Below are 57,671 nucleotides of genomic sequence, written 5' to 3' on the forward strand. Positions count from 1 at the left end.
CTATCTGTATCCTCTCTAAAACTTCCTTACTCATTTTAGATTCATCCGTAGCAATTAATAGAGACAATTTACTACCAACTGAACCACTTAACACATATGCAAAGATAACGGTCATGATAGTCATTGAAATGAGAATAAGTGGCTTTCTTTTTAAGTTTTGTAACCTTGCAATCCATATACCCTTCATGATGTCACCCCTCTTTTTGGAAATAAAACAATAGAGAGAAACACACAAAGGCTAAATGCCACAACCAAAACAGACATAAATGGCCATATTACCTCTAATTCTCTACCTTTTTGAATGGATAGGATGGCAGTCATGGTAGCTCCATTTGGTGTAAGATTACCGATATTGGCAAGTAGTGTAGATACTTCCCCTATATTGAAAAAAGAACCACCAAGAAATGAGAATATAGTAATTACTAAGCCATTAAATATATTCGCTGCTCCCTCTGACTTCGTTCTAAGTTGAAGGGTGGTCAGTAATGCTGATAGTCCCCCAATAAAAAAGCTATAGGTTAAAACGGTAATAGCCATTGCATCTAGTCCAATCCACTCGATTCCAAGCACAAACTTCCCATAAAGTAGAAGTAACAATTGTTGAACAAAAGCTACCAGCGTCCCTGTAATAAAAATAGAAATTGAGTACCAATTAGCCGATACTCCTGCTAAAATAATTCGGTCATATACCTTCCATTGCACCTCCTGCAAAGCAAAGCCTGCTAAAAATGACGGGATATACAGAGCAAACATCACAAGCATTCCAGCAGTGTAGTAAACAGAGGCAGGAATTTTTCTTTCACTTTCTTCCAGCACCTGTTCCACTTTTTCAACACTTGAACTGTTTAGCAAACGTTGATCCAGTGATAATCCAGCTTTCGTAAGAGCAAGTGACTTCGTATAGCCATTTTGCCATTCATTGATTACGGATTGAATAATAGAAGCTCGTATTTCATTTTCTTGACTAAGAAATAAATCAATCTCTGGTGTTTGCGTCTCATTAAAATAAGCCATTTTTATATAATCCAAACGAAAACTCGATGGAATTGTTAATATACCATCCGTATTTTCGTCTTTTCGAATATTTTCTAAGTCTGTAAACTGTTTCTTTTCAACCACTATATACTCCTTTATACCATCGGTTGATAGAATGGAGTCTTCTAAAATTTTTATAGGATCATAATTTTTCATTTGAATTAGTACCGAATCTAAAGAAGAGCCGCTCAATCCCTGTTCCTTTAAGAAATTTATGATAGATTCCTCTTCCTTCTCCCAGCTAGAAGTATCTATTAAAACTAATCTTGCTTGAATAGCTGGTTCCCCACCACTATTCATCACACCAGCAAGCGCAGTAGAAAGAATTGTAATAAGTACAAGTGGCATGAGTAATAAAATAATAAGTGGTTGCTTGTTTCGTAATAGCATTTTTATTTGCTTTCCAATTAAAGTAAGTAGCATAGCCATCCCCCTAGTCTCTTAATGCTTTTCCTGTTAAATGTAGGAATACATCTTCAAGAGAAGGTATTTTAATGATGGCCGAAGTGATTGTCACATCATTTTCTGCAGCTATTGCGAAAATGCTAGCAAGTGGCTCTTCCTTTTTAGGCATGGATAATAGCAGAATATCTTCTTCATGACGAACACTGGCAGCAGGAAATTGTTTCTTCAGTACCTCCCCAAACTCTTTTGAAAGTAAATGTCCCTTTAATTCAATCGTTTGATTATCAGAAACTAGTGATTTTAACTGCTCTTTTGTACCGAAAGCAATAATCTCACCTTGGTCCATAATATAAATTTTGTCACAAAGGAGCTCAACTTCCTCCATATAGTGACTTGTATATAATAAGGTCATTCCTTCCTCAACAAGCTGTTTAACAGTATCTAAAATATACGCTCTTGACTGTGGGTCAATCCCTACGGTTGGTTCATCCATAATTAAAATAGATGGATTATGTAAAAGTGCAGCTCCAATATTAAGGCGACGTTTCATACCACCAGAAAATGTTTTAACAATGTCATTTTTTCGATCAGTTAATCCAATTTTCTGTAATATTTCTTCTACACGTTCGGTCAATAGTGAACCTTTTAAACCATAGATTCTACCGAAAAAAGCTAGGTTTTCTCTTGCCGATAGCTCAGGGTATAAAGCAATTTCCTGAGGAACTACCCCCAATGTTTTGCGAAGCGACTCGGGATTTTTATTGATCGATTCTGAATTCCAAAGTACTTCACCACTTGTTGGCATTACTAAAGAAGAAAGCATGGAAATAGTTGTTGATTTTCCTGCCCCGTTCGGCCCGAGAAGTCCAATAGATTCTCCTGCTTCTAGCTGCATATTTACTTGGCGAACCACTTCCTTTGTCTTAAACTTTTTATGAAGATTTATTGCTTGTAACACGGCTCCATCCCCTTTATCAATTAAATTCACATTGGCGTATATCCGTTCTCGTTTAGATTGAAAATCTGAGACATACGCCGGAGGTTTTAACTCCAGTCAGTCGAGATTTAGACCTGGATTAAAGTTGGTATTTAGTACAATTATACCAAAATTCTTTTGTAATATTAAAAAACCACAAGTAAAGTTTATGTTAAGAGCATAGATTTTATTTGAGCGCATACAAAAAAGCTGTCCGATAAAGGACAGCTTTTTTTGTAATTTTGTTATTCTACTGTTTGTGTTTCTAATGGTGCATTATAAACGTCTTTATCTAATTCACCGGTTACTTTCGCAGTTGTAACACCTGCAGTCATTGATCCACTCACGTTTACAGCTGTACGTGCCATATCAATTAATGGCTCTACTGAAACGAGTAAACCAGCTAATGCAACTGGTAAATTCAGAGCAGAAAGTACAAGTATCGCGGCAAACGTCGCTCCACCACCTACACCTGCAACTCCAAAAGAACTAATAGCCACTACGGCAACTACAGTAAGAATAAACATCGGATCTAAAGGATTAATACCTTGAGATGGAGCAATCATAAATGCTAGCATGGCAGGATATACACCCGCACAACCGTTTTGCCCAATGGACAATCCAAAGGAACCAGAGAAATTTGCAATACCTTCAGATACGCCTAGTTTATTTGTTTGTGTATTAATATTAATAGGTAAAGTACCTGCACTTGAACGTGATGTAAATGCAAAAATGAGTGGCTCTGCTGCTTTTTTCACATACGTTATAGGATTTAAACCTGAAAGTGAAATGATAATTAAGTGGATTGCAAACATAATAGCTAATGCTACATAGGATGCTACCACAAATTTACCTAAATTATATATTGCTGCAAAATCAGATGTCGCAACGGTTCTAGCCATAATTGCCAGGATACCATATGGAGTCAATCGAAGAACAAGTGTCACTACACTCATAACAAGCGAGTACACAGCGTCTATTCCTTTTTTAATCGTAGCAGCAGTTTCACCATCTTTTCGAGCTACTCTCAAGTAGGCAAAGCCTAAAAATGCTGCAAATATTACAACCGCAATTGTAGATGTATCACGCGCACCCGTGAAATCTAAAAATGGATTAGCTGGAAGTAAATCAAGCATTTGCTGAGGAAGTGTTTTATCTCCTACTTCAGCAGAACGTGCTTCATAGTCCTCTGCGCGTACAGATTCTGCTTCACCTTGCACAATCTGATCTGCATTTAAATCAAAGATTGCTGCAGAACCAATTCCTATTAGTGCTGCTATAGCAGTAGTTCCAATTAAAATACTTAAAATAATTGCAGCCATCTTCCCAAAGTTTTTCCCAATCGTCAACTTCGTAAAAGCGCCTAGAATAGAAATAAATACTAGTGGCATTACTATCATTTGAAGTAACTTCACATAGCCAGTTCCTATCAAGTTATACCAATCTACGGATTTAGCTAACACTTCAGATGTTACACCGTAAATTAGATTTAATGCTAATCCTAAAGCTATACCTAAACCTAACGCTGTAAATACGCGTTTAGAAAATGATACATGTTTCTTTTGCATTACTATTAGAACACCCACGAACAACAGTAAGGCAGCTATATTAAGAATGATAAACAATATGTCCATTTCATTACCTCCATTTTTTCACCTAACATAGAATAATACTTTTATTCCAATAGGTCAAGTAGGTTATACTTTCTACCACATAATACCTAGTTTCTTCATTCTTTCCCCTAAATCGGATATACTAAAACTAACTTCCAAAAAAAATAAAATAGAAGGAGGTGAAACTGTGGCGGCTAGCATTATTAGTTTAATAGTGACAGGGACAATTATTTTAAATATTTTCTTTGCAATTGCATTAATATTTTTGGAACGAAGAGATGCTTCCTCTACTTGGGCTTGGATCTTGGTTTTATTCTTTGTACCTATTGTAGGTTTCGGTATTTATTTATTATTTGGAAGAAAGTTGCGTAAAAAGCATTTATTTCGTTGGGAAGGTAAAAACAAAATTGGTATCGATAAATTAATAGAATTTCAAATGGAAGCGATTGAGGATGATTCGTTTGATTTTCGTTTGGATGATGCCATGCATTATAAAGAGTTAATTATTATGCATTTACACAATAACCAAGCGGTACTAACTCAAGATAACAAAGTAGATATTTTTAATGACGGACGAAAAAAATTCCAGGCACTTTTGCAGGATTTAGAAAATGCAAAGGATCATATTCACATTCAGTATTATATTTTTCGTCTAGACAATCTTGGTCAAGAGATTTACCAAGTACTATTAGATAAAGCGAAGCAAGGAGTAAAAGTTCGAATTTTATATGATGACACAGGTTCACGCTCTTTGCGGAAAAGGCAATTTAAAGAGTTAATAGAATTAGGTGGCCGTGTAGAAGCATTTTTCCCTTCTATCCTACCTCTTATTAATCCACGTATGAATTATCGTAACCACCGAAAAATTGTCGTTATTGATGGTCGAATTGGTTATATCGGAGGATTTAATGTAGGGGATGAATATTTAGGATTAAATAAACGATTTGGTTATTGGCGTGATACACATCTAAGGATAGAAGGAAGTGCAGTACATCCACTTCAAACCCGATTTATACTTGATTGGAACCAAGCATCCGCCGAACATGATATTGAATATTCCGATGTATTTTTCCCAGCTATCCCGATGAAAGGCTCAGTTGGATTGCAAATTGTTTCCAGTGGACCTGATTCCGAATGGGAGCAGATAAAAAACGGATATTTAAAGCTTCTAATGATGGCGAAAAAGTATATTTACATTCAATCACCATACTTCATTCCAGATGCGAGCTTTATGGATACACTTCGTATTGCTTGTCTATCTGGTATCGATGTTCGGATAATGATTCCAAACAAACCAGATCATATATTCGTTTATTGGGCTACCTATTCTTATGTAGGAGAATTAATAAAAGCCGGAGCAAAAGTATATATTTATGAAAATGGATTCCTTCATACAAAAATGATTGTCATTGATGATGAAGCCTCTACTGTAGGAACAGCAAATATTGATGTCCGAAGCTTTAAGTTAAACTTTGAAGTTAATGCTTTTATCTATGACCGCGAAACTTCTCATGCGCTTGCAGAGCTATTCGAGGAGGATATGAAGTTATCTACTCCATTGACTATGGAACTATATGAGGAAAGAACTCGTATGATTAAGTTTAAAGAATCTCTAGCACGATTATTATCCCCAATCCTATAACTAGAAAAGTCAGCGTCCCTTAATGAGGACGCTGACTTTTTATATATCCAAATATTCTTCTAGCGTAGTGCCTGCTTCATAAATCTCGCCCGCTAGTTGCTTACCAACATAGCGGAAGTGCCATGGCTCGTACATATATCCGGTAATTTTTTCTTTTTCCTTTGGATAACGCATGATAAAACCATAGTTATGTGCATTGGCAGCAACCCATTTTCCAGCCTCAGTTTCTCCAAAGCTTTCACGCGCAAAATGTTGCTCAAAATGTTGTTCTCCTATATCAAAAGCAAGACCAGTTTGATGTTCGGAGTATCCTGGACGTGCGCTATAGCGATCCGCCTCTTCTTGCCCATCATTACTCACATATCTCTGATAAAGTGTAGTTTGATATTCAAATGAACGATATGTACTAAATGCAACGAGGTCAAAACCAGAAAGTTTTGCTTCGGCAGCCATTTCTTCAAATGCTGCTCTTGCATCCTTACTTTCTCCAGGGTCAAATGTTGAAGGTAGTGGATACTTTTTACTTGCAATGAGTACTCCTTGGAAGTATGTCGGTTCCGTTGGTAACGTTTCATGACCTATGTATCCATTTGCTCCTGACATATCGACTTCAGGCTCTTCGACAACTGGTGGTTCTACTACCTGCTCTTCTTTCGTCGGTTCCTCTGCTTCTTGCTCATCTATCATGTCTTTTTCTTTTTCCTCTGTAGTCATCTCTTCTGTTTTATTCGTCAGACCTAAAGATGCAAGACTTTCGTTTATATTCCAATCATTTATTCCAATCCAAGTGACAATGGCTGTAACTAACAATCCCAAAATTGTACCCGAGACAATATATGGCCATTTTTTTTGTTTTTTCTTTTTAAATAAACTTTGTCGAGAATGCATTGTCTTCCTTCTTTCCAATAACGATACTATCATTTTAACATTTTTCTTCTAAAACTGGATGAGAAAATGGGTTGTCTTTGTGGACAACCCATGAACAAAAGTTATATTAAAACCATTCCTAGAACGACGAAAAATAATACGATAAATAAAATAGACATTCCCTTCATCCATTTTGCTTCCCGTTCAAAACCTTTTTCCTTAAAGCTGACCGCTCGGTAACCATTACTTAAAGCAAATATAGCAGTCATAAAGAGGACTGCCATGTTTAAATTCCCTACTATAATAAATATTAAAGAGGCAATGGAAGCCGCTGCAATTAAGATTCCAATGATCCAATTCTTATTCACTTTTAAACTACACCTCTCATAGAAAAAACGAAGCTATAAAAAGCTTCGTTTTAGACTGTTGACAAACGTTTTCGTTATACAGATTCTTCTGCTTTTTCTGGATGATTTGAATAAAATTTACGCCCTAAGTATGTTTGGAAGATTAAGATAATCCCACCGACAGCCCAGTACAATGGTAATGCAGCCATAGAGCTGAACGAGATGAACATAATCATGATAGGAGAAATATAAATCATCATTTTCATTTGTTGCTTTTGTTGCTCTGGTACAGTCCATAATGAAACTTTTGCTTGAACAAAATAAACCACACCTGCAATAAGCGTCATCGCAATATCCGGAGAACCTAAGTTAAACCATAAAAAGGGATGTGTTTTCACATCTGTTGAGTGCAGGATTGCAAAATATAATCCCATGACGATTGGCATTTGAATAAGCATTGGTAAGCAACCCATATTCAAAGGGTTTACATTATGCTTACGATATAATCCCATCATTTCTTGTTGTAAAGCCATTTGTTCTTCTTTTGACTTTGTAGCTTTTAATTTCTTTTGAATCTCATCCATTTCTGGTTTCAATTTATCCATTTTTTCTTTCATACCTTGTTGATTCTTATAGTTTTTAAGCATCAAAGGCATTAAAGCAAATCGAATAATTAATGTAATTGCTATGATAGCAAGTCCATAACTACCATTGAATATTTCTCCAAAGAAATGAAGTAAAAAATCAAAAGGTCGAACAAAAATATTATAAAAAGTACCTTCTTTATTCTCTACTCCTGAACATCCGCTTAGAACAACTGCTGCAAAGACAAGAATAGAAAGCAAACTAATCTTCTTTTTCATTCATTCACCTTCATTTTTCAAACTATAACGAGTATACCTTCTATGAAGCTATTTATCAAATATAAACATAGCAATACTTATATAGCTCTGCTTTCATTTGGAAAATTATATTTGAAATTAGGGTATTCATGATGATCCCTAAACTGCTTCGGTGTTAGACCTGTATACTTTTTGAATATACGAGTGAAATAGCTTTGATTGCAAAAGTGAAATGAATCAGAAATATCGGAAATCCCTTTGTTCGTATGTCTTAGATAATACTGGCACTCCTCTACCTTACGAATATTTAAATATTCTACTAGAGTTACCCCTGTATGTTCCCGAAAAATTCGAGATAAATGACTTGTACTAATATTAAAACACTTAGCAATATCTTCCACAGTTAAATTTGTTTCAATTTCATCATTTATAAATAAGATAACTTTGTTCACTGTTTGATGACCAAAGGACGGTTTTTTTCTTTCTGTAATGACCAATACAAAAAACTCTACTAATTCATCTGCACATTGAAGAAACTGTGCATCGCTCATTTTTGTTTCTATAACGTTGACACTAGCGATATTAAAAGCCATTACCTTATCAGAGGGAACTTGGCTTTCTTGTAATTTCCTTGCCATCACAGCAACTAATTGTATGTAGTAATTTTTGACATACATAATCATTAACTTCTCAGCTCTAATAATAATTAAGTCTATGATTTCTCTTAATACTTTTTTAGCTTCCTCAAGCTCGAAAGCATACATATGAAGAAATAATTTTTTTTCTAAATCTAAAAACAAACTCAAACCTTCAATGCTGTTAATTACGCTTATTTCTTTTGTATACGCTTTGGAAAAGCTTTCTAAAAAAATCTTTTGTGAGTATTGCATAAGGACCTCATCTTTCTTTTTTTATAGTACTTTTGGTATCGTTCTTTATTGGGTACGTAGAATCATTTTATAACACTTTGTTGGAAAATGGAAACATTTATGATGATAATTTAGCTATTATTTGGAATTAATAATTTTAAGTGCTTTGGTAGTACCTTAATTTCAAATGGTGTACATACACCTTCATCCCCGTCAACGTTACAAAATAATGGTCGATCAGACTCCATGTAAACCTTTTTAGTCGTAATGACCTCCACTCCATCATCCTCTTTTAATGTGCCCAATAAAATTTTTGTACCCATTCGAACGAGGTTAGCAATACCAGATTTTTTAAAAATATACACATGAAGAAGTCCATCGTTGATTTCGGCATTTGTCATCATTTTTTCAAATCCACCTACTGAATTTGTTAAGCCAACTAAAACGAGCATCGATGTTCCAGTCCAGGTCCCATGGTCATGTTGAATAGTGAAACCCACCTCTTCGTTAGAAATAACTACTTTTGCACCTTCAATTAAATATGCTAATGAACCTAGTTTCGTTTTTTTCTCAACGGAAGTGTTCGCAACTCTACTTGCAATCTCACCGATTGCAACGATATTTCCAAAATATTTATTACCAATTTGAGCTATATCTACAAACTCTGTATTGGTCATCTTTAATGCCTCGATTGCAATCTCTGGCTCTAAAGGGATTCCTAATGCTCGTGCGAAGTCATTTACTGTTCCAAGAGGCACTATTGAAAATAGAGGTCGATATGATTGATTGGCTAGTCCGTTTATAACTTCATTTATCGTCCCATCTCCACCCATAGCTACGAGGAACTCCATTTTCTCTTCACAAGCTTGTTTGGCAAACGTAATAGCATCATCTTTTTTTTCTGTTTCCTTTTCAACTATTTGATATCCAAGTGCATCGAGAACTGTAAGAGCCCTTTCTTTATATGTTTCGGCTTCTTCCTTCCCAGATGAAGGATTAAATATAACCATTGCTTTTTTCAATCTATTTACCTCCTTTATTTGTAATTTTTATTTCCCTAATACCCTATTTACCTATTATGAAACAGATTACATAATAAAAAAGTGCTAAACTAGAGTAGAAGCTGAAATAGAAATGAGGAATATACTTGCGGGTATTTATATATATAATTGTCTTTTTTTCTTTTTTTGATTTATTTGCACAGCTACCTATAATGAGTCCTTACGCTAAATCTTTAGGTGCTACCCCATTCTTAACGGGCTTGGTTGTAGGAATGTATTCATTCTCAAATACAATCGGAAACATCATCTCAGGTTTTTTAACCGATAAAAAAGGTCCTTTTTCTATATTAATCATTGGTTTATTTGCTACGAGTATTTCCCTCTTTATGTACCAAGGGGTATCAGACCCAATCGGTCTATTAATTGTCCGCTTTATCCATGGACTGCTTGCAGGTCTTATCGTTCCTGCAGCTTTTACGTATTCTGCGAATCAAACCTCTGCTGAAAAGCGTGGAAAAAGTGTTGCATTATCAGGAGCATTTGTAGGACTAGCTGCGATTTTAGGTCCTGCTTTTAGTGGAATTATGGCTAGTAAAAAAGATGAAGTATTTGTCTTAAGTATCACAGGTTCTATTATGCTTATTCTTAGTATTTTATCAGTTTTCTTATTAAGTACAGTTTCCATTCACAAAAAAACGAAGGAAAATGCTTCTGTAACAGTAAGAGACATTTTTGCAGAAAGTGGTTTGGTAAAAGCATTTGCAGGTGCCTTTTTCTTGATGTTTTCACAGGGCGTACTCGCCTATATGCTCCCTTTAAAAGTACTGTATCTAGGGTATGATTCAAAAACAAGCGGACTATTACTGAGTACTTTTGGCTTTGTGGCAATTTTAGTCTTCATATTACCTATTAATCGACTATTTGATAAAGTTAAACCTATTAAAACACTCGATTTTGGGATGGGATTAATGGGGATAAGCATGCTTTTACTCGGACAGATTGACACATTACAACTGCTATACGTGGGAATGAGTTTATATGGAGTAGGATTTGCATTTCTATTCCCCTCTATAAATTCGTTGCTAATTGACTCAACAGAACCTACTTATCGGGGAAAGGCATACGGATATTTTTACGCCTTTTTTTCAATAGGCGTGGTAGTTGGTTCTAGTGTTACTGGACTACTGCAACTTACTGCAAACGGCGGATTTCTATTGACGGGTGGATTGTTAATATGTTTATCAGTATTATCTATACTAAAAGATAAAAAAAATTGAGGGTCCCCATGCTGGAGACCCTTTCTATTAAGAACTCACTTCATTATATTCTGGAGTTTTCTTGTCCTTATTTTGCACTTCATCATTATAATATTGAACACTTGTCATTGCGCCTTCGTCTACCATCTTGCTATCGGGAGTATTGTGCGGATCTGGGTGCCCAGCAACAGTTAAATCGGAGCGATTATGTTTTTGTGCATCTATAAATGAGTTAACCTTTGCTTTTGTATTATTAAATGCAACTATCGCTTTATCACGATTTTCTTTTTTACTAAAATATGCATAGGCTCCCGCAGCAATTCCTGCTAGTAGTAATGTGTTATTTTTTCCTTTAGCCATGATATGTACCTCCTAATTATTTATGTTCTACTTATTACTTACCCTTTATTTCAAAACTTACACTTTTTTATTTCTAACCATATAAACATGAGGAATTCCATCTTCATCAAATTCATCCGAGCTAGCATGAAAGTCAAAGGAACTGTAGAAGTTTTTCAAATGACTTTGAGCACATAGTTGAATCGATTCTATTTGATAAGTGCGTTCTGCTTCTTCTAAAGCTTTTATCATAAGTTGTCTTGCAACACCAGTCCCGCGGAATTTTTCTTTCACAATTACTCTACCAATAGAGCATTCCTCATATTTTTCACCAGGTGGAAGTATTCGGCAATAGGCAATTATCTCATTTTCTTCGCAAGCAAATAAATGCAAAGAATTATAATCATAAGTATCCAATTCAGGGTAAGCGCAATTTTGTTCTACAACAAAAACATCCACGCGTAGCTTGAGTATTTCGTACAATTGATATACGTCCATTTCATTAAATTTTTGTAAATTCCATTCCATAAAAAACCCACCTTTCATTTTTATTATCACACAATAGTAGAAGATTGATATTATTTTTGTTATGATAACAAAAAGAATTTAGAGGTGACTCAAATGATTAGGGCGATCACGTTAAATGATCTAGCAACTGTTCAACAAATCGCAAAGATCAGTTGGAACAGCACATATAAAGGAATTATTCCAGACAATATACAAGAGCTTTTTCTAAAAAAGGCTTATTCAAATACGATGTTAGCCAAAAGAATGGAAAAAACTATTTTTTTACTTGCAGAGTTTGAAGGAAAGCCAATTGGATTTGCTAATTTTACGTATGTAGATGAAGATGGAGATGCCGAGCTAACCGCTATCTATGTACTTCCAGAGTATCAGCAAATAGGCTACGGCAAAAAACTACTACAGGCCGGCTTGAACGAGATGCCAACGGGACGTCAGTTATTCGTCTATGTAGAAAGCAAAAATGATGGAGCGCGTGCATTTTATGAACGTTTCGGTTTTGAATGCTTGGAAGAATTTGACGAATACTTTGAAGGTCATCCTCTATCCACGGCTAAATATGTGTATTTATTAAAAACACCGACTTACTGAGTAAGTCGGTGTTTTATCTTTATACCGTTTGATCTGGATTGTAGTATTCTTGCTCAGCGAATTGAACTGGCGGCTTACGGACGAAGCACATAATTGCTGCGATGTATAATAATATCGATGTTAACGATATGATCCCCGCAAACAGTCCAGCTAGTATAAACATAATACCTGCTAATTTTGGATTTTTATTTTTGGATATAGAAACAATCCCTACAATATTTAGTATAAGACTAATTACAAGGGCAACAACAAATCCCCAACCAAATACACCAAACACACTTGGAAGTATATCCACCAATTGCGCAATTGCTTCGGCATCCTGGCCAGTTAAAGTTGGATCATTTAATATTTGTTGCTCAAACTCCGTATTAAATGCCTCATCCTGTATGGCTGCACTTCCAGTAGTTACAATTATCGCCATCAATATAATTGCTAGAAGTGTAAAAATTGCACTTATAATACCTAAAACCTTTTCTCCTGTACGAGACATATGTATACCTCCATTAATGTTTTATATAGTAATTTTACGTTCAACCTTACTAAAAGTTTCATCTTTTTTTACTTTTACCCTATACAAAATGAAATAAACTTGTTTAATAGTTGTTTTAGGGGGTACTTAAATACTAACACTTACTACAGAAAGGAAGGAATAGGATGGAGAAAAAGTTAATCTTTAATCAGTCTGATTTCTTATACACATTGGCAGGTGCATCCGTATTAACCGGTATTTTAGTTTTCTTTATTTAACATTACAAATGTAAAAGGCAATCCACTTTTCTTAAATAAGCGGATTGCCTTTTACATTTATTAAGCTTTTACATCGTCATATTCGTTTGATTTATTAAAAGCTGCCACAACGTATGAGCATACAGCTTCCATCTTTAATTCTTTTTCACGAGCGTAGGCTACTGCAGTATCTAATAATTTCTTTGCTATACCTTGCCCTCGTAGTTTATCTGAAACGTATGTGTGGTCCATCACCATGACATCTCCAAGTAAAGTCCACGTAATTTCACCAAGTCTTTCACCATCTTGGACATATTGATAGGCATAAACATCATTTCCTAATTCTTTGTATTGAAATTCCACAGTCAACCACTCCTTTTTTGAATTTTAACATAGTTATTTGTTAATTGACAACGGACGCAACTTAGCTTCTATTTGCTCTCTTTTTGGTTCTAAAAAAGGAGGTAGCGCGAGAGACTCACCTAAGGATTCTAATGGTTCATCTGAATTAAAGCCTGGCTCATCTGTAGCCAATTCATATAGAATACCGTTCGGTTCTCTGAAATAAATGGATTTGAAATAATAACGATCTACTAAACCTGATGTGACAAATCCTTTTGCACGCAATAATTCTTCCCATTTTGGATAGTCCTCCATTGTCGGCACACGGAATGCAACATGGTGCACACTTCCTCTACCTGGTCTCTCTTGTGGTAAATCATTTCTTGTTTCAATATGCACTTCGCCTGCCGGCCCCCCTGCACCTGTGGTATATACTAACACTTCAGGCATATTAGCTATTTCTGATGGATAAGATCCAGCTAACGTGAATCCTAGAATTTCTGTAAGCACTTTTTCTGTTGGATCTGCTTTTCGTACAGTTAGCTTCACTGGACCTAATCCTACAATCGCATTTTCAGCAGAGATCTCTTCTTTCACCCAAGCCTCTCCATATGGAATTCCTTTACCATCATCGACTACTAGCATTAAACGAGAGCCCTCAAAGTCTTCAAAATAAAGTGTTTTCCGCCCGAATTTTTCTTTTATTTCGTCATGGGGTACTTCCAATTTCGTAAATCGTTCTTTCCAAAATTTCAGAGCATCTTCGCTTTTTACACGGAATCCCGTATTGCTAATACTTGATACTCCAGGATATGTTCTTCCTGCCATCGGAATGTCAAAGTAAGTCATATCTGTTCCCGGGGTTCCTACAGCATCTGCATAAAACAAATGATAGGAAGATGTACTATCTTGATTGACTGTTTTTTTCACTAATCTCATGCCCAGTATTCTTGTAAAAAAGTCGTGATTTTTATCAGCATCTGCTGTGATTGCTGAAACATGGTGTATTCCTGCTAATTTCATTACTTTCTCCTCCAATTTATCTCGAATTCAAGATAATTTCATTAGTTTTATAATATCAAATAAATATAGTATGTGCAAATAGGAAATGCTAAACGCTAGCCCATATAAAAACACCCTAAATGCCTGCGATGACAATTAGGGTGTATCGTTTAATTAAATAAAGAACGAATGGAATCAATTAAATTATTAAAGAAGTCTTTGACACTTTGCCAAAATCCTTCATCATCTACAATCTTACCAATCTTATCTTCTATCGTTTTACTTAAATCATTCAATTGATCAGACCACTGGCTAAAATCGATGTCTAGTTGACGAATTCGATCCATCAAATCTATTAGTAATTGGCGATCTTTTTCAGATAGTTCAATCTGTAACTTAGCTAACTGCTCCGTAACTATCTTTTCAACTTCTTCACGTGAAACAGGATTTTGCTCAGCAATTTGTTTTTTAATTTCTGTTAACAATTCACTTACTTTCGCTTCATCAATACCTGCTTCTTTTGCAAGATTTGTCGCTACCGATAGTTCATCGTTTGCTACATCTGTACGTTCTGGGTCTAACTCTCCGCCTGTCACTTCGTACGCTTTATATATTCCTACGAGCGCCGAATGACCAGTAACTGGTTTTGGAGCAGCGATTTCTACAACTGCGTCCTGAATTCCAGCTGTAAGCATTGCATTTGCATACATTTCTGAAGTTACCTCAGTAATATTATCTGGTGTGACAATATTGATTACTAAACCTTTACCAGCATCTTTTCTAGTGATTTTGGCTGAAGAGAACATTCGTGCAGATGCATCACCATCTTTTAAATACGTCGCTAAATCTTTCCCTGTTACGATTATTTCTTGAACATCTGAATTCTCGGTTATTTTTAAACTATTTTTCACACTATTTTTTTGTTCATCTGTCAGGTTCCCACCATAAACGACTATTGGTGCACCGAATTTTTCGTTAACTGGTTCCGTAGTACCCGTAGAGTCTGCAAACGTGATAGAAGGAGTAACTAAAACTCCAAACAATAAAATGACAGCGATAAATGGTTGTAATAATTTCTTCACTCAAATATCCCCTTTCTTCCAATCCATTCTTCCATTAGTACGAAAAAAGGAGCAAAAAGTTCCGACTGATCGATTCTTTTTACTCCTTCTCCAATTATTTCTAACTATTTAGACCTTTCCAAGTTTAACTATTGGAAACTTTCTTTTACATTTTTACTTCTGTCCAGCCATCATTTTGAACAATTTTACCCTCTTTCATGAGTTTACCAAGTGCTCGTTTAAAAGCCGCTTTACTCATCGTAAACATTTCTTGGATCTCCTCAGGCGTTGACTTATCAGTAAATGGCATTCTACCACCTACGTCATTTAAATATCTAAAAATAGATTCCGCATCGTCTCCCAAACGTTCATGTTTACGAGGTAATAAGGAACCGTTCAATGATCCATCTTCCTTTGTATCTATGATACGAACCGTTAAATCCTGGCCTAATCTAGGTTCTTCCACACGTTCTGATTGGTGCACGAAAATACGGTAATTTTCTGGAACACTAAGTAAGAAAGATCCAATCGGAAGAAGTCTATACGCTCTAGCTTGTACATTTTTGTTTAGTAAAGTAGTTGGAGCATCTATATATAGTTCCTCCACGCGATCTTCTGTTGCAAGACGACCAAACAATTCTCCTTCTTTGTCTGTGCGAAGTGTCATATATAAGTGATCGCCAATAACTGGCCACAGTTCTTTCACTTTCGGTAAGTCCTCTGCCTTTACTTGTACTTCCTTAGAAGTGCCAATATCGACAAATGCCCCTTCTTTATCCGTAACTTTTATCACCCTTGCCCATCCATACGTCCCCTTTGTAATATGTGGAAGTTGTGTGGTAGCTGATAAATTCCCTCTACGATCTACAAATAAAAATACTTCAATCTTGTCATCCACTTGTAAATCTTCTGGTGCTTCAGAAGCATTTAAAGAGATTTCTTCTCCTTTATGTGTGAGAATCCATTTTGATCCTTCTTTTTCTTCAACTTTTAATTTTACAATTTCTCCTGATTCTAGCTCTGCCAAATTCACCGCTCTCCTTCTGACCAATTATGATAATGGTCTTGACCTTACTTCTAATTTGTATCTTACATTATCCACTTATATATTCAGAAACCCTTACTTTACTTATTACCTTTTCGTTTGCATTATAAACTCTCCAACTAATCCGTAACAAAGACTATGTATATAAACTAATCGCTCTCTTCTTCTTGTAATTCAAGGAGTTTTGATTGAAGATCTGGATTCTCTTCTAGAAACAAAACTAAATCTGCTATACGATCAATGGAATTCCAGCTTAAATGGTGTTCAATTCCTTCTACATCATTGTATATATTCTCTTCTTTTACTCCAATTAGTCTTAGGAAGTCTTCTAATAAATCATGTCTTTTCACTAATTTTTTCCCAAGTTTTAATCCTTTAGGAGTAAGTGTAAGACCACGGTATTTCTCATAAATTAAAAAACCGTCTTTATCCAACTTCTGTACCATTTTCGTTACAGACGAAGGCAAGACAGATAAGGCTTCTGCAATGTCAGACACACGAGCATATCCTTTCTGCTCGATTAACAAATATATTTGTTCGATATGGTCTTCCATGCTTGGTGTTGGCATACGTATCTTCCTTTCATAACTACTCCGTTTATTTTACTACAACGCTCTCTTCTTCACAAATATAGCTATTTTATCCAAGTAGAGCTTTTCTAAGTGAAAGAACCTTATCGTTTGATAAGGTTCTGAGAGAAAAGTTTAAGGTTTAACTACGATGAGGATACTTTCCAATAACATGTATTGATTGGATAATTCTCTTATTAATCCATTCTAAGTTCTCTTTTGAATTTAAACGTTCAAATACAGCCGTTCTTCCTTTGTCAGTTGTGACATAATGTGCGGGTAAAGTATTTAAGCTTAAAGCTATAATATCCAATTCACATTGTTCACATTTACAAAAGGTTTGGTATTCCGGACCTCTCATAAGCATCGTCACCAGGCTCTTCACAATTTCTTCCGTTACGTTTGTGAGCAAATTTATCTCTTCTCCTTAAAAATTATCATGATGTTTAACACTATATACGAAAGGGTAAAACTTTAATAACCAAATGCTAAAGCGGAAAGGAGAATATATATATGGGTAAAATTTTATGGTCTATTATCGTTATTTTAATCGTACTTTGGTTACTCGGTTTAGTATTAAAAATTGGTGGAGGGCTAATCCACACACTACTAATTATAGCAGGTATTATTTTTGTTATTCAACTTGTAACAGGAAGACGGTCCGTATAGAAAAAGGATGCTCTATGAGCATCCTTTTTTATTGGATTGTTTTCCCATAAATACATGTGTTTCTAAGTCTTTTCCCATCTGCTGATAAGGAGTCATTGTGAAGTAATCCTTCTAATGTATATCCGACTCTTTCTGCAACGGAGCGACTTCGAACATTTTCACTATCACAACGAATCTCTACTCGGTTTGCCTGTAAATCCTCAAAAGCAAACTGTGTTATTCGTTCACAAGCTTCCGTCATTAAACCTTTTCCTTCAAACTTACAATCAATCCAATAGCCAATTTCAAACTTTCGTACATTCCAATCTATTCGATGTAATCCGGATGCACCTACAAATTCACCAGTATCTTTCAAGAACAAATGAAGTCGTAAGTCTTTTCGTGTTATAAAATCAGCAACCGCTTGGCGTAAATTAGTCGTCATCTGTTCCAATGTTTGTTTATTTTGTGCCCAGGGCATCCACTCTTTTAATGCATCATGAGAGTTAATTACTGACCTCCACACAACTTCTGCATCCTCCAAACGAGGTGCTCTAATTATAAGTCGTTCTGTGTAAAACTCCTCTGAAATAGAGTGTCGCTCTTCATTCTTTGCTTTTTTATTGAAATCATCGTCCCAGTTAACCGGAGTTGCGGTTCCCTTTAAAAAGTCATCTCTCGTCATTCCATATGTCACTGCATCATAGTAAGAGTTTTCCTTGGGAGAAAACCAAGCCTGTCTGAGCTGAGCTTCTTTCACAAAGCCAGCTCTTTCAAACGTTTTACGCATAGCAAAATTATCCTGTCGAGTATGACCCTCCAATCGTATTTTCACTTCAGGCAGTTGGAAAACATACTCAGTAACCATTTTCAACGCAAGAGGACCATATCCTCTTCCACGTGCTTCATCTGCAATTCGTAAATCAAATAAAGGAATCTCATCTTGTAAGTCATAGATTTTAACAATTCCTACTTGTTCTTTTTTTTCATTTTCAACCCAAAATGTCTTCACTTGATCCGATTGATATCCACCTTCTTCAATCGTCTTTTCTATTAATTCTCTCGCCGGATGAGAGTTACCATGATATGGCCAAGTGTTAGTCGTCATAAAATGTATTAGCTCTTCTTGTTCTTCCATTGTCCATTCTGTAAGCTTCATGCTACCCCTCCCGTGCTACTTATGCACTTTTAGTAGTCGTAAAGAATTTAGTACCACCAGTAATGTCGCACCCATATCAGCAAAGATGGCAATCCATAACGTTAACCATCCTGGAATAATGAGTAAAAGTGCAATGATTTTTAATCCTAATGCAAACATAATATTTTCTTTAATAATATGCAATGCTTTTCGACTTAATCGAATCGTATATGGGAGTTTTTCTAAATCATCGGCCATCAAAGCAACATCCGCTGTTTCAAGAGCCGCATCTGTTCCGGCTCCACCCATGGCAATTCCAACCGTTGATGCTGCAAGTGCTGGAGCATCGTTTACACCATCTCCAACCATTGCTACTGACCCATACTTTTCTTTCAGTGATTTTATAGCTAATAGTTTTTGTTCAGGCATAAGCCCGGCTTCTACATCAGTTAGTCCAAGTTTAACAGCAATAGCTTGAGCTGTTCGCTCATCATCTCCGGTAAGCATTACAGTATGTTTGATACCTGCAGATTTTAAATCGGCTAATACTGTCATGCTAGTTGAACGAATTGGATCTGCTACAGCAATAAATCCTTTGTATATTCCATCCTCTGAAGCCAGCATCACTGTGTTTCCTTCTGTTTGTAACTTTTCCACACGAGCTATAACTTCCGTTGGAACAGTGTTAATCGCACCTATCCAAGCAACGCTTCCTACCGCCCATTTCTTTCCTTCTATTACTCCTTCTGCACCTTTTCCAGTAACAGATTGGAATTCCTCGACCTCTACCGCTTGTATATGTTCCTTAGAAGCATACTTTACAATTGCTTGTGCAAGTGGGTGTTGTGAATACGTTTCAATCGACATTACTTTTTGAATGAAGTCATTATCGGATTCTGCTTCCACATAAGTCACTTCAGGATAACCTTTTGTTAATGTTCCTGTTTTATCAAACGCAATTGCTTTCAAACGGCCTATTTCTTCTAAATGTATTCCACCTTTAATAAGTACACCCTGTTTTGCGGCATTTCCTATTGCTGTTACGATTGCAACAGGTGTAGATACGACTAATGCACATGGACATCCTACTACTAGAACTGCAAGTCCCTGGTAAATCCATGTCTGCCAATCTGCTCCGAATAATGGAGGAACGATTGCTACTAAAAAGGCGATCACAATAATAGCAGGTGTATAATACTTCGCAAATTTATCGACAAACTTTTGTGAAGGAGCCTTTTCAGCCTGTGCTTCTTCTACTAAATGAATAATCTTAGCAATCGTAGTATCTTCTACTCTCTTAGTTACTTGAACTTCCAAAGAGCCCTCTTCATTTAATGTACCAGCAAACACTTCGTCCCCTATAGTTTTTACTGCAGGTACTGACTCACCTGTAATAGACGCTTGATTGACAGCTGATGTACCTTTTAAAACAATTCCATCCATTGCAATTTTTTGTCCTGGTTTCACAATGAGAATGTCATTAATTTGAATAAATTCTGTATCGACTTCTACAAGCTGATTATCACGGCGAATCGTTGCAGTTGGAGGAGCAATATCCATTAGCTGGCTAATTGATTGTCGTGCTTTATTCATCGAGTAAGCTTCTAATGCTTCACTCACTGCGAATAAAAAGACGACAACTGCACCCTCTCTCCATTCACCGATAATCGCTGCCCCTATAATGGCGATAGTCATTAGCGTATTCATATCAAAATAAAATTTTGATAAATTCTTAAACCCATGTTTGAACATTTCGTATCCACCAACAGCAATGGAAACAACAAATAAGCCGACTGCAGATGGATGGGACTCACCATTGACAATGGACGCAACAATCCCGATGACTAAAAATACAAAGGAAATGACTGTCACGATATTTTCCTTTCGTTTAAAAAACGGTACCTTTCCTTCTACTTTACGTTGCTTTTGTTGTGCTACTTTAATGCCGTCAAATGCCCCTGCTTTCTCAATATCTTCTATCGTCACATCTCCTATTACAGAAACTTTAGATGCTCCGAAATTAACAAGAGCGTCATCGACATTAGGAAGACTTTTTATATTATTTTCGAATTTCATGGCACAGCTGGCACATGAAAGATTTTCTAAGCGATATTCTTTTTTAGCTGTTTTCTCCATCTTTCTCACCCTCTTCTACCGCGTGTTCATACGCGATTTTAACTAGCTCGTTCACATGATGGTCTGCTAATGAATAATAAACTAATTTACCTTTACGACGTGATTTTGCAAGGGATAAATCTCTTAAAAATCGTAAATGATGTGATGCAGTTGCTGTAGATGATCCAATAATCTCACTCACATCGCAAACACATAATTCTTCTTCTATTGTTAGTGCATATGCAATTTTAAGTCTTGTTTCATCTGCCAACGCTTTAAAAATTTGAGCAACCTTTGTAACTTCTGGCAGCTTCTTTTTGACAGCCTGCACTACTTCTTCATGTACAATTGTCACTTCACACATATCTTTGGTCTGCATTTCCTCACCTCATTCAAATGTTCATTTGATTGTTACTTTCATTATATGTTCACACTGTTTAATATGCAACTTCATTCAAACATTTATTTGAATGTTTTTCATTCTATGAGTGAGCCATCCGATTATTGGAGCAAACCATCCGATGTGACCAGATAATCGATTTTCTGTCCGTATAAAATTATTTCCGACTGGATAAGTGTGGTTTCTGTCCGTATAAAATTATATCTGACCGGATAGTTGTAGTTTCTGTCCGGATAGGTATTTTTCTGACCGCATAGCAGTTTCAACCCAAAAAAACCACTCAGATACTGAGTGGTCTCTCTATCCAAACTTATTTAGATTTCAAATTCAATTCATAGCCTTTCTCTATGTCCCCATCAATAACTGTTGTATGATATTTTCCTTCTGCCCAATCCATCACCTGATCATGGTACCAATCTGATTTCATATGCCCACTTTGACCAGGTCCAACGATATGATATGACTCACTTAAATCTGCCAAATCCGCAACAAATCGCCAGGATGCTCCGTGGTCGACTCTTCCATCATCACCGAAACCAGCTGCCTGCACTGTAATATTTGAGCCGCCAATTGGCACAGATTTTGGATTTAATAAATACTCTAAAATCGGCGAGGCACCTGCCAAGGGATGGTCAAATGTTAACTGATGATAATCCCCCCACTTCCACTTTTCTTCATTTGAACCAAACTCCTCTTTAACATCCGCAATCGCATCTACAAAAGAATCATAAACCCATTTGTCCACTCCACCATACTCATCTAACCATGCACTAGATTCATTACGATATCCTTTCCTTAAAAACTGATCCGAGATATTTCCTTTTCCAGATAACATATTGTATACATCCTCTGGCATTTCATCTTCCAGCAAAGTCTTTGGAAGCTGCTTCATCCATTTATGAAAAACAAGAGGAGCCGCTAACTCCTTGTCATCCACCTGGTTCCACTCAGTTAGTAAACTAATAATCTCTTTATATTCCCCACCATTGTCTAGCTTTTCCACTGAATTAATCATAGAAGATAAAAATTCCCGGGCATATAAATTCGTTTGATCCATTTGTAAATTCATCATATCTTCCTTTGTTAAATCGGAATTACTTTTCAACACTTCTGCAATACGATCAAATCGGTAGGATTGTGCCCAAAAGTCTGTAATATGATATTTATAAGAATCATCTACCACTTGATTGTTCGCTGTCGCAATAAACCCTTCTAAAGGATTCACAATATTAGGTAGTTCATTGTATGGCACATACCCTTCCCACCCATAGTCAGCAGAGTCTCCCGGCACAGGTAATTGTCCGTCTCCCGATTTACGTATTGGTAGCCTACCATTTGCTTTATATGCAATTGTTCCATCTTTAGCAGCAAACACAAAGTTTTGTGCAGGTGCATGGAAATCCTCTAGAGCAGTCTCAAACTCATCCCAATTAGTCGATTTATTCATTTTAAGAATTGCTTGTAATTCAAGCGTTGGCTCTAGCGCAGTCCATTGCATGGAAAACAAAGCGGATGCTTTCTCTTCTTTGAATAAAACATCTGAAATAATTGGCCCATAACGAGTTACCACAACCTCGAAAGGAATGGCTTCTTGTCCCTTTACTTTAATTTCATTTTTACGTACCTCTGCCTGCTCCCACTTACCTTCATAAAAAAACTGTGTTCGGTCATCCGGGTTCGGTGTTTCAATATATAAATCCTGGACATCAGGTCCCACATTCGTGACACCCCATGCAACGTCTTCATTGTGCCCTAGAATAATTCCAGGGATTCCAGCAAATATAACCCCGCTTACGTTTTGTTCTGGAGACTCTAAATGCATTTGATACCAAATAGAAGGCGTACTTAATCCTAAATGTGGATCATCCGCAAGTAGTGGCATGCCACTTTCCGTTTTATTCCCACTAACGACCCAATTGTTGCTCCCGTTAAATTCATTCGGTAGTAAAGAAGCATTAAAGTAACCGCTTACATTTACTGGTTTATTTTTGTTTGCCTCTATGATTGATTGTGCATCCTCTGGATAAGTAATAAATAATTCTTTCGCCTTTTCTTCCTCATATTCATTGAGAGCCCAATGCCTAATTGCCAAGGTTGACCAATTCCCTCCTAGATCATATGCCATAAATTTTCCTATTGCCAAAGAATCAATAGGCGTCCACTCTTCTGGTTCATATCCAAGGAGCTTAAACTCATAACTCAATTTCTTTTCTTCTTTCGCGAAGGCGATAAACTCATTAACCCCTTCCGTATAACATTTCAACACATCTTTTGCTTCTAGGCTATAACCTTCATATGATTTTTCTGCAGCATCTCGCAAGCTAAATGTTAAGAAAAACTTATCTGTATCTAAAGCTGTTTCACCTACAACTTCTGATAATTGCCCACTTGCTTGCCTTCTCGCTAAATCCATTTGGAACAGTCGATCTTGTGCTTGTACGAATCCTTGAGCGCGATATAAATCTGCATCCGATTTTGCTAGAATATGAGGTACACCGTCAGCATCTCGCACAACTTTGACATCTGCCTCTAATATATCTACGGAAAGATCTCCCTTAATTATAGGCTTGGAATTGGATATATACATATTCACTCCAATTACCGCAATTGCAATTATCGCAAGGATACTCCCCAATAACCAAGCAATTATTTTCCACCTTTTCTTCACATTCGTACCCCCTTTTATTACATTACATTCATCGACATCCGTATTAAATTACCTTTATAACATAAAAAAAGACCTATGAATAAATATATTCATAGGTCAATATTTATATTATTCTTGTTTGTTTTCACCAACAATTTTTACTTCTAATTCTAACTCGACTCCAAAGTTCTCTTTTACCGCTTTCTTAACCATTTCAATTGTGCTTATATAGTCAGTAGCGGTTGCATTGTTCTTATTGACTATAAAACCAGCATGCTTTGTTGAAACTTCTGCCCCGCCGAAGCCTTTTCCTTGTAATCCGCTATCTTGGATAAGCTTTCCTGCGAAATAACCAGGAGGACGTTTGAATACACTTCCTGCAGAAGGATACTCAAGCGGTTGTTTGGATTCCCTTTGATATGTTAGGTCAGCTATTTTAGCATCAATTTCTTCTTGATTACCGGGTTTTAATTCAAATTCAGCCGATAAAACATAGTATCCTTTTTTTGTGATGATACTTTTACGGTAGCCAAGCTCTAATGCTTCTTTAGAAAGAACAAGTTTTTCTCCGGTAGGTGTGAGGACTGTAGATTGAACAATTACATCCTGAACTTCTCCACCGTAAGCACCAGCATTCATTGCCATTGCACCGCCAATCGATCCAGGAATTCCACAGGCAAACTCTAATCCTGTTAGTGATTCTTTGGCCACAGCTCTTGAAACGTCAATAATGTCCGCTCCACTTTCTGCAATTACTCTATTTCCATTTATCGTAATCTTATTTAGTTTTTCTAAGCGAAGAACAATCCCTCTAACTCCACCATCCCGGACGACCATGTTTGATCCGTTTCCAAGAAGTAATAAAGGGATATCATTTTTGAACGCATATTGAACAACAAATGCTGCTTGGTCTTCCGTTTCGGGAGTGACGAATACGTCCGCAACCCCACCCATCCGTGTCATTGTATGCAAATTTAGTGCTTCATCTATTTTTACATTTCTTGCATCTAGTTGTGTAGTTAAATCTTGAAACCATTTTTGTTTACTCAAAAAAGACAATCCTTTCTTCATATACAATTCACCTTTACATAGTATGCGTTTTAGCAACTAATATATCAAGCAAAATTGTTATAACCATTCTTTAGACCAGGTTTCTATTCCGCCAACTACATCTTTTAGGGCAAGACCTTTGTCTGTTAAGTTATATTCGACCCGCACTGGGACTTCTGAAAAGACAGTTCTTTCTACTATACCTTCTTTTTCAAGTTCTTTTAAACGCTCAGAAAGTAACCGCCCACTTATAGGAAGAGAAGATTCAATTTCATTAAATCGTTTCGCTCCATCTATTAGTTGGTAAACAATCAAAGCTGTCCATCTTTTCCCTATCAATTCCATTGCCTTCGATAATCGCGGGCATAATAATGATTCTTTCATCTGTTTCACCTCTATCATTTTCTATTATATTCTCCTCTAAGTAATTTGTAAAACAAAGTAATTTAATTACTTGACGTAACCATAGTATTATTTTAAAGTTAGTTACATAAAGTAACTTATAGTTTAATAAACTTTTTAATGGGAACAGAATAATGTTGAATTTTTTATTTATCTTGAAATAAAACATCTTGATTTCAAAATAAGTTTGTTTTATAATAAGTTTATCAAAAAACATTCCAAGGAGGAAATTTATAATGACAAAATTTAATCTTGACGCTGCACACTCTAGTATCGACTTTTCTGTGAAACACATGATGGTTTCCAAAGTAAAAGGTTCTTTCACAAATTTCACAGCTGACCTAGAAGGTACTGCTGAAGATTTAACTGGTGCAACTATCAGCTTCGATATCGATGTAAAATCAATTAACACAAATAACGAAGATCGTGATAACCACTTACGTTCAGGTGACTTCTTTGATACAGAAAAATACCAAAGTATTAAATTCGTTGCTACAGACATTAAAAAAACGGATGATGGTGAATATGACGTAACTGGTGATATGACAATTAAAGGTGTAACAAAACCAGTGACTTTCGAAGTAGAATACGGCGGTAAAGGAACTAACCCATGGGGCCAAGAAGTAGTAGCATTTTCTGCGGATACAAAAATTAACCGTAAAGATTTTGACCTAGTATGGAACCAAGCACTTGAAACTGGTGGCGTTCTTGTTGGTGAAGACATCAAAATCACTGTGGAACTAGAGTTAAACCCAGCTCAATAATCTATATACATCTTAAGCTATCCTAAAAAACTAGGATAGCTTTTTTTGTTTCTTTCAAAACGCTAGAAATATGAAAACACATACATTTCCAAACTAAAAAAACTGACTATTCTTGAATATATTATATACTTTATACTACATCAAATCTGTGCTATTGTATGGAGTATTCTATATTGTCAGAAAGGAAAGTTTATTATGCCTCAAATGCTAGCTTTAGTTTTGGTTGTCGGAATTTTATTTATCGGAGATCTTGTCTCTAATAGAACGAAGGCATGGATCCCTTCCGTTTTCGTTTCCGCCGTTCTATTTATTATTGGTTATTGGACTTTCTTTCCAAAAGAGATTGTTTCCATTGCAGGGGTACCTCCTGTAGTAGCAACAATGATGATTTATTTACTTATTACTAATATGGGTACTTTACTGTCCATTCAACAATTAAAGGAGCAGTGGAAAACGATCTTAATTTCACTAGCTGGAATATTAGGTATTATCGCTGTTCTATTTAGTATAGGAACTTTATTATTTGATCTTGAAACGGTTATTGTTGCAATCCCCCCTCTTGTTGGAGGATTGGTCTCCGCATTGATCATGTCTGAGGGAGCAGCAAATGCTGGATTAACAACATTATCTGTATTTGCAATTGTTATTTACGTTATGCAAGGCTTTGCTGGTTATCCACTTACATCTATCGCACTTAAGAAAGAAGGGAAATCACTTCTTGAAAAATTCCGCAAAGGAGAACTTACAATACCAGGACAAACCAACACTTCTACAGATGAACCACAAGAAGAGCTGAAAATGTTCCGCAAAATGCCTGCAAAATATAACACAGATTACTTTAAGTTTTTCCGTTTAGCTTTGGTAGGTTTTCTTGCCTATCTTGTTTCAACTGTTTTAGAACCTATTGTATCCATTAGTCCGTATGTTCTTTGCTTATTATTCGGTATTATCGCATCGAGTATTGGTTTCTTAGAACGCCAAGTATTACAAAAAGCAAATGGTTTCGGCTTATGTATCATGGTTCTGATGCTTTTCGTTTTTGATGCTTTAAAGACAGCAACACCTTCGATGATTATGCAAATTCTATATCCACTTATTGGAACAATTATTCTTGGAGTAATAGGTATGTATATTTTCTCTTTACTTATGGGAAAAGTTCTAAAAGTGAGCAAAAATATGGCTTTTGCCATTTCGTTAACTGCCCTTTACGGATTTCCTGCTGATTACATCATTACAAACGAAGTAATTAATTCTTTAACCCAGGATGAAAAAGAACGAGAAGCTTTAACTGCACATATGCTGCCACCTATGCTAGTCGGAGGATTCATCAGTGTTACGATCGTTTCTGTTATTCTCGCAGGTATTTTCGTAGGATTCTTATAAGATTAGGAGAGATAATATGGCAAATCAAGCTAGAATAGAAGAACATATTAAGCTACTAAGTCAATTCACGGCTACTCCAGGCGCAGGAGTCACAAGGCTTACCTATTCTAAAGAAGATCTAGACGCTAGAAAATACATCATAGAGAAAATGACTGAATATGGGCTTATTGTTTCTGAAGACGGATTTGGTAACATTTTTGGAAAACTCGAAGGAACTCAGCCAGATGCTCCATCTATTATTGTCGGTTCCCATTTTGACTCTGTCCCAAATGGAGGAGCTTATGATGGTACTGCAGGAGTGGTGGTCGGCTTAGAGGTAGCCGCACTCTTTCAAGAAACCGGTTGTAAGCCAGCATATCCTCTCGAAATTATTGCTCTTGTCGAAGAAGAAGGCTCCCGTTTTGGTGGAGGGTTAATGGGTTCGAGAGGAATGATGGGTTTATTGACTAATGAAGAGTTTAAAAGTCTTGCTGATAAAGATGGGATACTTGCTGAAGATGCGATGATGAGCATTGGATTAGATCCTTCGAACGATAAAATTCGTGATCCAAAAACGATTAAAGCATTCTTAGAGCTTCATATCGAACAAGGTCCAATTTTAGAAGAAAAAAATATTCCAATTGGTATTGTGGAAGCAATCGTTGGTTTAACTCAATTAGAAGTTACCATCCAAGGGCAAGCAGGACATGCTGGTACAACACCGATGGAACGACGATCAGATGCACTTGTCACTGCCGCAGAAATCATTGCAGCTTTCCCTCAGCTTGCCTTAGAGGAAGGAAACGGTACGGTTATTACAACCGGGCAGTTACATGTATTTCCTAATGGATCAAATGTTATCCCAAACAAAGTAATTTTTTCGGTAGATATACGTTCAGCTAAAGAAGAAAATGTTCATAGCGCAATGCAAAAAGTAGAGCAATTAATTGCCTGGTATGGGTATCCTTACTTCCACTGAACAATTGCTTTATATTGCACCGAAAGAAATGAATGAAACAATTCAATCCACTTTTAAAGAAGTGAGCGACAAATTAGACATTCCTTATTGCACAATTAATAGCGGTGCTGGTCACGATGCGATGGTTTTATCTGATTTCACTGCTTGTGGAATGGTGTTTGTTCCAAGTAAAGATGGTCTAAGTCATTGCCCAGAGGAATGGTCTAATTCGAGCCACCTGGCTGCAGGAGCTAATATTTTGTTCCAAACAGCTTTACAATTAACGGAGGGAAATAAATAATGATTAATTTAAAATTGAAAGACTCTATTACTAATTCTAAAGATGAATTAACTGCTCTACGCCGTAAATTACATAGTGAGCCAGAGTTATCTTTTGAAGAATTTAAAACGACAGCTTTTGTGTGTGAGTACTTAGATAAACTCGGAATTTCATATCGAAAAACTGAGCCTACAGGAGTTATTGCCGAAATTCAAGGAACTCCAGGCGGAAAAACCGTTGCTCTTCGCGGTGATATGGATGCACTCCCGGTTCAACAGCTTAATACCCATGTACCTTATGCTTCTAAAGTCGAAGGAAAAATGCATGCATGTGGACATGATGCGCACACCTCTATGCTACTAATCGCTGCAAAGGTTTTATCTGAAGTGAAAGATGAACTTCCTGGAAATGTACGCTTCCTATTCCAACCAGCTGAAGAAGCAGCTGCCGGGGCTAAAGCAATGGTTGACCAAGGCGCAATGGATGGAGTAGACAATGTTTTTGGTATTCATATTTGGTCTCAAATGCCAACAAACAAAGTTTCTTGTACACCAGGGCCTTCCTTTGCTGCTGCTGATATTTTTAAAGTGAAGTTTAAAGGACGCGGTGGGCATGGTGCTATACCAGAAGCTTGTATTGACGCGGCACTTGTTGCCTCATCGTTTGTCATGAATGTGCAAACCGTTGTTTCTCGAACAATTGATCCACAAAGTCCAGCGGTTCTCACGGTAGGAAAAATGGTAGTAGGAACAAGATTTAACGTAATTGCTGAAAATGCTGAAATTGAAGGAACTGTACGTACGTTTCATCCAGATACTCGTAATCATATCGAAAAAAGCATTACACAATACGCTGAGAGTGTAGCTTCTATATACGGTGCTTCTGCTGAAGTAGAGTATATCCGAGGTACAGATGCCGTAGACAACGACAAAGAAAGCGCGGAACTTGTTCAACAGGTAGCTACTGAAGCTTTCGGTTCAGAAGTTATTTATAACGAAAAACCTACAATGGGCGGTGAGGATTTTTCTGCATTCCTTACAAAGGCACCTGGTAGCTTTGCTCTTGTAGGAAGTGGTAATCCAGAAAAAGATACAGAATGGGCTCATCACCATGGGAACTTTGATATCGATGAAGATGCACTCGTCACTGGTGCAGAACTATACGCTCAGTATGCTTGGGCCTATTTAAAAAAGTAAGAAAATGTAAAATCAATATTCTCAACTAAATTTCGTTCATTTTCCACTACTCTGAAATTATTCAGAGTAGTTTTTTAAATTTTGAAACTATCTTTTGAGATTTTCGTATATACTAAAGAAAATGGAAATGGAGTGATAATAATGGAAGATATTATTGGACTTGGAATCGGACTTATTGCAGTGGTGATGATTTTCTCGATACCACTTTCCGCAATATGGTCAACTCATTTACGCAAATCACAAAACATACGTGCACAAATTGTAAAAGACGAAATAGAGTTAGAAAAGCTCAAATATGATAATTTTTTACTTGAAACGGAAAGAATGCGAATAGATTTACAGCAAAAACAAGCAAGTCTACTCGAAACTTCAGCGGATCCTTTAATCATAGAGTTACAAAAGCGTGCTCAAACCGAGTCAAAAGTTATATCTTCATAAAAATCGTGTCGAGATTATTTCGCACGTTTTTTTAATTGTTTTATGAAATGGAACATACAATGTAAACATCTACAAAAGGATTTTTTCAACTTCTTAAAAGCCTTAGATGGTCAGTTAAAATAACAATTATAGCAGTGACCTTATCACTCGTAATTACCATTGTCGGGTTAATTGTTGTCTTTTTACTGACCAAATATTCTTCCTAGAGCAAGGAAAAATTACGGGAGCAGGTACACATGAAGAGCTAATCGCTAAACATGATCTATACAGGGAATTCACTCATGGACAAGGTTTATCGTAAAATGGAAAGTCAATTAAGTCTATTTTGGATTTTTTTCACCATAGTTCCTTTGCTTTGGAATAGAAAACCTCTAACGCTGTTTTAAATTCTTCCATCTTTTTAGCAGTTAGTGCTTCTCTACTTTTATTTTCTTCAATTTTAATTGGAATTGTATCGTGATTTAGATTATGTTCGTCAGTGTTATATGGTAGAGTTGTTAATAGAAACCAACACATGATGGAAAAAAGAAGCAAGAAAAAAAGAAGTTTGCGAATCGAGATACTTAAATTTTTTCTCAAAAATTCACCACCCATTTACATTAATAATTTAAGTATTAACTAAAAACCCAAATAATTCCACAACAAATATTTGGGAAAGTTGATATGAAAATAGGGAGTTATTTGGGTGTTTTTTATTCGCACTTTCCTGTTCTCTATTTCTTCTGATTTCCAAATAATATTATGTTATCATTAATATTGTATTGGTTTTCTTTTTTCTTACTAGGTCCTATTGAGGAGGTGCTTGTGTATGGAAATAGGACAATTGATTAAATTAGAACGCCAGAGACAGAATATGAAACAAGAATATTTGGCTTCAGGTATTTGCGTTCCTTCTTACTTAAGTCGAATAGAAAATGGTTTAGTAATACCGAGTGAAGATATCCAAAAGCATATTCTTACGCGCTTGAACATCCCTCTGGACTCTTTAAAGAGTGAAATAGACCAAGAGAAAACGATTCAATTTAAAACTAAATTTAAAACAGTCATTAACTCTAGAAACAAGCAAAAAGCAGAAGCTCTGCAACTAGATATCCATAACTATATTGAGAGTCATCCTTTCGAACCCAATAGACTGACACTTCTATTAATAGAAACTAGATTAATACTAATGCTACCAGATCAAACGATTAATATTAGAAACAATCTAGCTATATTAGCGGAGTTTAAAAAGGAAATGGATTCCGAACAGTTATTTTATCTATATACGATTCAAGGAATAGTAGCTTATCAAAATAATCAGTTCAGTCAAGCATCCGAGTTTTTCTCTCAAATTTTTACACTTATAAAAAACTATCGTATGGAAGACTGGGAAATGGCCGAACTTTATTACGTATCGAGCTTATCACTTCTGTCAGAATCACGTTATATAATGGCTATCGATTATGTAAAATCTGCTCTTTCCTATTTTAATCAAGAATTATTAATAGAACGTTCTATCGAATGTTTAATTATTTTAGGGATTGCTCAGATTGATACTGGGGTATTAAAAGAATCGATAGCTACATTTGAAAAAGCGAAAGAAATCAGCTTAAAAATCGATTCTTCTAAATACAACGGAAAGATTGAACATAACTTAGGAGCAAGTTATTCTATTCTAGGAAATCAAAAACAAGCACTTTATCATTTTCAAAATAGTTTAAATATAAAAACTAATCCAAATGATAAATTAGTGACCATTGTTTCAATATTAAAGGAATATCACAAAATAAATGATGTTCAAAATGCAAAGATTTGGCTAGAAAAGGGATTAGAGTTACTAGATCAGTTGACTGAGGAATATAGATCTTTCTATAAAAGTCATTTAAGTATATACAGAGCACTTTTATTAGAGAAAGATAATATTATTCCAATCTTTAAAGAAGCCCTAGCCTATTTCGAGGATATACAAGACTACAAATATTGTTTTATTTATTGCCAAGTGCTGGCAAAAAGATTAGCTGATAAAAAACAATACAAACAATCAACAATTTATTATCAGTTAGGTTTTAACTATAATTTAAAATTATCACATGTAACTAATTGGGAGGAACTAACATGAAAAAATTTATTATCGGTACACTTTGTTTAGTAGGTTTATTAATTACATTTAATGTAGGTGGGCAAGAACTTTCAATACAAGATAAACCTGATATTACTTCTATTAATAAACTTGCAATACAAGACAAACCTGATATCACTTCTATTAATAAATTTGCGATACAAGACAAACCTGACATCACTTCTATTAATAAATTTGCGATACAAGACAAACCTGATATCACTTCTATTAATTTTTACATCTAATAAAAAAGGGCCCAAGAAATTAACTCTTGGGTCCTTTCTAATTTCCATAGTTACGTTCTAGACAAACTTCTTCATCCAGAATTATATGATGACTATATACTTCTCCAAACTCTAAACATTCTTCTATATTATCTACAAGTTCAAATACATCAAGAATCATTAATAACTTTATAGTGGTGGTTTCCCCAAATGCATTGGCATATGTCACGTCTTTAAAGTGTTGCTTCACTAATCCATCTACGTCCTCTAATTTATCCGCTCGGACAATATTGATCGTTTCTTCAAAAGTTTTATTAGGCATCGATTCTGGTGAGGAGATATGTTCAAATAAAAGTTTTACAGAGTAAATGTTTGACAATAGAATCACCTCTTCTTTTAATTCTATTATTCTTTAATTTGAGCCAGAATGCCACAACTTTCATGTGGGAAAGTCACCTTCAAAAATGGTGTTTAAGTACCGGTTTACGTTACTACTTTCATGCACAATTTTACCTATATAACTGACTTTCATAGAGTTCTTTATAAAAGCCTTTCTTTTGAAGTAACGCTTCATGGGTGCCATATTCTATGAGCTCCCCTTCATGGATAACGAGAATTTGGTTAGCATTTTCAATGGTTTTTAATCGGTGTGCGATAACAAAGCTAGTTCTACCTTCCGATAAACGACTTAGTCCTTGCTGAATCGCAATTTCTGTACGTGTATCAATGCTAGAAGTTGCTTCATCTAGAATTAGAATATCCGAATCCGCTAGAATCGCACGAGCGATAGATAACAATTGACGTTGCCCCTGGCTTAAGCTTGAACCACCCGAAGTGATTTCCGTTTTATATTGGTCAGGTAAATGTTTGATAAATCCATGTGCAGAGGCCATCTTAGCCGCATTTACGACTTCTTCATCAGTTGCTTCTAATCGACCATATCGAATATTTTCCATGATTGTGCCAGAAAATAGAAAAGTGTCCTGTAATACGATGCCAATTTTTTCACGTAGTGAACTAATTTTATAATCTTGAATTTTACGACCATCAATTTTAATTTCACCTGAATTTATATCATAAAATCGCATTAACAGGTTGATAACAGTTGTTTTCCCTGAACCCGTTGGACCTACTAAAGCAATTTTCTCTCCTGCCCTCGCCCGAAAACTAATTTCCTTTAAAATTGGCTTTCCGTCCTCATAGGAAAAGTTCACATTCGAAAATTCGACCTCGCCTCTAAAGGAATTTACTTCAATAGCATCATTTTTGTCCGTTAGATCAGGTGCCTCATCCATAATTTCAAAAACTCTTTCTGCTCCTGCAATTGCAGATTGGAAAGTGTTTAATAGACTTGATAATTGATTGATTGGACGAAAAAATTGACGAGAATATGTAACGAAAGCAGCAATTATCCCTACAGTTGCCATCTCTTGGACTGTCATCAATGCTCCGATTCCAATGATTAACGCTAGCCCTAAGTTGTTTATAAAGTTATTAATTGGGCCGAGAAAGCCAGATACAGTATCCGCTGCTGTTGCAGACTGACGTAATCTTTCATTTACCAGTGCAAACTTTGTGAATGTTTTCTCCTCTTGTCCAAAGATGGTAATTACTTCATTTCCCGAAATAGCTTCTTCAACAAACCCGTTTAATTCACCCAAGTCTCGTTGTCTTCTAATGAAATTACTACCGCTATACGTAATTATTTTTTTCGTCGTAATAATGATTAAAGGAATAATTGTTAGAGCCACTAAGGCAAGCATCCAATTGAGCATAAACATGGCAATGGCAACACCCGACACCATTAATATCGATGAAAATATTTGTATAACGCTTTGGCTGAGTGCATTGTTTAAGCTTTCAATATCATTTGTCACTCGGCTCATTAAGTCACCATGTGTCCGTTTATCAAAAAAACGTAAAGACAGTGTTTGAAATTTCTCAAATAAATGTTGGCGTAAAATTCGAATTGTCTTAAGAGACACACGAACCATTAAGAATGTTTGTAGCCAAGTGAAGATAGATGCAGCAATATAAATCAATGCTAATAATAATAAAACACGAAGAGTCCCTTCCATATCCTTAGGAATGATATAGTCATCTATGATGATTCCAATTAAATATGGAACGAGTAAATTCAAGATAGTTGAGATAATAACAAATATAATAGAAGCAATCATCGCAATCTTTTGCTTCTCCATATAGTTCCATATACGCTTAATGGTTCCCTTTTTATCCTTTGCTTTTTCTACTGGCCCTCTAAACCCTCTTGGACCACGTGCTCTGCCAATCGCGTCGTTTGGAGAAGCTTTATTCATAGGAAAGAACCTCCTTCCCATTTTGTGTTTCATAAATTCCTCTATAGACGTCGCTACTTGCTAACAATTCTTCATGTGTCCCACACGCCTCAATCGCTCCTTCATCAATCACTAGAATTTGATTTGCGTTGATAATGGAAGATACTTTCGAAGAAATGATGAACACAGTCGTATTGGAGAGGTTTTGGTTTAATGCGTGTTGAACAGACGCTTCCGATAAAGCATCTATTGCGGATGTAGAATCATCTAATATCAATATTTTAGGCTTCCGAATGAAAGCACGTGTCATTGCAAGACGTTGCTTTTGTCCTCCTGATAAATTAGTCGCTCCTTGCATGAGCTCATAAGTAAACTGACCATCGAGTTTTTCAATAAACTCAGTAGCAGCTGCAGACCGTGCTGCTTCCTTCATCTCTTCTAGATTTGCTTCCTCTTTACCAAAGCGAAGATTTTCCTCAATTGTTCCAGAAAATAATGTTGCCTTTTGCTGCACAAAACCTATAGATTCTCTCAGTTTTCTAAGAGGATATTCTTTAATGTTTATTCCATCAATCAAAATCTCCCCAGAATCTGGATCATACAACCGTGGTATCAGTTTGACAAGTGTTGTTTTTCCGCTACCAGTAGAGCCAATAATACCAATTGTCTCCCCTGCCTTCGCTTGAAAGGAAATGTTTTTTAAAACATACTCACCGTTTTTACTATAACTAAAATTAACATGTCGGAACTCCACTTTTCCTTCCATTTCTAATAGCAAAGCAGGATTTACAGGCTCCCTAATATCTATTTCAGTATCAAGTACTTGTTGTATTCTATTTGATGAAGTAAAAGATTTCGTAATTTGCATCAAAACATGACTACTCGTCATTAGTCCGTTCATTATAATATTCAAGTAGTTAATAAAAGCTAGAATGACACCGACTTGGAGCGTACCTTCATTTACTTTAATGGCTCCCATCCACATCCCGAAAACGACACTGATATTTACTACAAAAAGCATAATAGGCATGAGTGTTAAAATTACTTGCTCAGCAGCCATGTTTCGCTTCGTTAATGTATCATTTACCTGTTTAAACGTGTTTGTTTCAAATTCTGATCGGCCAAATGCTTTAATTACCCTAATACCTGCGAAATTTTCTTGTAACTTCGTATTTACCGTGTCCATTGCTCTCTGTACTCTTGCAAATAATTGACCAGATTTTGAAGAAAACCAATAAATTAAAACCATTAATATTGGTATTGCAACTAACAGCACCGGAAACAGTTCTCGAGCAGTAAACCATACAATAACGACTGCTCCGATGAACAGTAAGGGTCCACGCACAAAGATTCTTAACGTCATCATTAATGCTTGTTGAACTGCTGCCACATCATTCGTAACAATAGTTATTAATTTACCGGCACCAAATGAATCCATATTTTCACTTGAAAACTGCTCCGTTTTTTTGAATACATCTCGGCGAATGTCGGTTGCAAAATTTACAGATGCTTTAGCACTGTAAACCGTACTACCCACACCACCTATTAATCCTATAAATGCTGTAAACAGCATAAAGAATCCAAGTTTCATGACATATGCGTTGTCATTATTTGCAATTCCAACGTCAATAATATGTTGCATAATGGTAGGTTGTAATAAATCCATAGCTACTTCAATACACATTAAAAGTGGTCCAAGAATCGCAAACAGTGTATATGGCTTCACATATGGAAGTAATTTCATTAGGGATTTCATTCATTCTCTCTCCTTAACTATATCCCAATTTTAATAGAGATATCGCAGGAGAACAATCGTTTGTTTTAATAGAATTAAAAAAGCTTAGAGATTTTTCTCTAAGCTCGGTTATTCAATATTTTCTATTTTCTCTAACGGCTCGAATGCGGGCCCTTCAATCACGTCACCCTTAAATGTGTATCGTGACCCATGACATGGACAGTCCCATGAAGTCTCTGCATTATTGAATACGACATCACAACCCATATGTGTGCATACTGGTTTAACTAAATATATCTCACCAGTGACATCCTTAAATGCTCCAACCTTCTTACCGTCTAGTTTTACGATGTCTCCAGTACCAAGTTGTAAATCTTTAAACAAGACATCTATTTTTTCAGTCTTTCCTTTTACTAATTCTTTTGCGACGGCTGCATTATACTTGGCAAAACTAGCTATATCTTCTTTTTTCATTTTGGAACGGATTGGATTGTAAAGTTCCGCGTATCGATTTTCTTTTTCCATGACATTGTCCGCCATTATTTGGGCAGCTACCGTACTATTCGTCATACCCCATTTTGCGTAACCAGTTGCAACCAATACATCAGGAAGACCTGACGTCATGATTCCTACATACGGCACTTGATCTAGGGTCACTAAATCCTGAGCAGACCAGCGATTCGTAAACTGCTTTATATTAAATTTCTCTCTACCAAATGCAGCTAGTGCATCATAATTATCCATCATATCACCTTCATATCTACCGGTAACATGACCTTCTCCACCTAGTATTAAATATCTTTTTCCATCTTTACCCAACGCTGTACGTACGGATCTTGTTGGCTTTTCTACATTAATATAAATGCCTTTTGGATAATTAGATTCGGCTGGCGCAGCTAACGCATAAGATCTTTCTGGGGACATTCTTGAAAAATACAGACCATTTCCATCATTAAATGGGAAGTGGCTACAAACTAATATTTTCTTTGCACGTATTTTATGACCATTCATCATTTCTACTATATTTTTTGATATAGTTTTTGCTCGCGATTTTTCAAAAAACTGCACACCATTTTCAATTGCTTTATTCATTAATCCAGTTGCATACTTTAACGGATGGAATTGTCCTTGATTTTCTAACTTCAATGACTCCATTACATCATAAGGAAGACCGGTATTTGTTGTAAGAGTTGCCCCCTCAATACCTAGCTTAGTATAGGCATCCATTTCTTTCCTTACTGTTTGTACTCCTTCTTTAGTATCAGCATATATATAAGCATCTACCTTTTCAAAATCACATTTAATTCCCAATTCTTTGGCTGTTTTCTCTATAAAGTTTTTAGCCTCCGTATTGGCATCATAATATAGTCTTGCTTTTTCTTCACCGAATATGGAAATTAGCTTTTGGTAAATAGGCCCATGCTGCGCTGTCACCTTTGCAGTAGTGAAACCAGTTGTACCTTTTAATATTCTGCTTCCTTCCAAAACCATTACACTTTTTCCGCTCTTGCTAAGTAAATACGCAGCAGTAATCCCTGTAAGACCTGCTCCTACAATTAAAATATCGGTTTCTACATTTTCTCTTATTTCAGGAAACATTGGAAAGTCTTCTGTGGCACGCCAATAAGATTGTGATTCAGTTGGTAGTATTTGATCGTTCATTGGATTTCCTCCTTTTCTTCTAGTGTCTATCTATAAACGAAACTTTATTCAATTATTTACGTATAAGAAAAAAACAGTTTTTTTATTAGGGGGTTTAAAATGGATAGCTTAGGCTTTTTCTTTGGGGGTATACCCATATTCATTGGTCTATTTTTCATTTTGGTATTTGGTCTTATTATTTTCACTATCATAAAAAGCATATCCCAGTGGAATAAAAACAATAATTCTCCAAAGCTTTCTGTGCCAACTCAGGTAGTAGCAAAACGTTCCGATACAAGCGGTGGTTCTGGAAATAGTTCTGCTTCTACTTCGTATTACGTAACATTTCAAGTAGAAAGCGGGGATCGAATGGAGCTTCACGTTAACGGGCAAGAATATGGTATGCTCGCTGAAGATGATTTAGGTGTTCTTACTTTTCAAGGCACTAGATTTTTAAGTTTTGAGAGAAGAAGTTAAGGAAAAACGTGCAAGCGCATCTGCTGCACGTTTTTTTATCTTATCCCCTCAATTTTACATAAATTGTTATACCCCATTCCATTAAAAAACTAACTCAAAATAAAAAACCAGCAGAATTTCTCCTACTGATTTTTTGTATATTATTTAGCTTGTAGTCCTTCTTCTTCCGCAACTTTATTCAATGCACCAACAAACGTTTCAAGTGGTTGTGCACCAGAAATTGCATACTTATCATTTAAAACAAAAAATGGAACCCCGCGCACGCCAATTTGTCCAGCTTTAGCGATATCAAGACGAACCTCTGTCAAATACTTATTGGAATTCAACACTTCTTCCGCTTCATCTCTAGGTAATCCAAGAGAATCAATTAAATCAAGGAGAACCTCGTGTTTGCCAATCTCTTTACCTTCAATAAAATAAGAGTGCAGTAACAATTCATTGGCTTCTGCAGCCTTCCCTTGTTCGGTTGCCCACTTCACCAGACGGTGTGCATCTAACGTATTTGCAGGTTTCATTTTGTCAAAATTGTAATCGAGACCAACTGTTTTTGCTTGCTCCACTACTTGTGCGGTCATTCCTTTAGCTGCTTCCACAGTAGATCCATACTTTTCAGCAAGCACTTCATACATGCTTTGGTCCGAAATTTTAGGAGTATTCGGATCCAACTCAAAGCTCTTAAATTCAACCTCTGCTTGATTTGCATACCCAGCCTGCTCTAAAGCTTCTTCCAAACGTCTTTTTCCTATATAACAAAAAGGACAAACAAAATCTGACCATACTTCAATTTTCATTATTCTCACCTCCATTACATTGTAAAGACTTCTTAAGTATTCAACAATTTTAATGCTCTATGAAAATTCGAGTTCTTAGATTCTCGGGGATACCTGGGGATTTCTGAGATACCTCCGGGATTTTCTGAGATCCACTCGGGATTTTCTGAGATCCACTCGGGATTTTCTGAGATCCACTCGAGATTTTCTGAGATCCACTCGGGATTTTCTGAGATCCACTCGAGATTTTCTGAGATCCACTCGGGATTTTCTGAGATGCACTTCGTTTCCAAATAAAAAAGCTATCTCTTTATCCAAGAGATAGCCATTTTCTACAATTATAATGCTAGCGCTTCAGTCAAGGCTGGTACTACTTGTTTTTTACGAGATACTACGCCTTTCAGTAATGCGATATTGTTATCATCGAATTTTACATTAAAGGCAGCTTCTGCTTTTAACGCCAATTTACCAAGGGCTAGCGCTACAGAATCATTGTTTAGAATATCCGTTACTACAAAGAAAAATAGATCTAATTCTTTTTCTTGAATTTCAAGATTAATTAAGTCTTCCAGCTCTACTCTACGATTCATTACGTCATTTACGTCTACAGCATTTACTTGTGCAATGACTACTTTGTACTCACCCATAACGAATTCTTTTGCGTCTAATGAAAGAAGGTCCTCTAGGCTCTTATCGCTTAAATCTGCTCCCGCTTTCAACATAGCTAGTCCATACTCTTCCGCGTTTACACCAGCAATTGCTTCTAGTTCACGAGCAGCAGCAATGTCTTCTTCCGTGTATGTTGGTGATTTAAATAATAAAGAATCTGAAACGATTGCAGAAAGCATTAATCCAGCAATGTTTGCAGGGATTTCTACACCTTTTTCTTTAAAAATTTTATTTAATATAGTTGCAGTACATCCTACTGGTTCTGCACGATAGTATAATGGATCTGCTGTTTCAAAGTTTGCAATACGGTGATGGTCGATAACTTCCGTTACTTGCACATTTTCAATACCATCTGCACTTTGTTGTTTTTCATTGTGATCTACCAAAATTACTTTCTTCGCTTCACTTGAAACATCCCCAATAATTCGAGGTGCTTCAAATCCGAATTTTTCAAGAGCAAATTTTGTTTCATTGTTCACATCACCTAAAGCAACCGCTTCTGCTTCTACCCCAATGGCATTTTTTAAATATGCATATACAATTGCTGATGTGATTGTGTCTGTATCAGGGTTTTTATGACCAAAAACTAATACTTTTTCCATTAATAATCCTCCTAATAATCAATTTCGAACTTATTTTATCATATATCCTGTTTCTCTTTAAAAAGTAAATTTGCTAACAAATGTTTTTGAAGTAAAAAATCTGCCAATGTATATTCGTCCAGCACTTTAAAATAAGCTTGCAAAGCCCTATTTAGTGCACCTTTTAGTCCACAAACCGGTGTAATTACGCAGGAGTTCGAATGACAATCGAAGCATTCAACGAGATGGAAATCATCTTCTGTATTCCTTACAACTTGTCCTATATTGATCTTTTCAGGCTCCATTGCCAAACGAATTCCACCACCTCGGCCACGGATTGTTTCTATATAGCCAAGTTTCCCTAATTCATAAGTCACCTTCATCAAGTGATTCTTTGATATTCCATAAGCAGTGGATATTTCTTGTATTGTAGAAAGTTCATCTCTATTTTTGGTTCCCAGGTATATTAACACTCGAAGTGAGAAATCTGTATACATAGTCAATCTCATTTTTCCACCGCCATTCTACTAATCATTATAAACGACTATGTCTGAATCGTGAAAGAAATGTGTCTGAAATATTACATCTACTTTAAAGATGTATTTTAAATATTGCTTTAAAAAATGGCTAGGAGTATTCTGTATTTGTAAATAAAATAAAAGGACGTGTAAATTATGTTATCTCAAAAAACAATTGATATCGTAAAATCAACTGCACCTGTATTAGAAGTTCACGGAGTTGCAATAACCACAGCTTTTTATAAAAATATGTTTAACGCACACCCAGAGCTTTTAAATATTTTCAATCATGCAAACCAAGCAAAAGGTCGTCAACAAACCGCGCTAGCGAACACTGTATACGCAGCAGCAACCCATATTGATAATTTAGCGGCAATTATTCCAGTGGTGAAACAAATAGGACAAAAACACGTAAGTTTAGGCATTAAACCCGAACATTATCCAATTGTAGGTGAGCATCTACTTGGCGCAATCAAAGAAGTATTAGGAGATGCTGCTACTGACGATATCATTAATGCTTGGGCAGAAGCATATGGAGTTATCGCAGATGCTTTTATAGGCATCGAAGAAGAAATGTATGTAGCAGCAGAGTCAAAAGATGGCGGTTGGAGATTCTTTAAAGACTTCGTTATTGCAGATAAAGTAAAAGAAAGTGAAAACATTACTTCATTTTATTTAAAACCAGCAGATGGATCTACGGTTCCTTCTTATGAGCCTGGACAATTCATTACGATTCGTGTGAGCATTCCAGGCGAAACGTATTTGATGAACAGACAGTATAGCTTATCTAAAGCAGCTGATTCAGAATCATTTCGTATTTCAGTGAAAAAAGAAGATGAAAATAATCCAGAAGGAAAAGTTTCTGTTCACCTCCACAATAATGTTAATGTTGGAGATATAGTTGAACTTACTGCTCCAGCTGGTGAATTTGTTTTAGATCCAGAAAAAACAACTCCTGTAACTTTCTTAAGTGGAGGAGTTGGTATCACACCAATGATGAGTATGTTCGAAACAGTAGCTAAGACTCAACCAAATCGACCAGTATCCTTCCTTTATAGTGCTCGGAATGAAAACTTACATCCATTCGACCAAGATATTCGTTCTTTAATGGAAACAATGGATGATGCAAAATATGTTACTCTATATTCTGATAGTGGGGATGGCTTCATAACGAAGGATGTATTAAAAGAACATGCACGTAAAGATGGAGATGTCTATGTTTGTGGCCCAGTTGGATTTATGGAAGCAATGATCAATCATTTACTAGAGTTAGGCTTTGTAAATGAACAAATTCACTATGAATTCTTTGGACCTGCTTTACAGCTAGATTTAGTACAAGCATAATATTCTTAAAAAGAAGTGTTACTTCGTTATGAAGTAACACTTCTTTTTATAGGAATAAATTGACGTTAAAATAAGCTTTTAGTAGTGCGCATGTCTTACAATTGATGCTATACTTAGCCTATAAATTATGAAATGAGTGAAATAATGCCTAAAATATTTGAAAGCAAATATATTCCCCTTTCCACTTTCTTTCAACAATCGACGAACAAAGAGATTAGATTAACATATGCAGAAATTGAAGCAATCATCGGACAAGTACTACCTAACGCAGCTTATTTAAGTAGTAGTTGGTGGAAAAAAACAAAGCCTCCTGCATTACATTATTTCGCTTGGACAGACCATGGTTACTCAGTAAAAAAAGTAGACCTAGGAAAATCTGTTTTATTTCATAGTACGGTTCTCGAAACCGATTCGATAATGGATGATGTAAATAACCACCAAGACATTCTGATCATACGAGAAGCAGAGTTAGATGATGCCCGTTCATTTATTCGTTTGCAAGAAACCATATTTTCGGAAACTGATTTTATGTTGTATGGAAAATCTGATATTCAAATGACAGTACAGAGTATCCGAAAAGAGATGACAGCATGGAAAAATATCGAAAACTCTAATTTACTTTTAGCTATTATGAACGGGCAGTTCGCTGGATATGTATTGTTTACGGGTGGACCAGCACCACGTGCCTTGCATCGAGCTTCTGTAGTAATCGGTGTGAAACAAGAATTCTCTAAAAAGGGAATTGCCTCTTCCTTAATGGTACATGGAGAAAAATGGGCAAAAGAAGTAGGAATATCCAAGCTTGAACTGTCTGTTATTAAAGAAAATATAGGTGCTCAAAAACTTTATAAAAAGCTTGGTTTCGAAAAAGAAGGCGACCGTAAAAATGCACTCATCATTAATGGACATTTCGTAGATGAATATTATATGGGAAAACTTATCTAATTCATATAAAATACCGACCATTTCTGGTCGGTATTTTTTCTTGTACTTTCGATATGACGCTATCTTTTGATTTCAGTAGGTTCATCTCATTTTAGATACAAAGGGATTGTCCGTTTCCCAAAAACGATAAGGGTAATGCACAGCTTCCCCACTGTTTTCAATACCAATCCTAGGACCTGTTGATATGAACGACACCTCACTACCTTCTGCAATATATAAAGGCTTTTCCGTCCAATGTTTACCGTAATATTCCATAGTGATTCCCATAGCTTTCGTTAATTTCCCGGGGCCATTTGTCCACTGCTTCATTGGTAGATTGTTACGAAATTCTTTCATTAGCTCTAAGCCTTCTACAGGTTCAACAGCTCGAATTAATATTGCATTGGGGATGCCCTCCATACCTGCTACAACATTAATCAGTGTATGTGTATGCATTTGATACGTGTATATAAGCCCTGGCCCACCAAACATTACTTCTGTTCGTTTTGTTCTTCTGTTTCCAAAGCTGTGCGCTGCACGATCTTCAGGTCCCATATAGGCTTCCGTCTCAACTATTTTACCTACAATTAGCCCTCTTCCATGCTCATGGACTATATTCTTTCCTATTAAGTTTCTAGCTAGCTCTAATGTTGGTTGATGAAAAAATGATACGTCCATTGGTCTCATTTTATATAAACCCCATTTGCTTCGCTTCAAAAGTTAGTTCTTCTCTAAATTTAGGATGCGCTATTGATATGAGTTGTTTTGCACGCTCAGAAATTGGCTTTCCAAACATTTTCGCTACTCCATATTCTGTAACAATTGTATCAATATCGTTCTTAGACGTTGTAACGACCGATCCAGGGGAAAGTCTTAGTTGTATCCGAGAAATCTCATCATTTTTTGCAGTAGATGTCATACATACAAAGCCTTTTCCTTCCTTTGCAAAACGCACCCCTCTTGCAAAGTCAGCTTGTCCTCCCGTCGAGGAGTAATATTTTCCGGCAACCGTTTCCGATGCACATTGACCAAATAAGTCAACTTCTGTCGTAGCATTAATAGAAACGATTCGTTCTTCCTTTGCAATTTCCCTAGGATCATTTACTATACTTACTGGCAAAAATTGAACAGCAGGATTGTTATGCAAGAAGTTATAGATTTTATTGGATCCATGTGCAAAGGTCGCTATTATCTTCCCTTTATTTGTAAACTTTTGCGTCCCATCTATTGCACCAGCTTCCACAAGATCCACTATTCCATCTACAAACATTTCTGTATGAATGCCCAAATGTCTATGATCTTTCAGTAAACTTACTACTGCGTTAGGAATGGAGCCGATTCCGATTTGTAAAGTGTCCCCATTTTGAATACTTTCTGCTACATAAGAAGCTATTCTCATATCCTTATCACCAATTGGCGGTGAAATATCTTCAAAAAGAGGACGATCGTTTTCAACAAAACCTTCAATTTGGCTTATATGTATTTGATTTTCACCAAATGTACGAGGCATATGTTTATTTACTTCTAATAGGAAAGGAACCTTTCCAATAAATTCAGACACAATGTCCGCTTGAGTACCTAGTGAAAAGTATCCATATTCATCCATCGGAGAAGCTACTGCCATAATCATCGATAAATTGGTCGATTGTCTTAAAATCTTTGGCATTTCGTGAAAATTATTTGGCACTAGGTCTACTAATCCTTGGTGAAACATATTCCGAGTAGCACCACTTAAAAAATAGGATACATGACTAAGCTTTCCAGGGAATGCACCTTCCATATACTTTCGATGCTTTAATGCGAGTAACTGATGAATTTTCACATTAGTTAAAGCATCCGTATTTTCTTCCAAAATATCAAGTAATTTATGTGGCTCTCCATTCGTTAACGGGAGAATGATATCGGCATCCTTTTCAATTAGTTCGATAATTTGCCTCTCCGATAGTTGTTTGTCTCTCATAGCTGTTCCTCCTACATTTATCTACTCGGGGCAGTATCAATAAAGGCTTTCACTTCCACCGGATTTCTTAATATACATATATCAACGTTACTTGCTTCTCTTAATACTTTTAATATACCTGGGCGGACATCTTTTGGAAAACGCCATACCCATAGAGCAAACTCTAAATCTATTTTTTCTTCACACCCGGCACCCATATCAGGACGTGTTTTACCTCTGTACTCCCATGCTCTCTTGAAAACTCGATACGTACAGAGTAACCGAGGAAAATCTAAGAAGATAATTAAATCTGCGTATTTAGCTCTTAATGCCAAAGTAGAGTCAAAATTGCCATCGATAATCCACTCATTTCCCTCTAGTTTCGTCTGAATTTTTTCGCGAAATGCTTGTTTTGGTGTAGGTACCCATCCGGGATTCCAAAAAGGGCATCCAGATGGACAATTGGTAATTTCCATTGTTCAGCAAGCTTTCTTGATAAGGTTGATTTGCCTGCACCACTTGAACCGATAATAAGAATTCGTTTATGACGTAGATCTCCCAAGTCCTGCACCTCCCGTATTTCCATTCTTTCATTTTACTATGTTATTGGGAATGAAACAAAATAAAACCTGCTCCCTTTAAGGAACAGGTTTTATATATTTAGTTAGTCTAATTCCACTTGTTTTGTTTCTGTACCAAGGAAGAGTACTGCTAAAACGCCAATTACTATGGCCACACAGAAAATGCCAAAAATATAACCAATTTCGTAGCCAGCAGTTACAAGAGAACCAACCAACAAAGGTCCTAAAATCCCACCAATACGCCCAACGGATGCAGCCATTCCGGAACCAGTTCCGCGTATTACTGTAGGATACTGTTCTGGTGAATAAGCATACAAAGCACCCCAAGCTCCTAAGTTAAAAAATGAAAGGAGCATACCTGAAATGATTAATACAGCTGTTGAATCAGCGGAACCAAAAACTAGTGCACTCGCTGCTGTTCCAAGTAAAAACGTTATCAATACAAATTTACGACCTGCCTTTTCAATTAACCAAGCAGCTGTAAAGTAGCCAGGTAATTGAGCAAGAGTCATTATTAATACATATTCAAAACTTTTTATCAAATCGAATCCCTTCATTACCATTACACTTGGTAACCATAAGAACATTCCATAATACGAAAAGACTACCATAAACCAGACAATCCAAAGCATAAGTGTTCTTTTTGCATATTTCTTCGACCATACATCTTTCATATTTTGCATAATTGATCTTGATTGTGTTTCATTGGATACAAAACGCGGAGAGTCTGGTAACTTTAAACGTAAATAAATTGCATAAAACGCTGGTAGTGCCGTAATAATTAAACCTATTCTCCAACCGTAATTTAAAATTATAAAGTAAGAAATTAGTGCTGATAAAAGCCAGCCCGCTGCCCAAAAACTTTCAAGTAATACTACTACTCTACCTCGTTCTTTTGCTTCGACACTTTCAGAAACAAGCGTGGATGCAACCGGTAATTCTCCTCCTAGCCCCATTCCAACAAAAAATCGTAGAATTAAAAATGCAGCTAATGTAGTGGTGAGAGCTGATAAACCCCCTGCCACAGAGAACAAGACCAATGTAATCATAAATACTTTTTTACGACCTACTTTATCTGCAAGTACTCCAAATACCAATGCACCAACAGCCATCCCTATTGAATTTATACTTCCAATCCAGCCCATCTCATTAGGAGTCAAGCTCCATTCTCTAACAAGCGCTGCAATAACAAAGGATAAAATTCCTACATCCATTGCATCGAACATCCAAGCTAGACCCGCAATGCCTAGTAATTTATTTTTTGATAGGGGTTTGTTTTCCTTTATAGTAGCCATTTTTTCTCCTGTCTTTACACCTGTAATGTTTTTTGTTTACATGATTAGTATAATGCTCGTTTAGCAAACTTTCAATAGAAAGTTTATCTTGTTTTTTAAGTATTATTAAGGTAAAATGTCCTTTATACAAATACATATGTTTATTCAAGAAGAACAGAGAGGCGGAACACAACATGGCTTGGCAAGGTTTAATCGAAGAGTACAAAGATTTTTTACCTGTAACAGATAAAACACCAAATTTAACATTACACGAGGGAAATACGCCTCTTATAAAATTAAATAACTTGTCCAAAGAACTGGGTATTGAACTTTACGGAAAAGTAGAGGGTGCAAATCCTACTGGATCATTTAAAGACCGAGGAATGGTTTTCGCTGTTGCTAAAGCAATCGAAGATGGCAGTGAATGTGTCATTTGTGCTTCTACAGGAAATACTTCGGCAGCTGCATCAGCATACGCTGCTCGTGCAGGAATAAAATCGATTGTCGTCATCCCAAAAGGAAAAGTCGCGCTTGGTAAATTAGCTCAGGCATGTATGTATGGAGCTAAAATAATTGAAATTGACGGTAACTTTGATGATGCACTACAAATTGTTAGGAAAGTTAGTGAAACATCACCCGTTGCTTTAGTTAACTCTGTCAATCCATATAGAATAGAAGGTCAAAAAACAGCTGCTTTTGAAATTGTCGACACTTTAGGCTTTTCACCTGACTTTCTGTGTATTCCAGTTGGAAATGCCGGTAACATAAGCGCTTATTGGAAAGGCTTCAAAGAATATAATGAAGTAAAACAATCAGGTCTACCTAAAATGTTCGGTTTTGAAGCTGAAGGCTCTGCTGCAATCGTTCAAGGTGCTCCAATTGCTAATCCAGAAACAGTTGCAACAGCGATTCGTATTGGGAATCCTGCAAGCTGGTCTTTAGCTGAAGCGGCACGAGACGAATCTGGTGGTATTATTGATTCTGTCACAGACGAAGAAATTCTAAACGCTTATCAATTAATCGCTAATCGCGAAGGGATATTTGTAGAGCCTGGATCTGCTGCTTCCTTAGCAGGAGTTATTAAATCAGTGAAAAGTGGAAAAATCTCTGCAGGAAGTAAAGTGGTTACTATTTTTACTGGTAACGGTTTAAAAGATCCAGATACAGCGATGAATGTATCTACAGTTGAGTTAGTTTCATTAAAAAATGACGAGGAAGAAATTCGTCAATACATTGAGGGAGTTTTATGAGTAACAAATGGTCCATTTTAATACCTGCAAGCACCGCTAACTTAGGCCCTGGTTTTGATTCAATCGGAATAGCATTGGATAAATACTTAGAAGTAGACGTGGAAGTTTCTGAGAAATGGAAGATTGATAATTTAACAGATAATCTTCCAGAAGTACCAGATCCACAAAATCATTTAATGGTGCAAGCTGCACAAAAAACTGCACAAATACACGGATTAGAATTACCTGCCTGCCACTTAGAGGTCAGAAGTGAAATCCCCCTCGCTCGCGGGATGGGGAGTAGTGCTTCTGCGATTGTGGCTGGAATAGAAGTTGCTAACCAAGTGCTCGATCTTCAGCTTACTTCACAAGACAAGCTAAAAGTAGCAACGTCAATGGAAGGACATCCTGACAATGCAGCTGCCTCTATTTTCGGTGGCTTTACTATTTCTTCTTGTGCTGAAAATGGAGAAATTCACGTATTTCATACAGCTAATATTGGTGCTGCTTTTGTTTTGTTCATTCCAAACTTTGAATTAAAAACAGAAAAAGCAAGAAATGCCTTACCTGAAACCTATACACGTAAAATTGCCGCACAAGCAAGTGCTGCTGCAAATTTATTAATAGCCGCACTTCTATCTCAATCGTTTGAACAAGCTGGTGTGTATATGGAACAGGATTTATTCCACGAACCATACCGTCTAAACCTTATTCCAGAAAGCAAAGAGATTAAAATTGCTGCGAAAAGAGCCGGTGCATACGGAACATGTATAAGTGGAGCTGGACCTACCCTTCTCTCTTTGGTGGAAAGAGGAACAGAGGAAGACTTTATCTCTAAGTTAAGTGGTATATTCCCTAACTTTCAACTTGTACCAGTGTCAATCAATCGGACAGGAATTGTTGCATTAAAAAATAAAAAAGGCAGTGCGGTTCTCTCTTAATGAGAACTGCACTGCCTTTATACATTTGAAACATATTCTTTTCTATGCCATTAAAACTAGACTAAGTGCCATTACAAGCATTCCAGCTACGACACCGTAAATAGAAGAATGCGCTTCATCGTATTTTCTTGCAGCTGGTAATAGTTCATCTAACGAAATAAACACCATAATTCCTGCAACAGCGGCAAATACTACACCGAAAACTACACCGTTTAAGAATGGCATTAATATTAAGTATGCAACAAACGCACCCACAGGCTCTGCAAGTCCCGAAAGAAATGATAATTTAAATGCTTTTTTACGATTTCCAGTCGCATAATAAATAGGAACAGCAACCGCAATCCCTTCTGGAATATTATGAATAGCTACAGCTATCGCTATGGCAATCCCTAGATTTGGATCTTGCAACGCAGAAGCAAATGTTGCAATTCCCTCTGGAAAGTTGTGTATTCCGATGGCGAGTGCAGTAAACATACCCATTTTCATTAGTTTTGTGTATTCAGCATTAGTTGGTGTCACATCCATATCTTCTACACTTTTAGCGTCATGTGGGTTGCCAAGGGAAGGTAATAAACGGTCAATAATCGCAATAAAAATCATCCCACCAAAAAAACCAACAATGGTCATCCAATAACCATTTTTCTCGCCTAGCTCCGCTACTAATGAAACTTTTGCTTTCACAAATATTTCAACTAAAGATACATATATCATTACACCTGCCGAGAATCCTAACGCAACAGATAAAAATTTAGTATTTGTTCGAGAAGTTAACAAAGATAGCAAACTGCCTATTCCTGTTGCTAATCCCGCAAACAATGTAAGTAATAGTGCAAAAACAACATTGCCTTCCATTGTACCAACTTCTTTCTTATCAATGATTTCCACTTTATTATACGCATTAAGTTTCCTTGACGCAACAATTTTCAATTGAAGAAAACATTAAAATGCAGTAGATTTTTTAATATACTCTCCAATATTTAACCAATCTTCTTCTAATATATCTCGATTAGATGGGCGGTAAAAAACTGCAGCTGGATGATACGTAGGCATTATAATATATTCCTCTGTAGACCATTTATATACACTTTCTTTTAGTGAAGCAAGGTGTTGAACGGGATGTTTTATGATTTGGCCATGCATCTCTGACACCCTTGCTTCCTTTCCTAATAGACGCTGGAGTCCTACATTGCCTAAAGTTACAATAACGAGTGGGGAAATATTTTTTAATTCAAAATCGAGAAGTGGTGCGTGAGCAATTATTTCCTGCTGAGTAGGTGGCCTATTATATTTTCTTTTCGTTATTTCCCCATTTCTCATTTTCTTCTCTTTCCACAAATATGGTCTGCTTCTTACAGCACTCGTCATATATACTTCATCTCTCGTTAGGTTGATTGTGGCAAGTGATTTTGCTAATTCATTCCCTGCTCTTCCTATGAAGGGTATACCTTCAACTGCCTCATTTTCTCCTGGCGCTTCCCCAATTAACATAATTGTAGGGGTTTGCGGCCCTCTCCCCTTAACAAAACCTTCTACAGGAAAACCTTCTATTCTCTTTTTACCAAGTTTAACTAGTTCATCTGGTAGCTCAAACATATACATTTGCTCCTTTTTTTATTCTACAAGTTAAAAAATCCTCTCCATAAAGGAAAGGACCTTTGTTTCTATTCTTTTTTAAAACTCTTTTTTCTCCATTCGTACCATAAGGCAACCACTACAAACCATGTATACCCTACCATCCATCCAGCAAACACATCTGAAGCATAATGACGACTCTCTGCAATACGGGATAGACCAATCATCATTGCAAGAAGAACAGCCAAAATCCACGTAAAAATTTTGATTTTATTATTTGACTGATGCTCTGTCAATAAATATGTAATGGTAAATACATAAAGTAAACCAACCATTGCATGGCCGGAAGGAAAACTAAAGGTCTCTAATTGATGAGGAACATCTGGTCGTTCTCTTTGAATCCACTTTTTTAATAATTGATTTAGCACATTTCCTACACCCACTGAAAATAAAACAAAGAGCATAGCTCTATAATTTCTTGAATGTAACCACAAATAGATAATTAATAGAAGCATAGCTACTAAAATAAACTTTGTTTCGCCAATATAATGAAATAAAGTTATAAAAGCATTTCCTGCAAGAAGTTCGGACATTGTATGATCAATTGCTATAATTTCTTCTTTTGAAACTTTTAGAAACAACATGACAAATCCTACCAAAGTAACTACTCCGAGTGGATAAAACCATTTTTTCACAAAATCCCCTCCTAACAAAAAGTATAAGCTAGATAATATATTATGTACAATTAAAATATAAGCATCCAATTAATAGAGCAATTCGGTTCGTTTATGGAGCGACTTAACATGAAGATTGATCGATTCTGCCGAAAAAAATCCACAAGGTACACGTACCTTGTGGATTTCAGATTATTTACTTACTTTTACTTCATATACATTTTGGCTGGATTCAATAATATAATCGGGCTTTGGCTTTCCTATATTCGCTTTGTGACCAGCAATATGCTCGGGACTCTTCTCCCAATTCTTCCAGTCCTCTTCTGATCTCCAACCTACTACTACAAGGACTTCTTCTTCCCCACGGCGAACTTTTTTCACTAGAACTTCTAACTTTTCAAAGCCCGGTTGCTTTTCAAGTTTTCCTTCTCCTTGAAAACGTTCTACCACACTAGACGAAAAACCTTCTTTTATAACCATCCGTTTTATTTGATAAAACATATTATTTAATTGCCTCTAGGACTGCATCAATTTTTGCATTTTCCGATTCAATACCGCCACCTGCTAAGTACCAAGCTTCTGGATCCAAATAATATACTTTACCGTTTTTAACAGCATTTGTTTTGCTTACGATTTCATTTTCAATCGCCGCTTTTGTGCCAGACTCACCCTCAGAGGCAACTGCATCACGGTCTACTACGAATAGGATATCTGGATTTTTCTCTAACACATATTCATATGAAACATTTTGACCATGTGTAGAAACTTCTAAATTTTCATCAACTGCTTTAAAGCCGTACACGTCATGTACTATTCCAAAACGTGAACCTGGACCATATGCACTTAGTTCACCTTCAGATGCAAGAACTACTAAAGCCTTTTCTTCAATGCTTTTTGTTTTCTCTGACATTTCTGCAACCTTTGCATCAATTTCTTCTAATGCCTTTGTTGCTTCTGCTTCTTTACCGAAAATTTTACCAGCTAACTCAGTATTAGCTTTGAATGAATTCATGTAGTCAGTAGTATCAACTCCAACATAAACAGTAGGAGCAATTTTACTTAATTCTTCATAAGCGTCTGCTTGACGACCAGAAATGAAAATTACATCCGGATTCATCGTGCTGATTGCTTCAAAGTCTGGCTCTTTTAGTGCTCCAGCATTTTTATATGCAGCTTCATCTGCATATTTGCTTAAGTATTTAGGAAGGCTGCTTTGAGATACAGCTGTTACATCAACGCCTAGTGCATCTAATGTATCAAGAAAACCATAGTCAAAAACAACAACATTTTCTGGTTTTTTATCTAGTGTTACTTCTTTATATCCCTCTGGTTGAGGAATAGTTAATGGGAAAACTGATGATGCTTCGTTTGATCCTGTTTTTTCTTCTGAAGTACCTTCTTCTTTAGTTGACGCATCTTCGTTTGATCCACACGCTGCAAGTAATAGAACTAGCATGGCGAAAATCACCGCTAAAAATTTCTTGTTTTTCATCTATTAAACGCTCCTTTTTCTTATGAATTAAAATAAACACAAATTCGACAGCTATTCATTTCTTGTATTGGAATATCCATGTCATAAATTTCTTTTAGTGCATCAGAGTTAATAATTTCATGAGTAGGACCGTCTTTGATCACACGGCCGTCCTTCAATGCGACAATATAATCTGAATACACGGATGCAAAGTTAATATCGTGCAATACGATGACAACCGTTTTACCTAGATCTTCCACAAGCTTGCGAAGAATCTTCATAATTTGTACAGAATGCTTCATGTCCAAATTATTTAATGGCTCATCTAGCAAGATGTATTCCGTATCTTGAGCAATAACCATTGCGATAAATGCGCGTTGGCGTTGACCACCAGAAAGTTCATCTAAATAGCTATCCTCGATATCAGCTAAATTCATATACTCAATAGCCTGGTCGACCATTTTCATGTCTTCTGTATTTAAACGTCCTTTAGAATAAGGAAATCGGCCGAATGACACTAGTTCACGAATCGTTAAGCGTACATTCATATAGTTTGATTGTTTTAATATGGATACGCGTTTAGAAAACTCATCGGATTTCCATTTACTAACATTCGATTTATCTAGTAGAACTTCACCTGTATCTGCATCCAATAAGCGGCTAACCATTGATAAAAGTGTAGATTTTCCAGCACCATTAGGTCCGATAAAGGATGTAATTTTTCCTGACTGGATATTAACACTTACGTTATCCACTACTGGCTTTTTAGAAAAATACTTTGTTACTTCTTTAACTTGTATCATGATGTAGCTCGACTCTCCTTTAGTAATAAATAAATGAAGTAAATTCCTCCGAGAAAGTTAATTATCACGCTCAGTGTTGTATCAAATGTAAATATACGTTCTACAATCCACTGTCCTCCAATTAGTGCTATTAAACTCATTATGCTAGCTCCAGTAATTAATACCGAATGCTTGTATGTGTTGAAGAATTGGTACGATAAGTTTGCGACGATTAAGCCAAAGAATGTAATAGGACCAACCAGCGCTGTAGAAGTAGCAATTAAAACAGCTGATAGTACGAGCATCGTTTTAACTATTTTGTCATAATCCACACCGAGATTAATAGCATTATCGCGTCCTAGCGACATTACATCCAACTCTCTAATCGTGCGCCAACCATATAGGATGGCTAAGACGATAATAACCATCGCTAACCAAACTAAATCACCGTTTACGTTGTTAAAACTTGCAAACATCTTATTTTGTAAACTTGTAAACTCGTTTGGATCAATAAGTACTTGAAGGAAAGTTGTAATACTTCCTAAAAATGTTCCTAATATAATCCCTACAAGTAGCAAGAAATAGATTGGGCGTTTCCCTGCGTTGAACAAAAAGCGATAAAGTAACAGAGCAAATCCGATCATTGCTATAACAGAAATAAAGAAATTATAGTTTTTGTTTATAACTAAAATCGACATTGAACCAAAGAAGTAATAAATACATGTCTGTACTAACATGTATAACGAATCCAGACCCATTACACTTGGAGTTAATATTCGATTATGTGTAATAGTTTGGAAAATTACCGTAGAATAAGCAATCGCTACCCCAGTAAGTCCCATCGCCAATACCTTTATAGCTCGACGTGGCAATGCATAATCATAGCTTCCATTCAACCCTTGAAACAAATAAAGTACTATAAAAACTATTGCCAAAGCTAGTAATATAATCATTTTTGTTTTGTTACGCATATGCTTTCCCCCTAAACAGCAAGAATAGGAAGATTGCACTTCCGATTACACCAACTGTCATACTAATCGGGATTTCATAAGGAAAGATTAATACCCTACCTAGAATATCGCATATCAACAAGAAAATGACTCCTAGCAACGCAGTATGTGGTAATGTTTTTTCTAAATGATCTCCTTTAAATATGGATACTATATTTGGGATGATTAATCCTAAAAAAGGAATCATTCCTACTGTCAAAACAACAGTTGTAGAGATCAAAGCAACTAGCACTAAACCTAAATTTAATACTCTTTTGTAGGAAAGACCGAGATTTTTTGCAAAATCCTCTCCCATTCCTGCTACAGTAAAGCGGTTAGCGTAAATATAGGCAATAATAAGTACTGGAACGCTTATGTAGAGCAATTCATATCTACCTTTTAAAATTAAAGAGAAGTCCCCTTGTAACCAAACGGTGATATTTTGAATTATATTTGATTTGTAAGCGAAAAACGTCGTTATAGAGGCTAAAATATTTCCGAACATCAGACCTACAAGCGGAACAAAAATTGCATCCTTAAATTTAATCCGATTTAGTATTTGCATGAAGAGCAATGTACCTGCTAGTGCGAATATAAATGCAAAAGAGATTTTTTGCATATACGTTGCATTTGTAAATACAAGCATCGAGATTAAAATACCTAAGCGGGTAGCATCAAGCGTACCAGCTGTGGTCGGTGATACAAATTTATTTCTACTTAGACTCTGCATTATTAAACCTGCGATACTCATCCCTGCTCCTGCAAGTATTATGGCGATAAGTCTAGGTAAGCGACTAATGAGAAATATTTGTGTCTCCTCCGAAGTAATATCTAACAAATCCATTGGTGAGATTCTAGTTACACCAACAAAGAGAGATAAGAGAGAAAGTGCGACTAGTGCAATTACAAGATATCTTTTTTTCATAACTATCCTCAACATTTCTATTTGTGAAAGGGCGATAGTGAAAATCATTATCATTTACTCACAGTTTTTATTATAGCACCTTGACAATACAAGTCAACGCTTAAATGAAAATGATTTTCAATTGATAATACACGTATATGCCAGTTCATCCTATTTTATTTATATGAAGCAATTTCATAATTCAAATTTACTTAAAAAACACGAACCAAATTAAAGGAAACTAAAGAAATATATATTTTAGTAATGTAAAGTATAGTTGATTTCCGTTATACGCGGACGCTTTCCGCGGGGTGAGCGATAAACCATCACCGCCGCTACGCGTCGCTTGTGATGTCTTATCTGTCTCACTCATCCCGCTGGAGTCGCCACCTGTCACTTCAATCAAATTTCAGCTTGACGAAAAGAGTATATTATAAACGGTTATGTTAAATAATAAATCTTTTTAAAGAGGTTGCTTTAACCATTTAAAAGTAAAGATAATAGATATCTATAAGGAATTGTTTATAAGGCTAGGACCACCACGAAGACTCCTGTGGGAAAAGCTTGAGCAGAAGACCACGCAGTTAAGGGGAAGGCAATCTAAGTTCGTCGTATCCTGCTCCTGCGCAAAGCTCGTCGCAAAAGAACTTTTGCGGCAACGATTACATTACCAACATCGTGTTTGCCTAGGAGGCCAAGCTCACGGAAAGCGAAGTGGTGGTCCTTGCCGAATTTAATATACAACTCTATGAACCCAAAATTGAGTTTTTCTACAGTCTGAAATTAGCTCATATTTAATTTTACTATAAAAAATATGTAAAACAAAAAGACTGCCTGTAATTGTCGCTTTTTCGCAACATTTACAGCAGTCTTTTTCGCTATTTTTAATATCGACTTGACGCTTCGCATATACAGTTAAAGCTTAAATTTCTACCGCATTATCAATTACTTCTTGAGGAATAACAATTTCTTCTACTTGATTGAAATTAGAGAAGTCGGATTTCATATCTTGTTTCATATTCATTGTTTCTCCGTCGATTGTCATATCCATATCAAGAACCATATCTACTTTATTTGTTTGGAATGTCTCTTTATCAATATGAATTAAGTAGTTTACGGAATTAATAATCATATCCATTTCAATTTCTTCCACACCAACCATGTTTTGAAGAGCCTCATCCACTTGTTCTTTTACTAACTCGGTGAATTTTTCTCCAGACGCTTCTAAAGTAAGAATATAGTTGTCGTTATCTTGCTCAAAGGTGAAGTCTTCTAAATATCCTTCAATTTGTTTTAATTGATTTGATGGATTCGATTGATCTGTTGTGCTCATTAACTGATTCATCATTTCTTGAGGAAACTTCATCCATTGACCAGATTCTCCCTCATACGTATAAAAAGCATCCTTCGTTATATAGCTCTCCATCTTCATCTCTTGATTTCCCATATTTTCATCAGTAGATTTCATAGATGTTGTTCCTGTTTGGTGAATTTGTAATGGATCAATTATATAATCCATATCCATTAATGAATTAATGTCTAAATTTACGTCTTGTCCAGGCAATTGCATCGTTTGCTTCATATCAATT

Annotated in this window: 60 protein-coding genes and 1 pseudogene (2 of these 61 cut by a window edge); 16 read left to right on the top strand and 45 right to left on the bottom strand. The window is 36.2% G+C overall.

What is annotated here, in order from left to right; genetic code table 11:
• The 4 genes from AN959_RS11445 to AN959_RS11460 form a co-directional block, all read right to left on the bottom strand.
• Positions 1–187: the 5' end (the start) of an ABC transporter permease gene (locus AN959_RS11445; RefSeq protein WP_056830889.1), read on the bottom strand. It extends 920 nt beyond the left edge of the window; 187 of the gene's 1,107 nt are visible here — the first part of the coding sequence; it begins with the start codon at positions 185–187; its stop codon lies beyond the left edge, outside the window.
• Positions 184–1,458, bottom strand: coding sequence for an ABC transporter permease (locus AN959_RS11450; protein WP_056830891.1), 1,275 nt, complete (start codon positions 1,456–1,458; stop codon positions 184–186). The genes AN959_RS11445 and AN959_RS11450 overlap by 4 nt, the downstream gene beginning before the upstream one ends.
• Positions 1,459–1,468: 10 nt before the next feature.
• Positions 1,469–2,398: an ABC transporter ATP-binding protein gene (locus AN959_RS11455; RefSeq protein ID WP_056830894.1), complete on the bottom strand. Its 930-nt coding sequence runs from the start codon at positions 2,396–2,398 to the stop codon at positions 1,469–1,471.
• Between the two features lie 263 nt (positions 2,399–2,661).
• Positions 2,662–4,050, bottom strand: coding sequence for an L-cystine transporter (locus AN959_RS11460; protein WP_056830897.1), 1,389 nt, complete (start codon positions 4,048–4,050; stop codon positions 2,662–2,664).
• A gap of 166 nt (positions 4,051–4,216) precedes the next feature.
• On the opposite strand from AN959_RS11460, the gene cls reads away from it, so the two are divergent.
• A complete protein-coding gene (gene cls / locus AN959_RS11465) occupies positions 4,217–5,671 on the top strand; it encodes a cardiolipin synthase (RefSeq protein ID WP_053591653.1) in 1,455 nt (484 codons plus the stop codon).
• A gap of 39 nt (positions 5,672–5,710) precedes the next feature.
• Here the strand turns inward: cls and AN959_RS11470 are convergent, their stop codons facing one another.
• From AN959_RS11470 to AN959_RS11490, 5 genes are all read right to left on the bottom strand, one after another.
• Positions 5,711–6,559 carry a D-alanyl-D-alanine carboxypeptidase family protein gene (locus AN959_RS11470; protein WP_056830898.1) on the bottom strand — a complete coding sequence of 283 codons (849 nt, stop codon included), beginning with the start codon at positions 6,557–6,559 and terminating at the stop codon, positions 5,711–5,713.
• 101 nt (positions 6,560–6,660) lie between these two features.
• Positions 6,661–6,906, bottom strand: coding sequence for a hypothetical protein (locus AN959_RS11475; protein ID WP_056830900.1), 246 nt, complete (start codon positions 6,904–6,906; stop codon positions 6,661–6,663).
• A 74-nt stretch (positions 6,907–6,980) separates the two neighbouring features.
• Positions 6,981–7,748 (bottom strand): membrane protein insertase YidC, encoded by a 768-nt coding sequence (gene yidC / locus AN959_RS11480; RefSeq protein ID WP_053591650.1) that lies wholly within the window; start codon positions 7,746–7,748, stop codon positions 6,981–6,983.
• Positions 7,749–7,825: 77 nt separating this feature from the next.
• Positions 7,826–8,617, bottom strand: coding sequence for a helix-turn-helix transcriptional regulator (locus AN959_RS11485; RefSeq protein ID WP_053591649.1), 792 nt, complete (start codon positions 8,615–8,617; stop codon positions 7,826–7,828).
• Positions 8,618–8,727: 110 nt separating this feature from the next.
• Positions 8,728–9,618, bottom strand: coding sequence for a diacylglycerol kinase family protein (locus tag AN959_RS11490; protein ID WP_056830902.1), 891 nt, complete (start codon positions 9,616–9,618; stop codon positions 8,728–8,730).
• A gap of 125 nt (positions 9,619–9,743) precedes the next feature.
• Here AN959_RS11490 and AN959_RS11495 point away from each other — a divergent pair, with 125 nt between their 5' ends.
• Complete coding sequence (locus AN959_RS11495; RefSeq protein WP_056830904.1) at positions 9,744–10,874, top strand: MFS transporter; 1,131 nt, start codon at positions 9,744–9,746, stop codon at positions 10,872–10,874.
• Positions 10,875–10,901: 27 nt separating this feature from the next.
• Here AN959_RS11495 and AN959_RS11500 read toward each other — a convergent pair whose 3' ends face one another.
• Positions 10,902–11,213, bottom strand: a complete 312-nt coding sequence (locus tag AN959_RS11500) for a hypothetical protein (RefSeq protein ID WP_056830906.1) — start codon at positions 11,211–11,213, stop codon at positions 10,902–10,904.
• A gap of 57 nt (positions 11,214–11,270) precedes the next feature.
• On the bottom strand, positions 11,271–11,720 hold the full coding sequence (locus tag AN959_RS11505) for a GNAT family N-acetyltransferase (protein ID WP_056830908.1): 450 nt from the start codon (positions 11,718–11,720) through the stop codon (positions 11,271–11,273).
• A gap of 93 nt (positions 11,721–11,813) precedes the next feature.
• Here AN959_RS11505 and AN959_RS11510 point away from each other — a divergent pair, with 93 nt between their 5' ends.
• Positions 11,814–12,305 (top strand): GNAT family N-acetyltransferase, encoded by a 492-nt coding sequence (locus tag AN959_RS11510; protein ID WP_053591644.1) that lies wholly within the window; start codon positions 11,814–11,816, stop codon positions 12,303–12,305.
• Between the two features lie 19 nt (positions 12,306–12,324).
• Here the strand turns inward: AN959_RS11510 and AN959_RS11515 are convergent, their stop codons facing one another.
• The 7 genes from AN959_RS11515 to AN959_RS11545 form a co-directional block, all read right to left on the bottom strand.
• On the bottom strand, positions 12,325–12,795 hold the full coding sequence (locus AN959_RS11515) for a DUF4064 domain-containing protein (protein WP_056830910.1): 471 nt from the start codon (positions 12,793–12,795) through the stop codon (positions 12,325–12,327).
• Between the two features lie 317 nt (positions 12,796–13,112).
• Positions 13,113–13,394, bottom strand: a complete 282-nt coding sequence (locus AN959_RS11520; RefSeq protein ID WP_053591642.1) for a GNAT family N-acetyltransferase — start codon at positions 13,392–13,394, stop codon at positions 13,113–13,115.
• Between the two features lie 33 nt (positions 13,395–13,427).
• Complete coding sequence (locus AN959_RS11525; protein ID WP_056830912.1) at positions 13,428–14,396, bottom strand: ring-cleaving dioxygenase; 969 nt, start codon at positions 14,394–14,396, stop codon at positions 13,428–13,430.
• Between the two features lie 149 nt (positions 14,397–14,545).
• Positions 14,546–15,457 carry a DUF1002 domain-containing protein gene (locus AN959_RS11530; protein WP_053591640.1) on the bottom strand — a complete coding sequence of 304 codons (912 nt, stop codon included), beginning with the start codon at positions 15,455–15,457 and terminating at the stop codon, positions 14,546–14,548.
• Between the two features lie 145 nt (positions 15,458–15,602).
• Positions 15,603–16,463, bottom strand: a complete 861-nt coding sequence (locus tag AN959_RS11535; RefSeq protein ID WP_156316833.1) for a S1 RNA-binding domain-containing protein — start codon at positions 16,461–16,463, stop codon at positions 15,603–15,605.
• Positions 16,464–16,630: 167 nt separating this feature from the next.
• Entirely contained in the window at positions 16,631–17,050 is a 420-nt protein-coding gene (gene mntR, locus AN959_RS11540; protein WP_053591638.1) for a transcriptional regulator MntR, read from the bottom strand.
• A 142-nt stretch (positions 17,051–17,192) separates the two neighbouring features.
• Positions 17,193–17,462: a late competence development ComFB family protein gene (locus tag AN959_RS11545; RefSeq protein ID WP_253278911.1), complete on the bottom strand. Its 270-nt coding sequence runs from the start codon at positions 17,460–17,462 to the stop codon at positions 17,193–17,195.
• A gap of 101 nt (positions 17,463–17,563) precedes the next feature.
• On the opposite strand from AN959_RS11545, the gene AN959_RS21050 reads away from it, so the two are divergent.
• Entirely contained in the window at positions 17,564–17,719 is a 156-nt protein-coding gene (locus AN959_RS21050; protein ID WP_156350779.1) for a lmo0937 family membrane protein, read from the top strand.
• Positions 17,720–17,747: 28 nt separating this feature from the next.
• Here AN959_RS21050 and AN959_RS11550 read toward each other — a convergent pair whose 3' ends face one another.
• From AN959_RS11550 to AN959_RS11575, 6 genes are all read right to left on the bottom strand, one after another.
• Complete coding sequence (locus AN959_RS11550) at positions 17,748–18,857, bottom strand: GNAT family N-acetyltransferase (RefSeq protein WP_056830916.1); 1,110 nt, start codon at positions 18,855–18,857, stop codon at positions 17,748–17,750.
• A 15-nt stretch (positions 18,858–18,872) separates the two neighbouring features.
• On the bottom strand, positions 18,873–20,972 hold the full coding sequence (locus AN959_RS11555) for a heavy metal translocating P-type ATPase (RefSeq protein WP_056830917.1): 2,100 nt from the start codon (positions 20,970–20,972) through the stop codon (positions 18,873–18,875).
• Positions 20,956–21,330, bottom strand: coding sequence for a metalloregulator ArsR/SmtB family transcription factor (locus tag AN959_RS11560; RefSeq protein WP_053591634.1), 375 nt, complete (start codon positions 21,328–21,330; stop codon positions 20,956–20,958). Before AN959_RS11560 ends, AN959_RS11555 begins: the two co-directional genes overlap by 17 nt.
• A gap of 331 nt (positions 21,331–21,661) precedes the next feature.
• Positions 21,662–24,019 carry a penicillin acylase family protein gene (locus tag AN959_RS11565; protein ID WP_253278912.1) on the bottom strand — a complete coding sequence of 786 codons (2,358 nt, stop codon included), beginning with the start codon at positions 24,017–24,019 and terminating at the stop codon, positions 21,662–21,664.
• 108 nt (positions 24,020–24,127) lie between these two features.
• A complete protein-coding gene (gene murB, locus AN959_RS11570; RefSeq protein WP_056831145.1) occupies positions 24,128–25,048 on the bottom strand; it encodes a UDP-N-acetylmuramate dehydrogenase in 921 nt (306 codons plus the stop codon).
• Between the two features lie 78 nt (positions 25,049–25,126).
• On the bottom strand, positions 25,127–25,432 hold the full coding sequence (locus AN959_RS11575) for a helix-turn-helix domain-containing protein (RefSeq protein WP_053592289.1): 306 nt from the start codon (positions 25,430–25,432) through the stop codon (positions 25,127–25,129).
• Positions 25,433–25,686: 254 nt separating this feature from the next.
• Between AN959_RS11575 and AN959_RS11580 the strand changes: the two genes are divergently transcribed.
• The 5 genes and pseudogenes from AN959_RS11580 (at position 25,687) to AN959_RS11600 (ending at position 30,448) form a co-directional block, all read left to right on the top strand.
• On the top strand, positions 25,687–26,214 hold the full coding sequence (locus tag AN959_RS11580; RefSeq protein WP_056830922.1) for a YceI family protein: 528 nt from the start codon (positions 25,687–25,689) through the stop codon (positions 26,212–26,214).
• Between the two features lie 195 nt (positions 26,215–26,409).
• Positions 26,410–27,597, top strand: a complete 1,188-nt coding sequence (locus AN959_RS11585; RefSeq protein ID WP_056830924.1) for a hypothetical protein — start codon at positions 26,410–26,412, stop codon at positions 27,595–27,597.
• Between the two features lie 16 nt (positions 27,598–27,613).
• Positions 27,614–28,835 (top strand): annotated as a pseudogene (locus AN959_RS11590) (Zn-dependent hydrolase).
• The gene (locus tag AN959_RS11595; protein WP_056830926.1) at positions 28,835–30,010 is read left to right on the top strand and encodes a M20 family metallopeptidase; all 1,176 of its coding nucleotides are present in this window, start codon (positions 28,835–28,837) and stop codon (positions 30,008–30,010) included. Before AN959_RS11590 ends, AN959_RS11595 begins: the two are co-directional and overlap by 1 nt.
• 141 nt (positions 30,011–30,151) lie before the next feature.
• Entirely contained in the window at positions 30,152–30,448 is a 297-nt protein-coding gene (locus AN959_RS11600) for a hypothetical protein (RefSeq protein WP_053591628.1), read from the top strand.
• A gap of 336 nt (positions 30,449–30,784) precedes the next feature.
• Here AN959_RS11600 and AN959_RS11605 read toward each other — a convergent pair whose 3' ends face one another.
• Positions 30,785–31,027, bottom strand: a complete 243-nt coding sequence (locus AN959_RS11605) for a hypothetical protein (protein WP_056830928.1) — start codon at positions 31,025–31,027, stop codon at positions 30,785–30,787.
• Between the two features lie 229 nt (positions 31,028–31,256).
• On the opposite strand from AN959_RS11605, the gene AN959_RS11610 reads away from it, so the two are divergent.
• A complete protein-coding gene (locus tag AN959_RS11610) occupies positions 31,257–32,546 on the top strand; it encodes a helix-turn-helix transcriptional regulator (RefSeq protein ID WP_056830930.1) in 1,290 nt (429 codons plus the stop codon).
• Positions 32,543–32,791: a hypothetical protein gene (locus AN959_RS11615; protein ID WP_056830932.1), complete on the top strand. Its 249-nt coding sequence runs from the start codon at positions 32,543–32,545 to the stop codon at positions 32,789–32,791. The genes AN959_RS11610 and AN959_RS11615 overlap by 4 nt, the downstream gene beginning before the upstream one ends.
• Before the next feature lie 37 nt (positions 32,792–32,828).
• Here AN959_RS11615 and AN959_RS11620 read toward each other — a convergent pair whose 3' ends face one another.
• The 4 genes from AN959_RS11620 to AN959_RS11635 form a co-directional block, all read right to left on the bottom strand.
• Positions 32,829–33,158, bottom strand: a complete 330-nt coding sequence (locus tag AN959_RS11620) for a DUF4288 domain-containing protein (protein WP_231687491.1) — start codon at positions 33,156–33,158, stop codon at positions 32,829–32,831.
• A gap of 121 nt (positions 33,159–33,279) precedes the next feature.
• Complete coding sequence (locus AN959_RS11625; RefSeq protein ID WP_056830934.1) at positions 33,280–35,088, bottom strand: ABC transporter ATP-binding protein; 1,809 nt, start codon at positions 35,086–35,088, stop codon at positions 33,280–33,282.
• Entirely contained in the window at positions 35,081–36,823 is a 1,743-nt protein-coding gene (locus tag AN959_RS11630; RefSeq protein WP_056830936.1) for an ABC transporter ATP-binding protein, read from the bottom strand. Before AN959_RS11630 ends, AN959_RS11625 begins: the two co-directional genes overlap by 8 nt.
• 108 nt (positions 36,824–36,931) lie before the next feature.
• Positions 36,932–38,464: an FAD-dependent oxidoreductase gene (locus AN959_RS11635; RefSeq protein WP_056830938.1), complete on the bottom strand. Its 1,533-nt coding sequence runs from the start codon at positions 38,462–38,464 to the stop codon at positions 36,932–36,934.
• A gap of 99 nt (positions 38,465–38,563) precedes the next feature.
• Here AN959_RS11635 and AN959_RS11640 point away from each other — a divergent pair, with 99 nt between their 5' ends.
• Positions 38,564–38,920 carry a DUF2500 domain-containing protein gene (locus AN959_RS11640; protein ID WP_056830940.1) on the top strand — a complete coding sequence of 119 codons (357 nt, stop codon included), beginning with the start codon at positions 38,564–38,566 and terminating at the stop codon, positions 38,918–38,920.
• A gap of 140 nt (positions 38,921–39,060) precedes the next feature.
• Here AN959_RS11640 and AN959_RS11645 read toward each other — a convergent pair whose 3' ends face one another.
• The 3 genes from AN959_RS11645 to AN959_RS11660 all read right to left on the bottom strand — a co-directional run bounded on the left by AN959_RS11645 (position 39,061) and on the right by AN959_RS11660 (position 41,449).
• Positions 39,061–39,711, bottom strand: coding sequence for a DsbA family oxidoreductase (locus tag AN959_RS11645; protein WP_056830942.1), 651 nt, complete (start codon positions 39,709–39,711; stop codon positions 39,061–39,063).
• Between the two features lie 317 nt (positions 39,712–40,028).
• Positions 40,029–40,961 carry a manganese-dependent inorganic pyrophosphatase gene (locus tag AN959_RS11655; RefSeq protein ID WP_056830946.1) on the bottom strand — a complete coding sequence of 311 codons (933 nt, stop codon included), beginning with the start codon at positions 40,959–40,961 and terminating at the stop codon, positions 40,029–40,031.
• A gap of 38 nt (positions 40,962–40,999) precedes the next feature.
• Positions 41,000–41,449: an Rrf2 family transcriptional regulator gene (locus tag AN959_RS11660; protein ID WP_056830947.1), complete on the bottom strand. Its 450-nt coding sequence runs from the start codon at positions 41,447–41,449 to the stop codon at positions 41,000–41,002.
• Between the two features lie 165 nt (positions 41,450–41,614).
• Between AN959_RS11660 and hmpA the strand changes: the two genes are divergently transcribed.
• Both hmpA and AN959_RS11670 read left to right on the top strand, forming a co-directional pair.
• Positions 41,615–42,802, top strand: a complete 1,188-nt coding sequence (hmpA, locus tag AN959_RS11665) for an NO-inducible flavohemoprotein (protein WP_056830949.1) — start codon at positions 41,615–41,617, stop codon at positions 42,800–42,802.
• Between the two features lie 144 nt (positions 42,803–42,946).
• Positions 42,947–43,747, top strand: a complete 801-nt coding sequence (locus AN959_RS11670; RefSeq protein WP_053591616.1) for a GNAT family N-acetyltransferase — start codon at positions 42,947–42,949, stop codon at positions 43,745–43,747.
• Between the two features lie 81 nt (positions 43,748–43,828).
• On the opposite strand, the gene AN959_RS11675 is transcribed toward AN959_RS11670, so the two are convergent.
• From AN959_RS11675 to AN959_RS11690, 4 genes are all read right to left on the bottom strand, one after another.
• On the bottom strand, positions 43,829–44,413 hold the full coding sequence (locus AN959_RS11675) for a DNA-3-methyladenine glycosylase (protein ID WP_056830951.1): 585 nt from the start codon (positions 44,411–44,413) through the stop codon (positions 43,829–43,831).
• 1 nt (position 44,414) lies between these two features.
• Positions 44,415–45,686, bottom strand: coding sequence for an acetyl-CoA hydrolase/transferase family protein (locus AN959_RS11680; RefSeq protein ID WP_056830953.1), 1,272 nt, complete (start codon positions 45,684–45,686; stop codon positions 44,415–44,417).
• Positions 45,687–45,703: 17 nt separating this feature from the next.
• Positions 45,704–46,141: an adenylate kinase gene (locus AN959_RS11685; protein WP_253278913.1), complete on the bottom strand. Its 438-nt coding sequence runs from the start codon at positions 46,139–46,141 to the stop codon at positions 45,704–45,706.
• Positions 46,142–46,329: 188 nt separating this feature from the next.
• Entirely contained in the window at positions 46,330–47,541 is a 1,212-nt protein-coding gene (locus tag AN959_RS11690) for an MFS transporter (RefSeq protein WP_056830955.1), read from the bottom strand.
• A 173-nt stretch (positions 47,542–47,714) separates the two neighbouring features.
• On the opposite strand from AN959_RS11690, the gene thrC reads away from it, so the two are divergent.
• Complete coding sequence (thrC, locus tag AN959_RS11695) at positions 47,715–48,770, top strand: threonine synthase (RefSeq protein ID WP_056830957.1); 1,056 nt, start codon at positions 47,715–47,717, stop codon at positions 48,768–48,770.
• Positions 48,767–49,690: a homoserine kinase gene (thrB, locus tag AN959_RS11700; RefSeq protein WP_056830959.1), complete on the top strand. Its 924-nt coding sequence runs from the start codon at positions 48,767–48,769 to the stop codon at positions 49,688–49,690. The genes thrC and thrB overlap by 4 nt, the downstream gene beginning before the upstream one ends.
• A 42-nt stretch (positions 49,691–49,732) precedes the next feature.
• On the opposite strand, the gene zupT is transcribed toward thrB, so the two are convergent.
• The 9 genes from zupT to AN959_RS11745 all read right to left on the bottom strand — a co-directional run.
• Positions 49,733–50,542: a zinc transporter ZupT gene (gene zupT, locus AN959_RS11705; RefSeq protein WP_056831147.1), complete on the bottom strand. Its 810-nt coding sequence runs from the start codon at positions 50,540–50,542 to the stop codon at positions 49,733–49,735.
• An 87-nt stretch (positions 50,543–50,629) separates the two neighbouring features.
• Positions 50,630–51,283 (bottom strand): uracil-DNA glycosylase, encoded by a 654-nt coding sequence (locus AN959_RS11710; protein ID WP_053591609.1) that lies wholly within the window; start codon positions 51,281–51,283, stop codon positions 50,630–50,632.
• A 68-nt stretch (positions 51,284–51,351) separates the two neighbouring features.
• Positions 51,352–51,957 carry a phosphatase PAP2 family protein gene (locus AN959_RS11715; RefSeq protein WP_056830960.1) on the bottom strand — a complete coding sequence of 202 codons (606 nt, stop codon included), beginning with the start codon at positions 51,955–51,957 and terminating at the stop codon, positions 51,352–51,354.
• A 171-nt stretch (positions 51,958–52,128) separates the two neighbouring features.
• On the bottom strand, positions 52,129–52,437 hold the full coding sequence (locus tag AN959_RS11720) for an antibiotic biosynthesis monooxygenase (protein WP_053591607.1): 309 nt from the start codon (positions 52,435–52,437) through the stop codon (positions 52,129–52,131).
• 1 nt (position 52,438) lies between these two features.
• Positions 52,439–53,428, bottom strand: coding sequence for a siderophore ABC transporter substrate-binding protein (locus tag AN959_RS11725; protein WP_053591606.1), 990 nt, complete (start codon positions 53,426–53,428; stop codon positions 52,439–52,441).
• A 20-nt stretch (positions 53,429–53,448) separates the two neighbouring features.
• A complete protein-coding gene (locus AN959_RS11730) occupies positions 53,449–54,210 on the bottom strand; it encodes an ABC transporter ATP-binding protein (RefSeq protein WP_056830962.1) in 762 nt (253 codons plus the stop codon).
• The gene (locus tag AN959_RS11735) at positions 54,207–55,160 is read right to left on the bottom strand and encodes an iron chelate uptake ABC transporter family permease subunit (RefSeq protein ID WP_056830965.1); all 954 of its coding nucleotides are present in this window, start codon (positions 55,158–55,160) and stop codon (positions 54,207–54,209) included. The genes AN959_RS11730 and AN959_RS11735 overlap by 4 nt, the downstream gene beginning before the upstream one ends.
• Positions 55,153–56,103 carry an ABC transporter permease gene (locus tag AN959_RS11740; protein ID WP_053591603.1) on the bottom strand — a complete coding sequence of 317 codons (951 nt, stop codon included), beginning with the start codon at positions 56,101–56,103 and terminating at the stop codon, positions 55,153–55,155. Before AN959_RS11740 ends, AN959_RS11735 begins: the two co-directional genes overlap by 8 nt.
• Before the next feature lie 901 nt (positions 56,104–57,004).
• Positions 57,005–57,671: the 3' portion of a DUF6612 family protein gene (locus AN959_RS11745; protein ID WP_156316831.1), read on the bottom strand. 179 nt of this gene lie beyond the right edge of the window; only the last 667 of its 846 coding nucleotides appear in the window; its start codon lies off the right edge, out of view; it ends in the stop codon at positions 57,005–57,007.

The sequence above is a fragment of the Psychrobacillus sp. FJAT-21963 genome (assembly GCF_001420585.1).
Lineage (GTDB): Bacteria > Bacillota > Bacilli > Bacillales_A > Planococcaceae > Psychrobacillus.

Excerpts from the sequence above, each read along its gene's own strand:
- AN959_RS11550 (WP_056830916.1), bottom strand. The coding sequence starts at position 18,857 with ATGAAGCTTACAGAATGGACAATGGAAGAACAAGAAGAGCTAATACAT.
- AN959_RS21050 (WP_156350779.1), top strand. The coding sequence starts at position 17,564 with ATGGGTAAAATTTTATGGTCTATTATCGTTATTTTAATCGTACTTTGG.
- AN959_RS11735 (WP_056830965.1), bottom strand. The coding sequence starts at position 55,160 with ATGCGTAACAAAACAAAAATGATTATATTACTAGCTTTGGCAATAGTT.
- zupT (WP_056831147.1), bottom strand. The coding sequence starts at position 50,542 with ATGGAAGGCAATGTTGTTTTTGCACTATTACTTACATTGTTTGCGGGA.
- AN959_RS11670 (WP_053591616.1), top strand. The coding sequence starts at position 42,947 with ATGCCTAAAATATTTGAAAGCAAATATATTCCCCTTTCCACTTTCTTT.
- mntR (WP_053591638.1), bottom strand. The coding sequence starts at position 17,050 with ATGCCAACACCAAGCATGGAAGACCATATCGAACAAATATATTTGTTA.
- AN959_RS11720 (WP_053591607.1), bottom strand. The coding sequence starts at position 52,437 with ATGTTTTATCAAATAAAACGGATGGTTATAAAAGAAGGTTTTTCGTCT.
- AN959_RS11690 (WP_056830955.1), bottom strand. The coding sequence starts at position 47,541 with ATGGCTACTATAAAGGAAAACAAACCCCTATCAAAAAATAAATTACTA.
- AN959_RS11505 (WP_056830908.1), bottom strand. The coding sequence starts at position 11,720 with ATGGAATGGAATTTACAAAAATTTAATGAAATGGACGTATATCAATTG.
- AN959_RS11635 (WP_056830938.1), bottom strand. The coding sequence starts at position 38,464 with ATGAACGATCAAATACTACCAACTGAATCACAATCTTATTGGCGTGCC.
- AN959_RS11580 (WP_056830922.1), top strand. The coding sequence starts at position 25,687 with ATGACAAAATTTAATCTTGACGCTGCACACTCTAGTATCGACTTTTCT.
- AN959_RS11675 (WP_056830951.1), bottom strand. The coding sequence starts at position 44,413 with ATGAGACCAATGGACGTATCATTTTTTCATCAACCAACATTAGAGCTA.
- AN959_RS11645 (WP_056830942.1), bottom strand. The coding sequence starts at position 39,711 with ATGAAAATTGAAGTATGGTCAGATTTTGTTTGTCCTTTTTGTTATATA.
- AN959_RS11630 (WP_056830936.1), bottom strand. The coding sequence starts at position 36,823 with ATGAAATCCCTAATGAAATTACTTCCATATGTGAAGCCATATACACTG.
- AN959_RS11510 (WP_053591644.1), top strand. The coding sequence starts at position 11,814 with ATGATTAGGGCGATCACGTTAAATGATCTAGCAACTGTTCAACAAATC.
- AN959_RS11640 (WP_056830940.1), top strand. The coding sequence starts at position 38,564 with ATGGATAGCTTAGGCTTTTTCTTTGGGGGTATACCCATATTCATTGGT.
- yidC (WP_053591650.1), bottom strand. The coding sequence starts at position 7,748 with ATGAAAAAGAAGATTAGTTTGCTTTCTATTCTTGTCTTTGCAGCAGTT.
- AN959_RS11450 (WP_056830891.1), bottom strand. The coding sequence starts at position 1,458 with ATGCTACTTACTTTAATTGGAAAGCAAATAAAAATGCTATTACGAAAC.
- AN959_RS11470 (WP_056830898.1), bottom strand. The coding sequence starts at position 6,559 with ATGCATTCTCGACAAAGTTTATTTAAAAAGAAAAAACAAAAAAAATGG.
- AN959_RS11515 (WP_056830910.1), bottom strand. The coding sequence starts at position 12,795 with ATGTCTCGTACAGGAGAAAAGGTTTTAGGTATTATAAGTGCAATTTTT.
- hmpA (WP_056830949.1), top strand. The coding sequence starts at position 41,615 with ATGTTATCTCAAAAAACAATTGATATCGTAAAATCAACTGCACCTGTA.
- AN959_RS11610 (WP_056830930.1), top strand. The coding sequence starts at position 31,257 with ATGGAAATAGGACAATTGATTAAATTAGAACGCCAGAGACAGAATATG.
- AN959_RS11680 (WP_056830953.1), bottom strand. The coding sequence starts at position 45,686 with ATGAGAGACAAACAACTATCGGAGAGGCAAATTATCGAACTAATTGAA.
- AN959_RS11595 (WP_056830926.1), top strand. The coding sequence starts at position 28,835 with ATGATTAATTTAAAATTGAAAGACTCTATTACTAATTCTAAAGATGAA.
- AN959_RS11585 (WP_056830924.1), top strand. The coding sequence starts at position 26,410 with ATGCCTCAAATGCTAGCTTTAGTTTTGGTTGTCGGAATTTTATTTATC.
- AN959_RS11655 (WP_056830946.1), bottom strand. The coding sequence starts at position 40,961 with ATGGAAAAAGTATTAGTTTTTGGTCATAAAAACCCTGATACAGACACA.
- AN959_RS11730 (WP_056830962.1), bottom strand. The coding sequence starts at position 54,210 with ATGATACAAGTTAAAGAAGTAACAAAGTATTTTTCTAAAAAGCCAGTA.
- AN959_RS11685 (WP_253278913.1), bottom strand. The coding sequence starts at position 46,141 with ATGGAAATTACCAATTGTCCATCTGGATGCCCTTTTTGGAATCCCGGA.
- AN959_RS11740 (WP_053591603.1), bottom strand. The coding sequence starts at position 56,103 with ATGAAAAAAAGATATCTTGTAATTGCACTAGTCGCACTTTCTCTCTTA.
- AN959_RS11710 (WP_053591609.1), bottom strand. The coding sequence starts at position 51,283 with ATGTTTGAGCTACCAGATGAACTAGTTAAACTTGGTAAAAAGAGAATA.
- AN959_RS11500 (WP_056830906.1), bottom strand. The coding sequence starts at position 11,213 with ATGGCTAAAGGAAAAAATAACACATTACTACTAGCAGGAATTGCTGCG.
- AN959_RS11600 (WP_053591628.1), top strand. The coding sequence starts at position 30,152 with ATGGAAGATATTATTGGACTTGGAATCGGACTTATTGCAGTGGTGATG.
- AN959_RS11725 (WP_053591606.1), bottom strand. The coding sequence starts at position 53,428 with ATGAAAAACAAGAAATTTTTAGCGGTGATTTTCGCCATGCTAGTTCTA.
- thrB (WP_056830959.1), top strand. The coding sequence starts at position 48,767 with ATGAGTAACAAATGGTCCATTTTAATACCTGCAAGCACCGCTAACTTA.
- AN959_RS11575 (WP_053592289.1), bottom strand. The coding sequence starts at position 25,432 with ATGAAAGAATCATTATTATGCCCGCGATTATCGAAGGCAATGGAATTG.
- AN959_RS11485 (WP_053591649.1), bottom strand. The coding sequence starts at position 8,617 with ATGCAATACTCACAAAAGATTTTTTTAGAAAGCTTTTCCAAAGCGTAT.
- AN959_RS11525 (WP_056830912.1), bottom strand. The coding sequence starts at position 14,396 with ATGAAATTAGCAGGAATACACCATGTTTCAGCAATCACAGCAGATGCT.
- AN959_RS11625 (WP_056830934.1), bottom strand. The coding sequence starts at position 35,088 with ATGAATAAAGCTTCTCCAAACGACGCGATTGGCAGAGCACGTGGTCCA.
- AN959_RS11555 (WP_056830917.1), bottom strand. The coding sequence starts at position 20,972 with ATGGAGAAAACAGCTAAAAAAGAATATCGCTTAGAAAATCTTTCATGT.
- AN959_RS11460 (WP_056830897.1), bottom strand. The coding sequence starts at position 4,050 with ATGGACATATTGTTTATCATTCTTAATATAGCTGCCTTACTGTTGTTC.
- AN959_RS11560 (WP_053591634.1), bottom strand. The coding sequence starts at position 21,330 with ATGCAGACCAAAGATATGTGTGAAGTGACAATTGTACATGAAGAAGTA.
- AN959_RS11660 (WP_056830947.1), bottom strand. The coding sequence starts at position 41,449 with ATGAGATTGACTATGTATACAGATTTCTCACTTCGAGTGTTAATATAC.
- thrC (WP_056830957.1), top strand. The coding sequence starts at position 47,715 with ATGGCTTGGCAAGGTTTAATCGAAGAGTACAAAGATTTTTTACCTGTA.
- AN959_RS11615 (WP_056830932.1), top strand. The coding sequence starts at position 32,543 with ATGAAAAAATTTATTATCGGTACACTTTGTTTAGTAGGTTTATTAATT.